This window comes from Streptomyces sp. NBC_00386, assembly GCF_036063235.1.
Taxonomy (GTDB): Bacteria; Actinomycetota; Actinomycetes; order Streptomycetales; family Streptomycetaceae; genus Streptomyces.
Genome location: NZ_CP107950.1, coordinates 3681210 through 3738463, shown reverse-complemented (window position 1 = coordinate 3738463; position 57254 = coordinate 3681210). Strand labels below are relative to the sequence as shown.

Sequence of the window (57254 nt, the reverse complement as noted above, 5' to 3'; positions counted from 1 at the left end):
GGCGCTGACCGAGGCGGACGTGCTCGCCCTGCGCCGGCTCGCCGGTCTCGTCGAGGCGGGCCTGCTGAGCGAGGCCATGGCCGTCCAGGTCGCCCGGTCCACCGGGCAGACCACCGCCCGTCTGGCCGAATGGCAGATCGATTCCTTTCTGGAGGGCCTGACCGAGCCCCCGGAACCGGGAATGACGCGCACCGAGGTGACGTACCCCCTGATCGAACTGCTCCTGCCCGAACTGGAGGAGTTCCTCGTCTACGTCTGGCGCCGCCAGCTCGCCGCGGCCACCGGCCGGGTCGTGCAGGCGGCGGACGACGAGGAGATGGTCGACCGCCGTCTCGCCGTCGGCTTCGCCGACCTGGTCGGTTTCACACGGCTGACGCGCCGCATGGAGGAGGAGGAACTCGGCGAACTCGTCGAGGCCTTCGAGACCACCGCGGCGGACCTGGTGGCGGCCCACGGGGGCCGGCTCATCAAGACCCTCGGCGACGAGGTGCTCTACTCCGCGGACGACGCCGGTGTCGCCGCCGAGATCGCGCTGCGGCTCATCGAGACGATGGCCAACGACGAGACGATGCCGGAGCTGCGTGTCGGCATCGCCTTCGGCACGGTGACCACCCGGATGGGCGACGTGTTCGGTACGACCGTGAACCTGGCGAGCCGCCTCACGTCGATAGCGCCGCGCGACGCCGTCCTCGTCGACGGCGCCTTCGCCGAGGAGCTGACCCGCACCGGTGACGCGCCCGCCTCCGAAGCGGCTGCCGCGGAGGCAGCGGCCGCGGCGGAGAAGGAGGGCGAGGAACCCCCCTCGTACCGCTTCGCGCTCCAGCCGATGTGGCAGCGGCCTGTCCGAGGTCTCGGCGTCATCGAGCCGTGGCTGCTGGCCCGGCGGTCCGACGAGGCGTAGCAGGTCCCGGTCACCGGCCGTCCTGGCCGGGTGACAGCAGCTCGTTCACGCAGATCCCCACGATCGGCACGCACACGTCCGGCCGCTGGTGGGACGGCGCCTGGGCGGTCGGAGTCGGGGACGGGGTGTGCCGCGGTACCTCTGCGGGCGCCGTGGCCGTCGGTGTCGATCGCGCGGGCGGCGCTGTCGTCACGGGAGCCGTGGGGATGCCGGTGCTGCCCGGCGTCGTGGCGACGGGGGCCGCGCCGCGGGCCGCCGGGACCGTGGCGGCCGACGTCCGGACCGACGCCGGGATCCGGCTCGCGTCCGAGGTGGGTGCCGGACTCGTCCCGCCCATCGCGGGGCTCGCCGGTGCGGCCCCGGCTCGCGTGGGCGAGGGCATGGCCGCGACGGTGGGGACGGCGTCGCCCGCGACGTCGTTGTCGGTGGCGGTCGCGACCGGTTCGGCCTCCGGGGCCCCCGCGTCCACGTGCCCGGTCACCGAGTCCGGTGTCATCCGGGCGAGGCTCAGCACTCCCGCGGCGAGCGCGAGCCCGCCCGCGGCGAAGAGCACCCGGCGTCGGCGGGGCTTGCGGTGACGGCCCCGGACGGTACGGAGCCGGACGGGAGCGGGCTCGTCGTCGCGGGGGGTGTACACGCGCTCCTCGCCGGGGGTGTACGCGCTCTCGCGCACCCCGGCCGAACGCGGCGCCGGAACGATCCGTCGCCCCCGGCCGGCACCATCAGCCCCACCCGGCACCTCCCGGGCCCCGGCCCCGGCTTCCCGCGCCTCCGCTCCGGCTTCCGGTGCCTTCGCCTTGGCTCGCGTCCCCTCGGCGTCCGGCGTGACGGCGGCCTTGTGCGGCTCCTCCGCGGCCTCCTGTGCCGTCGCTCCGGCTTCCCGTGCCCCGGCCTTGGTGCCCCTTGCCTGCGTGACGGCTTCCCGCGTCTCCGCCCCGGCCTCCGCCCGCTGGGCGCCTGTCACGACGGGGGCCTTGCGTGTCTCAGCCGAGGCTTCCTCTCTCTCGGCGCCCGCCGTGGCTGCGGCCCCGCGTGCCGTCGTGGCCGCGGAGGTACCGGCTCCTCGTGCTCGCGCGCCCGCTCCGGCTCCGGCGGTCGGCCTCCCCGGTGCGGGGGCCCAGGCCTTCGCGGCCCTGTCCGGCGTCGTCCCGGCCTTCCCCGCGGCGGTCGCTCCGCTCCGTGGGCCCGGGGCGCGCCTCTCGGTGGTCCCGGCGCCGGCTTCCCCCGTGGCGGCCGCCGGGGCGGGGGCGGACATCGCCCGGTTGAGCGGCGTGACGCGGATCCACCCGGTGTCCGCCGGCGCGGTCCCGGCCGCCGTGGAGTCGGAGCGCCGGTCGGGCGAGGTACCGGGACCGGTGGCCCCGGACGACGCCCGCTGGGCCGGCGGGCGTGTGAGTGCGGGTCGCGGGCCCGGCCGGGTGCTGGTGGCCTGCGGTGTCTCGCGGTTCGTCATGGTCGTCCCTCCCCGGTGATCCGGTGTCCCTGATGCGTTGCGGCGGTGCGCAGGTTATGCGCGGTCTGAGGGCGGAGAAACGAAGTCCGGCGACATGTCACTCGAACGAGGAGCTACGGCCCGAGGGGGCGGGTTTCGCCGGACGGCCGCTGCTGCGATGATCGGAGCATCGATTGTTAACCCGCGTTAACCGGGAGGGTGTCATGGCGCAGCACGAGGCGGACCAGGTGGCGGAGCCGGCCGAGCGGAGGTTCGGGGAGTTCGTGGCCGTACGGCGGCACGGGTACGTCGCCGAGCTCGTCCTCGACCGACCCAAGGCCATGAACGCCGTGTCCACGGACATGGCGCGGTCGATCGCCGGTGCCTGCGACGCCCTCGCCGCCGACCGGGACGTACGCGTGGTCGTGCTGACCTCCACGCACGAGCGCGCCTTCTGTGTCGGCGCCGATCTGAAGGAGCGCAACTCCTTCACGGACGCCGAGTTGGTACGGCAGCGGCCGGTCGCGCGAGCCGCGTACACCGGTGTCCTGGAACTGCCGATGCCGACCGTCGCCGCCGTTCACGGCTTCGCGCTGGGCGGCGGGTTCGAACTGGCGCTGTCCTGCGACCTGATCGTCGCCGACCGTACGGCGGTCGTCGGACTGCCCGAGGTGTCCGTCGGCGTGATTCCCGGAGGCGGCGGTACGCAGTTGCTGCCGCGCCGGGTCGGTGCCGCGCGCGCCGCCGAGCTCATCTTCTCGGCGCGGCGTCTGGAGGCCGCCGAGGCGCGGGAGTTGGGTCTGGTGGACGAGCTGGTGGAGGCGGGACAGGACAGGGCGGAAGCGCTCGCTCTGGCCGGCCGGATCGCCGCCAACTCGCCGGTCGGCCTGCGTGCCGCCAAGCGTGCCCTGCGCCTCGGTCACGGACTCGACCTGCGTGCCGGCCTGGAGGTCGAGGACGCGGCCTGGCGCTCCGTCGCCTTCTCCGGGGACCGGGCCGAAGGGGTCGCCGCGTTCAACGAGAAGCGCAAGCCGGAGTGGCCGGGAGAGTAGCCCCGGGATCCGGTTCGTGCGACCCGTACCCCTGTTCGCTCCGCCGATATCCCAAATGTGCGCAAATATACCTAGCCTGGGGTGATGGGTGAGGACAATCGGCTGAGGGCCGTGGTGACGCTGGCGCAGGGGATGGCGGCGGCGCACACCCCGCGGGAGTCGTGGCGGGCGGCGGCGCTCGGCGCGTGTCACGCGCTGGCCGGGAGCTTCGCCGCGCTCTCCGTGTGGGAGCGCGAACTCGGCCGGCTGCGGGTGCTGGCCAACGTGGGCGAGCGTGCCCCGGACGAGGACGAGTTCCCCGACGGGGAGGCCTACCCGGTGCACCAGTTCCCGGAGATCACCGAGTTCCTGCACGAGCGCTGGGCGGGCGGCGGCGAGCCCAACGCCTGGGTCGAGACCTCCGACGGCCCCGTGGCCGGCGCCTTCGGGTACTGCCACCAGCGCGTGGCGGCTCTGCGCAGGCGCGGCCGCGGCTGCTGTGTCGTCGCGCCGATCGTGATGCACGGGCGGGCATGGGGAGAGCTCTACGTGGCCCGTCCGGCCGGAGCCCCCGTCTACGGCCCGCAGGACGCCGACTTCGCGACCGTCCTCGCCTCCGTCGTCGCCGCCGGGATCGCGCAGACCGAACGCCTGGAGGAGGCCCGGCGCCTGGCCTACACCGACTCCCTGACCGGACTCGCCAACCGCCGCGCCGTGGACGTACGGCTCGAGGAGGCGGTGGAGCGGCACAAGGAGGACGGCGCCGTGGTCAGCCTCGTCGTGTGCGACCTCAACGGACTCAAGCGCGTCAACGACACCCGGGGGCACGCCGTCGGCGACCGGCTCCTCGAACGGTTCGGGTCGGTGCTCTCGCTGTGCGGGGCCATGCTCCCGGGCACCCTCGCGGCACGGCTGGGCGGCGACGAGTTCTGTCTGCTGGCGGTGGGCCCGCAGGCCGACGACGTGGTCCGTGTCGCCGGCGAACTCTGCTGCCGCGCGGCCGAGTTGGAGTTTGGGGAGGGCGTGGCGTGCGGGGTCGCCTCGACCGGGGACGCGATCGGCCCCGTACGGTCGGCGCGTCGGCTGTTCCGGCTGGCGGACGCGGCGCAGTACCGTGCGAAGGCCGTCCGGGCCGCGAAGCCCGTGGTCGCCGGGCGCGAGGGTCCCGACGATCCCGTGGTGCGCCTCGCGGACGCGCCCCCGCCCGCGGCGGGCGAGCGCCGCAGGTTCCGCGGACGGCACGACAGACCCCGGACGTGACGACGGCACGGCCGCCGCGGGCGGGGCCGGGCCGCGGCGCGGTCGGCGCGTCCGTGACACGCCCCCGGGCGGCGGACGTGGCGGACGGAGCGGCCGTTGTGACGTACGCCGGAGTAAGGGGTCAACCCGCCACCCGCTAGTGACATCATCGAATTCACTGCGTACGCTCCTGAATATGGATATGCACACTGTGGTGGTGGGGACGTCCGGAGTGACCGCGTCCGACGTTCTCGCCGTGGCGCGCGAAGGCGCCCGGATCGAGCTCTCCGGCGAGGCCGTGGAGGCCCTCGCCGCGGCCCGCGAGATCGTGGAGGCGCTGGCCGCGAAGCCGGAGCCCGTCTACGGCGTCTCCACCGGGTTCGGCGCCCTGGCGAGCCGGCACATCAGCCCGGAACTGCGCGCCCAGCTGCAGCGCAACATCGTCCGCTCGCACGCCGCCGGCATGGGCCCGCGCGTCGAGCGCGAGGTCGTCCGCGCGCTGATGTTCCTGCGGCTCAAGACCGTCTGCTCCGGCCACACCGGTGTGCGGCCCGAGGTCGCGCAGACCATGGCGGACATCCTGAACGCGGGCATCACCCCGGTCGTCCACGAGTACGGCTCGCTCGGCTGCTCCGGCGACCTGGCGCCCCTGTCCCACTGCGCCCTGACCCTGATGGGCGAGGGCGACGCCGAAGGCCCCGACGGAGTCGTGCGGCCCGCGGGCGAGCTGCTCGCCGAGGCCGGGATCGCCCCCGTCGAGCTGCGCGAGAAGGAGGGCCTCGCCCTCCTCAACGGCACCGACGGCATGCTCGGCATGCTGGTCATGGCCCTCGCCGACCTGGAGATGCTGTACAAGTCGGCCGACGTCAGCGCCGCGCTCTCCCTCGAGGCGCTGCTCGGCACGGACAAGGTCCTCGCCCCCGAGCTGCACGCCATCCGCCCGCACCCCGGCCAGAGCGCCAGCGCCGCCAACATGCTGGCCGTGCTGAAGGGTTCGGAGCTCACCGGCCACCACCAGGACGGCGCCCCGCGTGTCCAGGACGCCTACTCCGTGCGCTGCGCCCCGCAGGTCGCCGGCGCAGGCCGGGACACCCTCGCGCACGCCCGCACGGTCGCCGAGCGCGAGCTGGCCTCCGCCGTCGACAACCCGGTCGTGCTGCCCGACGGCCGCGTCGAGTCGAACGGCAACTTCCACGGCGCCCCCGTCGCCTACGTCCTCGACTTCCTCGCCATCGCCGCCGCCGACCTCGGCTCGATCGCCGAGCGCCGCACCGACCGGCTGCTCGACAAGAACCGCTCGCACGGCCTGCCGCCGTTCCTCGCGGACGACGCCGGCGTCGACTCGGGCCTGATGATCGCCCAGTACACGCAGGCCGCGCTGGTCAGCGAGATGAAGCGGCTCGCCGTACCGGCGTCCGCGGACTCCATCCCCTCCTCCGCCATGCAGGAGGACCACGTCTCCATGGGCTGGTCGGCGGCGCGCAAGCTGCGCACCTCCGTGGACAACCTGACCCGGATCGTGGCGATCGAGCTGTACGCCGCCACCCGCGCGATCGAACTCCGCGAGGGTCTGACGCCCGCCCCGGCGTCGCGGGCGGTCATCGACGCGGTCCGCGCGGCCGGCGTCCAGGGCCCCGGCCCGGACCGCTTCCTCGCCCCCGACCTGGCGGCGGCGGACGCGTTCGTGCGCGCCGGCGGTGTGGTGGCCGCGGTGGAGCCGGTGACCGGCCCGCTCGCTTAGCGGAGTGCGTCGCATGTGGGCCGGGTGTGTCCCGGCCCACATGCGACGCCTCGCCCCCTGGTATCAGGGTGTGCTACTGTCTCATTGATACGTTTTTGGTACCCATTTACTTTGTGCGCCTGATCGGAATCCTCCGCAGGCGCGTTTTGTTTTACCGGCATCTCCGGCATTACCCGGTGCATCTCCGGATGGGGGCCCAACTACCTGTTCAGGAGAACAACATGGCTACTGGCACCGTGAAGTGGTTCAACTCGGAAAAGGGCTTCGGCTTCATCGAGCAGGACGGCGGCGGCCCCGACGTCTTCGCCCACTACTCGAACATCGCCAGCTCCGGCTTCCGTGAGCTCGTCGAGGGCCAGAAGGTCTCCTTCGAGGTCACGCAGGGCCAGAAGGGCCTGCAGGCGGAGAACATCGTTCCCGCCTAATTCGAGCGCGCTTTTCCAGAGCCGGGTCCCGCGCCTTCGGGTGCGGGTCCCGGCTCAGCGCTGTGACAGCTCATGCAGTCGGTGAGCGCTGTGTGTGCAGTCCGTGGGCCCAGGAAGGAAATCCAGATCCAGCATGACTCGATCCGAACGTCCCGTCCGTAAGCGGCCGGCAAACGCGCGCGCCGCACAGACCGGCGGTTCCGCGAGGAGCGCGAGCCGGGGTGCCGGGCGCACCGGCGCCCGCAAGGTCGCGCCGCCGCAGGAGTTCTCCCTGCCCGAGACCATCACCCCGGCGCTGCCCGCGGTCGACTCCTTCGACGCGCTGGACATGCCGGCCGCCCTGACGAAGACCCTCGCGGCCCAGGGTGTCACCGATCCCTTCCCGATCCAGGGCGCCACGCTGCCCAACTCCCTCGCCGGGCGAGATGTGCTCGGCCGCGGACGCACCGGTTCCGGCAAGACGCTCGCCTTCGGGCTCGCGCTCCTCGCCCGCACCGCCGGCCGCCGGGCCGAGCCGCGCAGCCCGCTCGCGCTCATCCTCGTCCCCACGCGCGAACTCGCCCAGCAGGTCGACGACGCGATCACGCCGTACGCCACCGCCGTCAACCTGCGCGTGACCACGGCCGTCGGCGGGATGTCGATCGGGCGGCAGGCCGGCACGCTGCGCCGCGGTGTCGAGGTGCTCGTGGCCACCCCCGGGCGGCTCAAGGACCTCATCGAGCGCGGCGACTGCGCCCTCGGACAGGTCGCGATCACCGTGCTGGACGAGGCCGACCAGATGGCCGACATGGGCTTCATGCCCCAGGTCACCGCGCTGCTCAAGCAGGTCGAGCCGGGTGGCCAGCGGCTGCTCTTCTCGGCCACGCTCGACAAGAACATCGACCGGCTCGTCAAGATGTTCCTCACCGACCCGGTGGTGCACTCCGTCGACCCGTCCGCGGGCGCGGTGGTGACCATGGAGCACCACGTGCTGCACGTCGCCGACGAGACCGACAAGAAGGCGGTCGCGCTGCGGATCGCCGCCCGCGACGGCCGGGTGATCCTCTTCGTCGACACCAAGCGCGGCGCCGACCGCTTCACCAAGCGGCTGCTCGCCAGCGGTGTCCGGGCCTCCGCCCTGCACGGCGGGCGCAGCCAGCCGCAGCGCAACCGCACGCTGGACCAGTTCAAGACGGGTCAGGTCACCGCGCTCGTCGCCACGAACGTGGCGGCCCGCGGCATCCACATCGACGACCTCGACCTCGTGGTCAACGTCGACCCGCCGACCGACCACAAGGACTACCTCCACCGCGGCGGCCGCACCGCCCGCGCCGGAGAGTCCGGCAGCGTCGTCACCCTGGTGCTCCCCGAGCAGAAGCGTGAGATGACCCGGCTCATGGCGGATGCGGGCATCACGCCGCGCACCGCCCGCGTCAAGTCCAGCGACGAGGAACTCGCCCGCCTCACCGGCGCCCGTGAGCCTTCCGGCGTGCCGGTCGTCATCGAGGTCCCGCAGCAGGCCGAACAGCCGAAGCAGCGGCCCAAGGCGCGGCGTGCCACCGGGGGCGGGGCCAGGCGCCCGGCGGTCGCCGGAGACACGGCCGGACGCACGGGCACCGGCTCCGACGGCCAGGCCCGCCGGCAGCGCGGCGGACGTCCGGGCACGGACGCCGCGACGGGCGGCACGGCCGCCGGACGCCGCGCGAGCACCGGGGGAGCGGCCGCTGGTCGTCGTACCGAGGCCGGTGGTGGCGCTGGTCGTCGTACCGAGGCCGGTGGCGGCGCGGGTGCCGGTCGCTCCGGTGGCCGCGGGCGTGCTCCGCAGCGCGGTGGTCAGAACGGCGGCCAGGGCGGTGGCGGCCGCAGGGCCGCCTGACCGGACCGGATCGTTCGGCTTCGCCGCGGCCCCGCACCCCCTGGCATCATGCCCGTGGGGTGCGGGGCCGCCGCGTGAACGGACCACGCCCCGCGGCCGGGGAGACCGCCTCTCGCGGTTCCCGGAGCTGAACCGGGCCGCGTGGTGCGGGGTTCAGACGTCGCCGAGGAAACCCGGGTCGACCCCGTCCAGCTTCAGGGCGAAGTCCCGGTGCAGGCTGAGCAGTTCCGCCAGCGGCACCGCGCGGCGGCTGGTCGACATCAGATCGCGCCGCGCCTCCGCCGACCACAGGAACGGCATCACGGACAGCCCCTGCGTGCCCGTGAGGGCGCCGGACTCGGCCCGCCAGCCGGGCCAGCGCAGCGTGTCGTAGAACTTGTCCGTGCCCTCGCCCAGAAGCCACTGGAGCCATGCCCCGTGGCCCACTTCGAGCGCCTCCCACTTCAGTGAGTCCGGCGCGAAGTACACGACCTCGCCGGGATGGCCGGGACGCCCCACCGACTCCGGGTCGGCGCCGTTGAGGAGGAACACCCCGCCCAGTACGTCGTGCCCGACGACGAGCCCGCCGTCCCGCGGGCGCCAGCCGGGATCGAAGTACTCGGGGAATCCGTTGACTTCGGCCAGCGAGGGCAGGTCCGTCGAGCCGCCCGGCAGCCCCGTCGGCTCGTCCTCGGCCGGACTGCCGTAGATCCGCAGCCATCCGCTGTCCAGCACCACACCGCCGCAGTTGAGCACCATCCCGCCCAGCCAGGACCGTGCGGTGACCTGGAGCTGGAGCAGGCTCGCGCGGCCCAGATCGGGGTCCACCGGGGGCACTTCCATGGACACCCCGCTCGCGGCGATCGCCTCGGACAGCAGCGGCCAGGCCGGTTCCTCGACGTCGGTCAGCTCGCTCAGCTCTCGCATGGGCTTCCCCGTGGGTTGTCCGGACGCGGTCGACGCGCTCAGTAGCCCATCATGCGCTCTCGGCGCACGGAATACGCCACGAATCCGGCGCCCAGACCGAGGAAGAGCGTGCCGCCGACGAGATACGGAGTGGTGTCCACGGCGCCTGTGTCCGCGAGCCGGGTCCCGTTGTCACCGGAGAGCGTGTGCGGCCCGTCGTCGCCGGAGAGCGTGCGGGTCCCGTTGCCGTCCGCCTCCGCGGACGTCCCTGTCGACGCGGTGACGGTCGGTGCCGCGGACGTCGACGCCGTCGAGCCCGGTGTGGGTACGTCCTGGGTCGCGTTGGCGGACGGGACGAACCACAGGGCACCCAGGAGGGTCCCCGCTGCGGTGGCGGTCAGCAACGATCGACGTGCGGCGGACACGAAATATCGATCCCCTTGTCGCGCTAGCGAATTGGCCGTGGGGGCCGATGCTAGTGAAAGGCGCGGGTCGTGGGAAAGTCGCGCATGCCGGGAGCCGTACGCTCCCTCCCATGAGCACCCCAGAGACTTCACAGTTTGTACGGCTTCGTGTCGAACTCGTGTTGGAGATCGACGATGCCGACGCCGTCACCCGGGCCGCGCTGGGCCGGATCGGCGACGACACGGACATGCCGGCCGACGAAAGAGCGCATGCCGAGGGCGCAGTGACGGAAGACACGGCGGAGGCCCTGGCCTATCTCGTCGACCCGTTCGACCTGGTCAGCGCGGTGCCCGGAATCGAACTCGCGCAGGCCTCGTGGAGCAGCGAGCCCATTGACTATGATCCCGATTCGCCGGATTGGGACATCGACGAGGATGATGCTGACGAGGACGACGAGGAAGACGTGCGCGGCTGAAGCGGTCCGGGAACCCTGATCCCGGTCGGCGACCGCCGTCCGGGATTCTTTGTCCCCGGCGAAGCGTGAGCCGCCTCCGCACCACCCCTGCGCACCACCCTTCCGTACCGCTTCGGTCCGTGTGTCCGGACGCGGCGGACGTGGCGGACGTGTCGTGGGCCACACTTCCGTGTGAAGTGGAACGGGGTGAACCGGTTTTGGCGTTCGTACTAGTTACGGGACTCCCGTGGTCCTTTTCGGGAATCGGCAACGATGGAGAAGCGTGTGATGACGAACAGTAAGCGGCGCAAGCGTCTCATGACCGCGTCCGCACTGCTCGGCGGGGTGTTGGTGCTCTCTGCGTGCAGCGGGGGCGGAGGCAAGGCCAGCGCCTCGGGCGATGGCGACTCCACGTCGCAGGCCAAGGTCGACGAGGCGGCGGCCAAGAAGACGTCCGAGGCCCAGATCACGATCACGCCCAAGGACGGCTCCGACAACGCCTCGATCAACAACGGCACCGCCGTCACGGTCGGCAAGGGCTCGCTCACGTCCGTCACGATGAAGACCGCGTCCGGCACCGCCGTCGCCGGTCAGATATCGGCGGACAAGAAGAGCTGGAAGCCGCTGAACCGGCTGGAGCGCGCCACCACGTACAAGATCGCCGCCGAGGCCGCCGACTCCGAGGGCCGCACCGCCCACGAGAACGCGTCGTTCACCACGGTCTCCCCGGCCAACAGCTTCATCGGCAACTTCACGCCCGAGGACGGTTCCACCGTCGGTGTCGGCATGCCGGTCTCGATCAACTTCGACAAGGCGATCACCGACAAGGCCGCGGTGCAGAAGGGGATCACCGTCTCCTCCAGCAGCGGCCAGGAGGTCGTCGGGCACTGGTTCAGCGCCAACCGCCTGGACTTCCGCCCCGAGAGCTACTGGACCGGCGGCTCCACCGTCACCCTCAAGCTGAACCTCGACGGGGTCCAGGGCGCGAGCGGTGTCTACGGTGTGCAGCAGAAGACGGTCACCTTCAAGATCGGCCGCAACCAGGTCTCCATCGTCGACGCCAAGACCAAGACGATGCAGGTCACCCAGGACGGCAAGGTCGTCAAGACCATCCCGATCTCCGCGGGCGCTCCGGAGAACACCACGTACCAGGGCCAGATGGTGATCTCCGAGAAGTTCAAGGAGACCCGGATGGACGGCTCGACGGTCGGCTTCAAGGACGAGAAGGGCAAGGGCGAGTACGACATCAAGGACGTGCCGCACGCCATGCGTCTGTCGAACTCCGGCACCTTCATCCACGGCAACTACTGGGGCCCGAAGTCCATCTTCGGCTCCGTCAACACCAGCCACGGCTGTGTGGGTCTGTCGGACACCAAGGGCGCCAACGACGCCAACACGCCCGCCTCGTGGTTCTTCAACCACTCGCTGATCGGTGACGTCGTGGTCGTCAAGAACACCGGCGACAAGACCATCGCCCCGGACAACGGCCTCAACGGCTGGAACCTGAACTGGGCGGCCTGGAAGGCCGGTTCGGCCGCCTGAGTCGAAGCGCGAGCTCGACGGTCCGCGGAGGCCGAGGCGGGACCTGACGGTCCGCCGAGGCCGGGACGCGAACGAACACCGATGCGGCGGTGGCCCTCACGGGCCGCCGCCGCATCGGTGTTTCCCAAAGATTTCTGGGCCCGGCCACAGCCTTCTCATGGTTCTCTTATTTCGGCCTTATTCCTTCATCACACGCCGTAACTAGCTTGCGGCCATGTTCTTCACCTACCTGAGGCGCGAACTGCGCCGCCGCAGAAAGGCGGCCCTCGTCGTCGCCTCCGGGCTCGCCCTGGGCATAGCCCTGGTCATCGTGGTCAGCTCCGTGTCCTCGGGCATGGAGAAGGCGCAGGGCAAGGTCCTCCAGTCGCTGTACGGGCTGGGGACCGACATGACGGTCACGAAGGCCGCCGCGCCGGCCAACAGCACCAGCGACCGCCCGCGCTTCAACTTCGACGCGAAGGACAGCGATTCCGACAAGGAACAGAGCAGTGACCGCGTCATGGTCCAGGGCTTCCAGACCCTGGCCTCCTCGACCGTCTCCAAGGTCGACGCGCAGAAGGGCGTCGCGGACTCCGTCGGGGGCCTGAGCCTCCAGGTCATCCGCATCAACGGCCAGTTCACCCGGGGCCAGTTCAAGCAGGACCCGAACAGCGGTGGCAGCCGGCAGGGCGGCCCCGGCGGCGGCCAGCAGTCCCCGCAGGGCCGCGTCGAGGGCGGCGGCGCCAACTTCGACGTCAACAACTACACGGTCTACGGCACCGACGTCACCAAGCCGGCCCTGGGCCCGCTGACCTCGTCGAAGATCACCAGCGGTCGTACGTTCAAGACCTCCGAGACGAACGCCAAGGTCGTCGTCGCGGACAAGTCGTACGCCAAGGAGAAGAAGCTCAAGCTCGGTGGCACCGTCACCATCAAGAGCGTCAAGTACAAGATCATCGGCATCGCGACCCCGGACAGCGGTGACGCGGCGGCCAACCTCTACATCCCGCTCCAGCAGGCGCAGACGCTCAGCGACTCCAAGAACAAGGTCACGACGATCTACGTCAAGGCGTCGGACTCGCAGCAGATCGCCGGCGTCAAGAGCACCATCCAGAAGAACATCTCGGGTACGACGGTCACCACCTCCGCCGACCTCGCGGACACGGTCTCCGGCTCCCTGTCCACCGCCTCCGACCTCGCCTCGAGCGTGGGCAAGTGGCTGTCGATCGCGGTGCTCGTGGCCGCGTTCCTGGTCGCCGGTCTGCTCACCTCCTCCGCCGTGTCCCGCCGGGTGCGCGAGTTCGGCACCCTCAAGGCGCTCGGCTGGAAGTCGAGCCGGGTGACCCGCCAGGTGGTCGGCGAGGCCATCGTCAACGGTCTGGTCGGCGGTGCCCTCGGCATCGCCCTCGGCCTCGCGGGCGCCTACGTCGTCACCGAGATCAGCCCCAACCTCCAGGCACAGCTGGGGAACACGGGCGGCGGCGGCCAGGGCGGCGGTCCCGGCGGCGGCTTCGGCGGCCCGGCGCGGCAGACCGCCTCCAAGGCCCTCGACGTCGCGCTCACCGCGCCCGTCAGCGTCGACACCATCGTCATCGCGGTCGCCCTGGCCGTGGCCGGCGGCCTGATCGCCGGAGCCTTCGGCGGCTGGCGCGCCTCCAGGCTGCGTCCTGCCGACGCCCTGCGCCGCGTCGAATAAGCCCCGCCCCTCACGTACTTACGTATCCCAGGAGTAAGACCATGTACGAACTCAGAGGCGTCACCAAGCGCTATGCGCGGGGCAAGGAAACGATCGACGCGCTCGCGGGGATCGACCTGACGATCGGCGACGGCGACCGGCTCGTCATCCAGGGGCCCACCGGCGGAGGCAAGTCCACCCTGCTCCAGATGCTCGGCGGGCTCGACCGCCCCACCGCGGGCAGCGTCGAACTCGACGGCGTCGACATGGCCAAGCTGTCCGAGGCGAAGCTCACCAAGGTGCGCAGCGAGAACATCGGCTTCGTCTTCCAGAGCTTCAACCTGATCCCCACGCTCACCGCCCAGGAGAACGTCGAGACCGCGCTCGTACCGCTGCGCGTGAAGGCGAAGGAACGGCGTGAGAGGGCCGCGGCGGCCCTGGAGTCCGTGGGGCTCGCCGAGCGGCTCGGGCACCTGCCCGCCGAGTTGTCGGGCGGTCAGCAGCAGCGCGTGGCGATCGCCCGCGCCCTGGTCAAGCAGCCCAAGGTGCTGCTCGCCGACGAGCCCACCGGCAACCTCGACGAGGGTATGCGCGACGAGATCATGGACGTGCTCGAAGCCATGTGGAAGGAGCACGGGCTGACCTTCATCATGGTCACCCACGACTCCGCGATCGCGAAGAAGGCCCCGCGCGTCGCCACGATCCGCAAGGGGAAGATCAGCGTCAAGGAGAACGCGGGAGCGTAGCGGCGGCGGGCACGGGACCGGGGGCGGAGCGTGCGTGCTCCGGCCGGCGGCCTCGGCCCGTTTCCCACGGCGCGGAAGTGAGCCCGCAGCGAAAGGGCCACCGGAAAGAGAGCTTCCGGTGGCCCTTCCGTGTTTGTGTGGGGGCATGACCGTCTCGACAGTCGAATACGTCCGCTACCGGATTCCCGAGGAGCAGTCGGCCGAGTTCCTGGCCGCCTACACCCGCGCCGCCGTCCAGCTCGCCGCGGCCCCGCAGTGCGTCGACTACGAACTCGCACGCTGTGAGGACGACTTCGAGCACTTCATCCTGAGGATCACCTGGACCTCGACCGAGGACCACATCGAGGGCTTCCGCACCTCCGAGCTCTTCCCCGACTTCCTCGCCGAGATCCGCCCGTACATCGGCAGCATCGAGGAGATGCGCCACTACAAGCCGACCTCGGTACGGGGCCAGGGCGCCTCCGTGCCCACGCTCTACGCCTGGGCGGGCGGTGCCGAGGCCTTCGCCCGTCTCACCGAGGCCTTCTACGACAAGGTCCTCAAGGACGACCTCCTCGCGCCGCTGTTCGCCGGCCTCGCGCCCGAACACGCCGCCCATGTCGCCCTCTGGCTCGGCGAGGTCTTCGGCGGACCGCCCGCCTACTCCGAGACCCAGGGCGGCCACGGCCACATGGTCGCCAAGCACCTGGGCAAGGGCATCACGGAGGTCCAGCGCCGCCGCTGGGTGAACCTGCTCCAGGACGCCGCCGACGACGCGGGACTCCCCACCGACGCCGAGTTCCGCTCCGCCTTCCTCGCCTACGCCGAGTGGGGCACGAGGCTGGCCGTGTACTTCTCCGGCCCGGACGCGAAGCCGCCGGCGGAGCAGCCCGTACCGAGGTGGACGTGGGGCGCGGCGCCGCCGTACATGCCGTGAGCCCGGATCCGTCAGCGGGGTGAGGACGCGCCCGCCCGGGTCGCGTCCGTCCCCCACGACGCCAGCAGCCGCAACGCCTCGGCGGAGCCGGACCCCGGCTCCGCGTGATACGTGACCAGCGCCAGCTCGCTGTCGCCGATCAGCCGGAACGACTCGAACTGCAGCGCGAGGTCGCCCACCAGCGGATGCCGCAGCAGCTTCACCCCGTGGCTCTTCTCCTTCACGTCGTGCGTCGCCCACAGCCGCCGGAAGTCCTCGCTCTTCACGGACAGCTCCCCGACCAGCGCGGCCAGCCGCGGATCGTCCGGATGGCAGCCCGCGTCCATGCGCAGCAGACAGACGATGTCGATCGCCTTCTGCTCCCACTCCACGAACAGTTCCCGGTACTCGGGCCGCAGAAAGACCATCCGCGCCCAGTTCCGCTCCTGCGGCGGCAGCTCCGACCAGTCCCCGAACACGGCCGCGGCCATCCGGTTCCACACGAGTACGTCCGAGCGCCGGCCGGTGATGTACGCCGGGACGCCGTCGATCGTGTCCAGCAGCTGGCGCAGGGAGCCGCGCACCTGCTGCGGCCTGGCCGCCTGCCTCTTCTTGTGCTGCTTGGGCTTCGCGAGGTGCGTGAGGTGGTTGTGCTCGGCATCCGTCAGACGCAGCGCCCGCGCGATGGAGTCCAGGACCTCGGCCGACACATTGCGGCCGTTGCCCTGCTCTAGGCGTGTGTAGTAGGCGACGGACACCCCGGCCAGCTGGGCCAGCTCCTCACGGCGCAGCCCGGGCACCCGGCGGTGCCGCCCGAAGTCGGGCATCCCGACGTCCTCCGGCTTCAGCCGGGCGCGGCGGCTGCGCAGGAACTCGCTCAGCTCGGCGCGCCGGTCGAGAGCGTGGGCCGCCTCCCCGGCGGGCACTTCGGAGGGCTGTTCATCCATACGTCCAGTATCGACGGTCGTACGCCCCTGAGCCTGACCCCGCCAGTGGTAGGACCAGCGAACGTACGCAGAACCGTGGCCTGGGTGAACCCCGGGGGATCGGGCAGGCTGGACGCCGTGCCCGGCGTGAGACAGCCGGGCACGGACCACCCCCCTCCCGAGGAGAACCCCGGCATGACCACTGTCGTTGCGTACGCCGCGCCCGCCGCCAAGGCTCCGCTGGAGCGCACCACCATCGAACGCCGTGAGGTCAGGGAGCACGACGTCCTGATCGACATCAAGTTCGCCGGCATCTGCCACTCCGACATCCACCAGGCCCGCGAGGGCTGGGGGAAGGCCACCTTCCCGATGGTGCCCGGCCACGAGATCGCCGGCATCGTCGCCGAGGTCGGCTCCGGTGTCACCAAGTTCAAGGTCGGCGACCGCGTGGGCGTCGGCTGCCTGGTCGACTCCTGCCGTGAGTGCGACAACTGCGCCGCCGGTCTGGAGCAGTACTGCACCGGCGGCGGCGTCGGCACGTACAACGCCGTCGGCAAGGACGGAGAGCCCACCTACGGCGGCTACTCCCAGAAGATCGTCGTCGACGAGAACTACACCCTGCGCATCCCCGACGGCATCTCCCTCGACGTGGCCGCGCCGCTGCTCTGCGCCGGCATCACCACGTACTCCCCGCTCAAGCACTGGAACGCCGGCCCCGGCAAGAAGGTCGCCGTCCTCGGCATGGGCGGTCTCGGCCACATGGGCGTCAAGATCGCGCACGCGCTCGGCGCCGAGGTCACGGTCCTCTCCCAGTCGCTGCGCAAGAAGGACGACGGCCTGAAGCTCGGCGCCGACCACTACCACGCCACCAGCGACCCGGAGACCTTCAAGGCGCTGCGCGGCACGTTCGACCTGATCCTGTCCACCGTCTCCGCCCCGCTGGACCTGGACGCCTACCTCGCCCTGCTGCGCACGGACGGCGCCTTCGTGAACGTGGGCGCCCCCGAGGAGCCGGTCCGCCTCAACCTCTTCTCGGTGATCGGCGGCCGCAAGACCCTCGCGGGCTCCGGCATCGGCGGCATCCGGGAGACCCAGGAGATGCTGGACTTCTGCGCCGAGCACGGCTTCGGCGCCGAGATCGAACTGATCGACGCGTCCGAGATCAACGAGGCGTACGAGCGGGTCCTGGCGAGCGACGTGCGCTACCGCTTCGTGATCGACGCGGCCACGATCAGCTAGTCCCGGCTAACCGGCCACGATCAGCCAGTCACTGTGGCTCGGGCGACCAGGCCACGATCCGCTGGTTCCGGCGGCCCGGGCGATCCGCCGGTTCCGGCCGGCCGGGACCGTCCGGCCGTCTCGCGAAGCAGGCCCCCTGGGCGCCGTTCCGGTCGTACGACCGGAACGGCGCCTTCGTGCTTCTCACCGGAGGTGACCTGCCAGAATGCCCGGTTCCGGCGGCCGTCGCCCAACGGATGTGCGGGACGGCGATTACTGGATAGAGTCACCCTTTTACCCATGGTTGTGGGGACAACCAACGGCGGCCTTCGCGGCTGCCGGCATCGGGGGAGGGCCTGCACCACATGAGTCGTCGCTCTACGGGTTTCGTCGGCGTCTGGGCCGAGGTTCAGCGGCAGCAGCAGCGCCAGCAGGAGCTCGACGCGCGACGGCGCCGGCAGGAGGAGCAGCAGGCGCGGGCCCAGCAGCGGCGCGCCGCCACGGAGTACCGCGAGTACCGGCAGGCCGAGGCGCGACGCCGTACAGAAGAACTGGACGCGCAGGTCGCCTCGTTGCAGGGCCTGCTCGCGGCGGGCTGCCGGGCGCCCGCCTTCCGGGCCGCCGCGCTCCTGCGCCCCGAGGACATCCAGCCCTTCGCCCCGGGACCGCTGGCCCAGCCGGTGGTCATGCCGGACATCGGCCGGTACCAGGCACAGAGCGGCTGGACCGCGAACCGCCGGGCGCAGGCGCAGGCCGAGGCCCAGGCGCGCTTCGAGCGGGACTGGCACGCGGCCCAGGCCGCCGAGGCGCACCGGCAGCGGCAACTGGCGTCGTACCAGCGGGAGTACCAGCAGTGGGCCGACGGCCGGCTGGCGGAGGTGCGGCGGCACAACGCGGGTGTCGCCGAGGTGGCCGAAGGGGTCCGCCACAGGGATCCCGACTCCGTGATCGAGTACTTCTCCGCCGCTCTCTACTCGTCCTCGGCGTGGCCGGAGGGCTTTCCGCGCCGGATCGCCGCCGCCTACGACGCGGCGGCCGGGCAGCTCGTCCTCGACTGGGAGCTGCCCGCGTACGACGTCGTCCCCGAGGTGAAGTCCGTCCGGTACCTGTCCGGGGCCGATCAGGACAAGGAGACCGCCCGTCCCGTGACCCAGCGGCGGAGCCTGTACCGCGAGGTCCTCGCGCAGTGCGCGCTGCTCGTGCTGCACGAGCTCTTCGGAGCCGACGAGCAGGGGGCACTCGAATCGGTCGTCCTGAACGGCTTCGTGGACGGACACGACCCCGCCACGGGCCGGCCGGACCACATCGTTCTCGTCACGGTCATGGCGGCCCGCTCCTCGTTCCTCGGACTGCACCTGGCGCAGGTGGACGCGGGCAGCTGTCTGGCCGACGGACTGCGCGGGCAGCTCTCGGCCCGTCCGGACCAGCTCACGCCCGTACGGCCGGGCCGGCGGCCGCAGGACGTCGGGAACCGTGTCGTCGCCCACGGCAGCGACGAGGAACCCGACCTGTACGCCATGGACCCGATCGCGTTCGAGGAGCTCGTGGCCGATCTCTTCCGGGCCATGGGGATGCAGGCGGTGACGACCCAGCGCTCGAACGACGGCGGCGTGGACGTCGACGCGCTGGACCCGGCGCCGATCCGGGGCGGCAAGATCGTCGTCCAGGTGAAGCGGTACCGGAACACCGTGCCGCCCACCGCCGTACGCGATCTGTACGGGACGGTGCAGGACGCGGGCGCCAACAAGGGGGTGCTCGTGACGACGTCGGGGTTCGGCCCCGGCTCGCACACCTTCGCCGACGGCAAGCCGCTGGAGCTGATCGCGGGCCCCGAACTCGTGGACCTGCTGCATCGCCATGGGCTGCGGGGGAGGCTGGGCGACGCGGGCCGCTCGCGGGCGGAACCGTCCTCCCGGCCGTCACCGCGACCGTCCCGGTCCTCAGGGAGGCCGTCGCAGCCGTCGCCGAGGCCGTCACGGCCGGATCAGGGGCCCGGGCAGCCGGATCCGGGGCCCCGGCTGCCCGGCGACCACAACATCCTGGGCATGGGATGGACCGGAAGCGTCGCCCTGGACGTCTGCGCGCTCGTCTGCCGGGGCGGCCGTGTCCTCGACGACGATCACTTCGTCTTCTACAACAACCCGCGGACACCGGATGGTTCGGTGTCCGCGCTGCCCGCGTCGCCGCCCGACAAGGCCGCGATCGGCGTCTCCTTCGACGCGCTGCCCGCGGAGGCCGACCGGGTCGTCCTCGTGGCCGCCGTCGACCCCGAGGCCGCCCCGGACGCCGACCTCTCGGGTTTCACGGACGCCTGCATCCGGCTGCTCGGCCAGGACCTCGTCGAACTGGACCGGCTCGACGTCTCCGACGGCCGGCCGGGCGAGACCGCCCTGGTGCTCGGCTCCTTCCGCCGCCGGAACGACGGGAACTGGAAGTTCGTCCTCGGAGGCAAGGGCTACCCGGGCGGTCTCGAGGAACTCGTACGGGACTTCGGCATCGCGGTGGAGTAGGACCGTCCGCCGACGGTCGCGGGCGCGAGCCTCAGGGATTGACGACCGCGCCGGCGTAGACGTTGTCCGGGGTGACGATCTCCGTGACGGCCCTGGCGACCAGGGTGGACGGCTCCTGGCCCTGGTAGGTGATGTCCGTGTTGATCATGACGACGAGGGTGGCCTTCTTCGCGGGCAGGTAGACGGTCACGGTCTCGTATCCCGGCAGGGAGCCGTTGTGCCCGATCCATCCGCTCGCGTCGAAGATGCCGAGGCCGTACGACGTTCCCGGGAATCCGGTCGGCAGTGTCCTGAGGCGCTGTGCCTGGGTCGCGGGGCTGAGCAGCGTGCCGGTGGCGACGACCTTGGCCCAGTGGCGCAGGTCCTGGAGGTTCGAGATCATCGCCCCGGCCGCCCAGGCCCAACTCGGGTTCCAGTTCGTGGAGTTCGCGACCTCGCCGCTCAGGGTCTGGTCGGTGTAGCCCTGCGGGTGCGGCTTGGGGAACTCGTTCCCCTTCGGGAACAGGGTGTGCCGCAGATGGGCCGGGCGCAGGACCCGCCGCTCGATGACGTCGCGCAGCTTGTGACCGGTGACCTTCTCGACGACCAGGCCCAGCAGGATGAGGTTGGTGTTGGAGTACTCGAACTGCGCGCCCGGGGCGAAGGTGTTCGGATGCTTGAAGCCGTACGCGAGCAGCTCCCGCGGGATGAAGGCGCGCTGCGGGTCGCTCAGCAGGTCGTGCTCGAAGTCCGCGTCGGAGGTGTACGGGAACAGTCCGCTGCGCATCTCGGCGAGCTGACGCAGCGTGATCCGGCGGCCGTTCGGCACGCCGGGGATGTACCGGGAGATCGGGTCGTCCAGCCGGACCCGGTGCCGGTCGACGAGTTCGAGCAGCGCGGTGACGGTGAAGGTCTTGGTCTCGCTGCCGATCCGGACGTAGGAGTCGGCGGACATCGGCTCGCGGGTGGCCTTGTCCGCGACACCGGTCGCGCGGACGTAGTTCCCCTTGCCTGGCATCCACAGCCCGACGACCACGCCGGGAATACCGGCCTGCCGGCGGACGTCCGCGATGGCCTTGTCCAGCCGGGCGCTCAGCGCGGGGCCGAGACTGTCGCGTGCGCCGTCGTCCTTGCCGTACCCGTCCGTGTCCGTCGCGCGGACGCCTGCCGGGCGGACATCCGCCGCGTGGACGGCCGCGGCCGACGTCGCTGTCATCGGGGCCAGCACGGACGCCGCGAGCAGCGCCGCGACGAACGGACGGCGGTAGGGGGTACGTCGCATGGGGGGAGCCTCTTCCGGATCAGATCCAGCTCACGGGAACAGACGGCAACACCACCATCCGCACCCCCGGCAGGAGCCCCGGTCCGATGAGCGTTCCGGCAAGTCCACTCGTTCGGCGCTACCGAGGCTCGGGGTGTGGTGCCTGGGCACGGAGGCTCGGTGCCTGGGGCACGGAGGCAAGCGATACGGTCCGCAACCCTTCGGCTCACCCGTGTGTCTGGCTGTACGGCGTGGACGACCAGGACAGGTGTGGCCGGGGCCGGGGCCGGGGCAGGGGGAGCGGTGAGCAGGGGATGGAACGGGGGGACGGGATGAGGGGACGGACGAACCGTCGGGACCGGCTCCGGGAGGGGGCGTCGGCACGGCGTCCGCTGCTCGTGATCGCCGGTCTGTTCGCCGTGGGCACGCTCGTGACCTGGCTCGCGGTGACGCATCTCGCGTACGCCACGGGTGTGGCGGGCACGTCCGGTCACCTCGGCGTCCAGGCCTGCTCGTGGAGCCGTACCGGAGGCCACCGGTATCCGCACTGCCACGGCATCTTCCGCTCCGACGACGGGACCGTGGTGGATCCCGACGCCACGATCGACAGCGACCTGCCTGTCGGCAGCACGGTCGCGTTGCGGCGGACGGCCCACGACAGCTATGAACAGATCGGCGTGGACGCCACGTTCGGTTGGCTGGCGCTCTCCCTGTTCGGCCTGGTGGTGCTGGTTCTGGGGGCCATGGCCGTACGCTCCCGGGCGGGTGCGCAGGGCAGCTCCCGGGCGCTGTCGGTACTGCTCGGCGTGCTGGTCGCCGCGATGCTGACCAGCGCGTTCATCGGCGGGGTGGCGGGGATCGCCGAGTCGTTCTGAGTCCGGCCCCCGGAGCGCGCTCGCAGGCGTGATCCACCGCACCGCGAACGTCGTGGGAGGGGCGTCGCCTGCTCGTGCTCGACGAACCGACATACCAGCGTAGTCGGAACGCCGACCGTTCTTTCCTCATCTCCCGGGCACGGCCGAACCGACCCGCGTCCTGACCGCGGACGAGACGCGGACCTGGTTCGCGCGCACGTCGCCCGGCAACGGGATCCGTCGGCCTTCCTGAGAGGGTGGACCAGGCCGTCACCGCTCCGGGCGCTGACGGGTGAAGCGTCGGGCGGTGAGACGACCGGGAGCCTTTGAAGGCTCCGTCACGCGTCTTGGCGTTCTCATGGAAGGAGACCGACCGCATGGAGTTCGTATTCTCCGGCCGAGTGATCGAATGGCGCGGACCGTCGCCGTACTACTTCGTGCGTGTACCGGACGAGGAGTCCGCCGACATCCGCGAGGTTGCCGCAATGGCCACCTACGGCTGGGGCGTGATCCCGGTCGAGGCTCGGATGGGAGAGGTCGCCTTCGAGACGTCGCTCTTTCCCAAGGACGGCGGCTACTTGCTGCCGCTCAAGGTGGCCGTGCGCAAGCCGAGCGGCCTCTCGGCAGGGGACGACGTGACGGTGAGGATGGCGGTCCGCCTCCAGGAACCCCGGCCCCGCTAGGTTCGCGGTCACGGCACCGCTTGTTCCGCAAGGAAGGCGAGCCTGTGCGCGGGGACTTGGTGATGTCGGTCCAAGCCCGACGAGGCACGGTGCCGGGGCAAACGGGTGTTCGGCCACTCAGTACCAGCGGACTTGGCCGGCTGCCCCCTGCCCCGTACGGGCGGCGTGGCGGAGAACACGCAGCGGGCCGTCGAGCAGATCCTCTGCGTCGTGGGCAGGATCGTCACCCAGGCCGGACGTCCACGCGTGGATCCGCTCGATCGCGTCACGACGTGGGGTCCCGGTCAGGGCAAGGGTCTCCTCGGTCGCGGGCAACTGAGCGCCGACTTGCCCGGCATCGAGCAGGAACTCCCCGAACCAGCCCGGAAGCCGCAGCGTCGCGTCGGGACCCAGCGCGTAGGCCAAGGCGGAGAACGGGCTTGCCCTGCGCACCACGGCCACGAACAAATCCTCCCCGACATCAGGTGGAAAGTGGTCCATGACGGCGTCGCGCAGCGCCTCCGCGTGGTCGGAGCCGTCGTAGCGGGCATCGAGGAATGTGCTCGACCGGAGGGCGTCCTCGTCAGCGTTCCAGCTGCCCGGAGAGCTCGTCGACGTGCTGAACAAGGACACCCGCGCCGGCGTCGGCGACGAGTCCTGAACCGAGGTGCCCAGCAGTTCTCGTACCTTCTGGTCGGGCACCGCGCCGACGATCCACACACCTGTGACGCTCAACTCCGCCTCCCGCCATCCACAACACCCCGACGTCCATTACGCCGGCATCGCGGAACCAGTACCCGGACCGCCGGGCCGCAGGGGAAGTCCACTGGCACCGAGGAGGCCTGCGGGTCAGGGCTTCAGGCCCGGGTTGTGGCCCGCGAGTGCCCGTGAGCGTCGGTGAGCGCCCGGCGGGCAAGCGACTTCCCGGGGCACGCTCACCCCCGCGGCGCTGTCAGTGCGACAGCGTCGCCGGGCTGCCGCCGTTCGCCTCGTAGCCCGCCACCGCCAGCGCGCGGTATATCGCGTAGTCCGAGGCCGGGTCGGGGCTCAGGGTCCAGGGCAGGGCGCCGACGTGGCCGTCCACGCGCACCAGCTGGTCCATCGCCTCGGACCAGCGCTCGCCGCGGACCAGGAAGCAGACCAGCAGATGGCGGACGTGGGCGAGCATCGGGTCGTCGGGGCGGGCCGCGTGGACCGCGTACAGCGCGCCGTGGACGGCCTTGGTCACGACCTCGCTCTGATAGAAGCTGCGGACCAGGTTCACCTCGGGAAGGTGCTCGAAGACCGCGAAGAGCGGCATCGCCGCGAGGAGGGAGCCCTGCGGCGCGCGTGCCGCCGCGGCCTCCGCGAACGCGTACGCCGTCTCCCGCGAGCCGTGCCACTTCTCGCACCAGTAGTGCAGGGCCGCCAGATGCGCGCCCATGTGGGAGGGCGAGCGGTCCAGGATCTTCAGCCAGAGCTTCTCGAACTCCGGCTGGGAGTATCCGAGTCCACGGGCCACCGACAGCTCGATGATGTACGGGATCGGGTCACCGGGGGACAGCAGCGCCGCGTCGCCGCACGCGGACCGAGCCTCCTCCATGATGATCCGGAAGTCGTCGGACCCCGGCGTCGACGTCCGCCAGGCCTGCTGCACCAGGAACTCGGCATGCACCGCAGCGCCGCCCGCGTCCTTGGGGGCCTCGGCACGCCACACGCGCAGCCACTGGCCGCCCGGTGTCTCGCTGACCCCGCCGGGGCGCTGCTGGAGCTCCAGGGCGGCGGCGCCCGCGAAGGCCTGCACCCGCTGCCAGCGGGTCTCGCCCTCGGTCTCCGTGCCGGCCAGGAGCTGCGAGGCCGCGCGATAGTCCTGGGTCCGCTGCACCACGTCCAGGACGTTCAGCAGATCCGCGTCCGGGCCGGGCATGCGGATGTCCAGCTCCTCCTGGCGCAGGAAGCCGTAGTTCGCCGGGTCCGCGGCGTCCGGGTCACCGGGCGTGACCAGTTGTATACCGGAGCGCCTGCGCCGGAACACCGGCAGCAGGACCATGCTGAACATGGCCAGCGCCATCAGGACCCAGAGAATCTGCATGCCTCCAGCGAACCAGACGGGTCCGACAATTGGCCAACCCGGTCCGTCACGCTGTGCGCGAAGGCCCTCCGCGCCGCCGGGCGTACGCGCGAAGACCCTCCGCGCCGCCGGGCGTACGCCGTCATGAACTCCTGGAGAGCACTAGGCTCGGGACTCATGAGCGACAGGCACATCAGTCAGCATTTCGAGACGCTCGCGATCCACGCGGGCAACACCGCCGATCCCCTCACCGGAGCGGTCGTCCCGCCGATCTACCAGGTCTCGACCTACAAGCAGGACGGCGTCGGCGGCCTGCGCGGCGGTTACGAGTACAGCCGCAGCGCCAACCCCACCAGGACCGCACTGGAGGAGAACCTCGCAGCCCTGGAGGGCGGCCGCCGCGGCCTCGCGTTCGCGTCGGGACTGGCGGCCGAGGACTGCCTGCTGCGTACGCTGCTCAGCCCCGGTGACCACGTGGTGATCCCCAACGACGCGTACGGCGGCACCTTCCGGCTCTTCGCCAAGGTCGTCTCCCGGTGGGGCGTGGAGTGGTCGGTGGCCGACACCAGCGACCTCGAGTCCGTGCGGGCCGCCCTCACCCCGAAGACCAAGGTGATCTGGGTCGAGACCCCCTCCAACCCGCTCCTCGGCATCACGGACATCGCCGCGGTCGCGCAGATCGCGCGCGAGGCGGGTGCCCGGCTCGTCGTCGACAACACCTTCGCGACCCCCTACCTCCAGCAGCCGCTCGCGCTCGGCGCGGACGTCGTCGTGCACTCCCTGACCAAGTACATGGGCGGCCACTCGGACGTCGTGGGCGGTGCCCTGATCACCGGCGACCAGGAACTCGGCGAGGAGCTGGCGTACCACCAGAACGCGATGGGCGCGGTCGCCGGGCCCTTCGACTCCTGGCTGGTGCTGCGCGGCACCAAGACGCTCTCCGTGCGCATGGACCGGCACAGCGAGAACGCGGGCCGCGTCGCCGAGATGCTCACGCGTCACGCGCGCGTGACGCGCGTTCTGTACCCGGGCCTCCCGGAGCACCCCGGTCACGAGATCGCCGCCAAGCAGATGCGGGCCTTCGGCGGCATGGTCTCCTTCCAGGTCGCGGGCGGCGAGGAGGCGGCCGTCGAGGTCTGCAACCGCGCCAAGGTGTTCACGCTCGGTGAGTCGCTGGGCGGGGTGGAGTCCCTGATCGAGCACCCGGGACGCATGACGCACGCCTCGGTCGCCGGCTCCGCGCTGGAGGTCCCCGCCGACCTCGTCCGTGTCTCCGTGGGCATCGAGAACATCGACGACCTGCTTCAGGACCTCCAGCAGGCCCTGGGCTGAGCCGGACACCCCGGGCCGCCACCAGCCGGTCAGCGGTGGTGGCCTGCGGTCACCAACCCGTCAGCGGTGGAGTCGTCTCCGAAGGCGGCTCCACCCACGGACGGGCCGTCACCGCCCAGACGGCGAAGACGACGGCAGCGCCGAACAGGGCCAGCCACAGCAGCCGCCGCACCGCCTTCCCGCGGCGCTGCATGCTCCTTCCGCGGCGTACCGTCTCGCCGTACAGGTCGGGCGGTACCACGGGCGCGGGCGCCTGCTCCAGCAGCCGTCGTACGGCCGCCTCGCGTTCCGGCAGATTCATGACGGCACCACCTCCACCCGGGTCGGCGCCGGGTCGCGGGGCGGGTGCAGCAGGGTCGCCATGGCGCGGGCGCAGATCGCCCGTACCCGTTCCGCGGGGAGTCCGAGCAGCGCCGCCGCCTGCTCCTCGGCGACCCCCTCGTACAGCCTGACGATGAGGATCAGCCGTTCCTGGGGCGTGAGCCCGGCCAGGACGTGGTCCGGGGAGGTGCGCCGGTGCCCGAAGCTCCCGTACTGGTGCCAGGCGGTGCGCTGGAAGCGCGCGATCAGTTGCCGGCGGGCGCTGTCGTAGGGATCCTCGCCGTGCAGCCGGTCCCAGGAGGCGTACGTATGGGCGAGGGCCAGTGTCAGCAGCCGCCGCGCGCGCGGGTTGGCGTCCACGGGCTCCGCGGTGAGCAGCGTGGCGGTGTGCAGCAGCCGTCCTGCGGCGCCCGCCACGAACGTCTCGAACTCCCGGGTGCGGCGGATGCCCTGGGAGGCACGCCTTTCTCGCACCACGCCTCCCGCCTGAGGACGACCCCGTGAGGGCGACCTCTGAGAAAGGGCCCGCGACCGCGTGCGACCCGACGCACCCCGTACGACGAGGACCCGGTCTCATATGAGGCCAGGTGGCGCCTTCCGGTCAAGAGTTCGGCGCACACGCACGTGCGCGTGCGGGGCGACGGAGGCCCGGAGGCCCCGGGTACGGACCGCGGCCCGCCCCCGGGACGCGGTTCAGGAGGCCTGTTCGGACTCCGGCGCAGACATGCCCTGGGTGGCCTGGCGGGCGGAGAGCGCGCCGTTGAAGCGGGTGAGGAGCGCGCAGAACACCTCACGCTCCTCCGGGGCCCATTCGTGTGTCAGCTCGGCCATCAACTGACGCCGGGACGCGCGTACTTCGTCGAGCCGGGACTGGCCGCGCGGGGAGAGCTGGAGCACCACGGCGCGTCCGTCCTCGGGGTGCGAGGTGCGCTTGACGAGCCCGGTGTCGACCAGCGGGGCGACCTGCCGGGTGACCGTCGAGGAGTCGATCCCCATGCTCGCCGCGAGCGCCTTGACGCCCATCGGGCCTTCCTTGTCGAGGCGGTTGAGCAGCAGGTAGGCGGCCCGGTCCATGGAGTTGCGCACCTGCCCCACCCCGCCTAGCCGGGTCTGTTCCGCACGGCGCGCGAAGACCGCGACCTCGTGCTGAAGGGCTTCGAGAAGACCGGTGTCACCGACGGTCGTCATGTCCATCGACATCTCTGGTGTAGTGGGCATGGCCGGGGGCTCAATTCATGCGTGGGGAGCTGGGTTGGGGGACAGGTTACGCGGCCGGGGCGCGGGCCGTACCGGCGCTGCGCAAACCGAGTCTCGGAGCGTGGTCACCATGGGAGTGCGCCCGCGTGAGCTGCGAGACTGGTGGTCATGAGCTACAGCACGGCTGACTCCTTTCCCAGTGTGACTCTCGACGACGTGCGCGGCGCGCAGAAGATGCTCACGGGTGTGGCGCGGGTGACCGCGATGGAGGGCAGCAGGTATCTGACCCAGCTGGTGGGCGCACCGGTGCAGTTCAAGTGCGAGAACCTCCAGCGGACGGGCTCGTTCAAACTGCGCGGCGCGTACGTGCGGATCGCGGGCCTGCTTCCGGAGGAGCGCGCCGCGGGCGTCGTCGCGGCGAGCGCGGGCAACCACGCGCAGGGTGTCGCGCTCGCCTCCTCGCTGCTCGGCGTGCGGTCCACCGTGTTCATGCCGAACGGCGCCCCGCTGCCCAAGGTCGCGGCCACCCGCGACTACGGCGCCGAGGTGAGGCTGCACGGGCAGGTGGTCGACGAGACCCTGGCCGCCGCGCAGGAGTACGCGCAGCGGACGGGCGCGGTGTTCATCCACCCCTTCGACCACCCCGACATCATCGCGGGGCAGGGCACGGTCGGCCTGGAGATCCTGGAGCAGTGTCCGGAGGTGCGCACGATCGTCCTCGGGATCGGCGGCGGCGGGCTCGCGGCGGGCGTGGCCGTCGCGGTGAAGTCGCTGCGCCCGGACGTACGGATCATCGGGGTACAGGCGGAGGGTGCGGCGGCGTACCCGCCCTCGCTCGCGGCAGGGCGGCCGCTGTCGGTCGAGAACCCGGCGACGATGGCCGACGGGATCAAGGTCGGCCGCCCCGGCGACGTACCGTTCCGCCTCGTCGAGGAGCTGGTCGACGAGGTCCGTACGGTCTCCGAGAACGACCTGTCCAGCGCGTTGCTGCTGTGCCTGGAGCGCGCCAAGCTGGTCGTCGAACCGGCCGGCGCGAGCTCCGTCGCGGCGCTGCTGAGCGATCCCGGCGCCTTCGAGGGCCCGGTCGTGGCGCTGCTGTCGGGCGGGAACGTTGATCCCCTGCTGATGCAGCGCATCCTGCGGCACGGCATGGCGGCGGGCGGCCGCTACCTGGCGGTCACACTGCGGCTCACCGACCGGCCCGGTGCCCTGGCCACGCTTCTCGGGGTGTTGTCAGTGGCGGACGCCAACGTCCTCGACGTGAGCCATGTACGGACCGATCCACGGCTCGGGCTCACGGAGGTGGAGGTCGAGCTGCACCTGGAGACGAAGGGGCACGATCACTGCGCCGAGGTGAACACGGCGCTGCGCGAGGCGGGGTACACGGTCATCGACTGAGGGCGCAGCCGCCCGTGGGGCCCGGTCGTCCCACTCGGGGAAAATCCATTGAGTGACGCGATACATCGCGTTACGGTGGGTCTGTGGATCGGCGCCGACAGGCCGGGCCGATGACTTTGTCGTCCCGCGCAAGTCCCCAGTACGCGCACATCCGAAAGTACGCGCACATCCGAAAATCCCCAACGACGTGGAGACCACTCATGCCAGGCGCCATATACGCCGAAGGCCTGGTGAAGACCTTCGGTGACGTAAGGGCTCTGGACGGCGTCGACCTCGATGTCCCGGAAGGCACCGTGCTCGGCCTGCTCGGGCCGAACGGCGCGGGCAAGACGACCGCGGTCCGCTGTCTGACGACCCTCCTGCGCCCCGACAGCGGCAAGGCCGTCGTCGCGGGCGTCGACGTGCTCAAGGACCCCGACGCGGTACGGCGCAGGGTCGGCCTCTCCGGGCAGTTCGCGGCGGTCGACGAATACCTGACCGGCCGCGAGAACCTCCAGATGGTCGGCCGGCTCTACCAGATGCGGGCGAAGGCCGCGAAGGTCCGCGCGGACGAGCTCCTGGAGCAGTTCAACCTCGCCGACGCCGCCGACCGCACCGCCAAGACGTACTCGGGCGGCATGCGGCGCCGTCTCGACCTGGCGGCGGCCCTGGTCGTGTCGCCCCCGGTGATGTTCATGGACGAGCCCACGACCGGCCTCGACCCGCGCAACCGCCAGCAGCTCTGGGACGTCATCAAGCAGCTCGTCTCCGGCGGTACGACGCTGCTGCTGACCACCCAGTACCTCGAAGAGGCCGACCACCTCGCACACGACATCTGCGTCGTCGACCACGGCCGCGTCATCGCCCGCGGCACGGCCGACGAGCTCAAGGCGCAGACCGGCGGCGAGCGCGTCGAGGTCGTCGTGCACGAGCGCGAGCACATCGCCACCGCCTCCGAGGTGCTGCGCGGCTTCGGCAAGGGCGAGACGACGGTCGAGGAGCACACCCGCAAGCTCACCGTGCCCGTCACCGGCGGCGCGAAGCTCCTCGCGGAGGTGATCCGCGAGCTGGACACCCGCGGCATCGAGATCGACGACATCGGCCTGCGCCGCCCCACCCTGGACGACGTCTTCCTCTCGCTCACCGGCCATGTCGCCGAGGGGAAGGCCGAGGAGAACGGCGGTTCCGGGGACGGCCGGGACGGCAAGGGCAAGGACGCCCGGAGCGACAAGAGCAGGAAAGAGGCCGCGAAGTGAGCGCCGTCAGCGACGCCGTGCGGGTCACGGCACCCTCGAACCCGGTCTACCAGTCCGTCCGGGACTCCCTGGTCATCGCCAAGCGGAACCTGATCAGAATGTCCAGGATCCCCGAGATGGTCATCTTCGGACTGATCCAGCCGATCATGTTCGTGGTGCTGTTCACCTATGTCTTCGGCGGGTCCATGAAGATCGGCGGCAGCACCAGCGCCACCGACTACACCAACTTCCTGATGGCCGGCATCTTCGCCCAGACCGTCACCTTCGCGACCGCGGGCGCCGGAGCGGGCATCGCCGACGACATGCACAAGGGCCTCATCGACCGCTTCCGGTCGCTGCCCATGGCGCGGGGCGCGGTGCTCACCGGCCGCACCCTGGCCGACCTCGTGCAGACCGCGCTGACCCTGCTGGTCCTCGCGGTGGTCGCGGTGATGGTCGGCTGGCGGGTCGGCTCGAACGGCAGCACCGACGCGTTCCGCGTCCTCGGGGCCTTCGGGCTGCTGCTCCTGCTCGGGTACGCGTTCACCTGGATCGGCGCGCTCATCGGCCTGTCCGTGCGGACGCCCGAGGCGGCCACCTCCGGCGGGCTGATCTGGCTCTTCCCGGTCACGTTCATCTCGAACGCGTTCGTGGACACCAGCAACATGACCCCCTGGCTGCGGCATGTCGCGGACTGGAACCCGTTCAGCGCCACCGTGCAGGCCTGCCGGGTGCTGTTCGCCAACCCGGGCGTGTCGACGTCCGACGCCTGGCCCATGCGGCACTCCCTGTGGGCCTCGGTGATCTACTCGGTCCTGATCGTGGTGATCTTCCGGACGCTCGCCGTCCGCAAGTACCGCTCGGCGACGGCGTGAGGTGTCGCTCGGCGTGACGGCGTGAGCTGCCGTTCGGCGTGACGGCGTGAGCTGCCGTTCGGCGCCGGCGTCACGCCGGCGCCACCCTCGACGCGGATATGACAGTGCCCCCGGCGTGCTGCCGGGGGCATCGTCGTCGCCGGTCTCGGGCTCAGCCCCGGTGCGGTTCGGCCTTGAGGATCTTCACCGAGGCGAGCTTGCCGTTCGGCAGCTCGTACTGGGCGTCCTCGCCGACCTTCTTGCCGTTCACTCCGGCGCCCAGCGGCGACTGCGGAGAGTACGTCTCCATGTCGGAGCTCGCGTACTCGCGGGAACCGAGCAGGAAGTCCAGGGTGTCGTCCTCGTCGCCGTCGAAGGCGATGGTCACGATCATGCCGGGCGCGACCACGCCGTCCGCCGCGGGAGCCTCGCCGACCTTGGCGTTCTCCAGGAGCTGGGTCAGCTGGCGCACACGGAGCTCCTGCTTGCCCTGCTCTTCCTTGGCCGCGTGGTACCCGCCGTTCTCGCGCAGGTCGCCCTCCTCGCGCGCGGCCGCGATCTTGGCGGCGATCTCCGTGCGCGCAGGACCAGACAGGTACTCCAGCTCGGCCCTGAGCTGGTTGTACGCCTCCTGGGTCAGCCAGGTGACGTTCTCGCTGGTCTGGGTCACAGGTGCTCCTCGTAGGTACTGGGAATACAAAGCATCGCCCTACCCAGAAGGATGTTCTCTCACGGGTGGGCGAAACCACGAGCCTAACAATTCAGCGGCTCCGAGGGGAGGACATAAGACATCAGAATTGCATCAACGCAGGTCAGCCGCAGCCTGGCCGTAGGGTCAGGCGCTGGTTGCCCAGAGTGACGCCGCCTGGGCCGATGCCGTCGGACCCCGGTCGGCGGTGCCGCTCAGCCCGAGTGGCAGCCGAGGAGTTCCGCCGTGGTGCCCCGCGCCGTCGTACGCAGGGTGACCACCTTGTCGAGGCGGGAGGAGTCCTGGTCGAAGCGGAAATCGGCGCGGCCCACCTCGAGGCCGTCGGCGGCCTGCGAACGCAACGTGCAGTAGCCCTTCGTACCGGCGTCCTTGTGCACCTCCAGGTGCACCTCGACCGCGCTGTCCGAGACCGCCTTGAAGGTGATCACCTGCGCGCTGATCTCGGACCCGGCGATGTAGTCGTAGCCGAACCAGCCGACCACACCGATCAGGGCGACTCCCAGGACACCGCCGATGACCCTGAGCTTCCGGTCGGCCCGCTCGTCCGCGGAGCGGCCGTACCGGCCCTCGGGCAACGTGCTCGCCGTACTCATGATCGTCCTCTCGGCCGGGTTCCAGAGCCGGACCCCGGAATTAATCGCCCCCCGATTCCGTCACTATAGAAGCCGCCCGCAGCGCGGAATCACGCCGGGCGCCGACAGCCGACCGACTCAGGCGACAGCCGACCGACCGAGGATTGAGTCTTGACTGACCAGCTGCGACTGATGGCCGTGCACGCCCACCCCGACGACGAGTCGAGCAAGGGTGCGGCCACCATGGCGAAGTACGTGTCCGAGGGGGTGGACGTGCTGGTCGTGACCTGCACGGGCGGGGAGCGCGGCTCCATCCTCAATCCCAAGCTCCAGGGCGACAAGTACATCGAGGAGAACATCCACGAGGTACGCAAGAAGGAGATGGACGAGGCCCGCGAGATCCTCGGCGTCAAGCAGGAGTGGCTCGGCTTCGTCGACTCCGGTCTGCCCGAGGGCGACCCGCTGCCGCCGCTGCCCGAGGGCTGCTTCGCCCTGGAGGACGTCGACAAGGCGGCCGGCGAGCTGGTCAAGCAGATCCGCTCGTTCCGCCCGCAGGTGATCACCACGTACGACGAGAACGGCGGCTACCCGCACCCCGACCACATCATGACCCACAAGATCTCGATGGTGGCCTTCGAGGGCGCGACGGACACCGAGAAGTACCCGGAGTCCGAGTTCGGGCCGGCGTTCCAGCCGCGGAAGCTGTACTACAACCAGGGCTTCAACCGGCCGCGCACCGAGGCGCTGCACCACGCGCTCCTGGACCGCGGCATGGAGTCGCCGTACGGGGACTGGCTGAAGCGCTGGAGCGAGTTCGAGCGCGCCGAGCGCACGCTGACCACGCACGTTCCGTGCGCGGACTTCTTCGAGATCCGTGACAAGGCGCTGATCGCGCACGCCACGCAGATCGACCCCGACGGCGGCTGGTTCAAGGTCCCCATGGACATCCAGCGGGAGGTCTGGCCGACCGAGGAGTACGAGCTCGCGAAGTCCCTCGTGGACACATCCCTCCCCGAGGCCGACCTCTTTGCGGGCATCCGCGACAATGCCTGACATGAGCGCAAGCCTGGCACTGACGCACCTCGTCCCCCTCGCCAAGGAGGTCGACGAGAACAAGGTCACCCCCGGCGTCCTCGGCTTCATCGTCTTCGCGGTGATGGCCCTGGCCGTCTGGGGCCTGATGAAGTCCATGAGCCGTCACATGGGCAAGGTCTCCTTCGAGCAGGACCCCGAGAACGAGGCGGCGCCCGCCGACGGCTCCGGCCCCGGCGGGAAGACCGCTCCCGCGAAGGGCTGAGCCGGCACCGCGAGGGGCCGAGCCCGAGCCCGAGCCCGAGCGCGCGCCGCCCGTGTGCGTCCGGCCCCCGTGGACCCGTGACCAGTGGACCCGTGGAACTCCGGTCCCCGTGGACCCTCGGGAGCTCGCGGACCCGCGGGAACCGTGAGCGATGACCGGCACCCCGGTGTGAGGCCTTCCGGTCACACGCCGGGCTCCGGCGCGCGCCCGGAAGCCCGGCCGGAACCCCGGCCGACCGCTCCGGCGTGCGTCCGAGGGGCCGGCCGCCTCACGTCGCGGTCACGTCACGTCGTCACGGTCACGCCCATCACATCGCGGGCGTGTCGTCCCGGCACCATCCCCAGGCGCCAGGCCTGCCAGCCGGCGTCCAGGTCCACTCCCCGCTCCAGCAGCAGCCGGTACGCCTCGATGAAGTCGTCCAGCCTGCCGTCGCGGGTGGAGTGGCCGGCCCGCGAGAGCTGCGACAGCTCCTCCAGGGCCACGGCGGCGCCCACCTCGTGCCCGCCCGGCGCCGCGTAGGGGAGCAGCGTGCAGCGCAGGAAACGGGCCCAGTCCTCCCCGCGGCGGTCGCCGTACGAGGCGAACAGGCCGGCGGCCTCGTCGCACAGCGACAGCGCCTGCCGGGTGCGGGCGTTGCCCGCGTCGACGACGGCGAGTTCCAGGCACGTCCACGCCTCGCCGTGAGCCACCCCGATGCGCTGGAAGTCCGCGCGGGCGTCGACGAGGAGCTGGCGGGCGAAGCCCGAGTTCCGCAGGGAGCCCGTCTGCGCGGCGCGCTGGTCGCGGGTCACGCGGGCGGAGTGGTGACGGGCGCAGGCCAGCCCGTAGACGTCCCGCATGCGCGAGAACATCGTCCTCGACCGCTCCAGCTCCCGCACCGCCCGGTCCAGGTCGCCGGTCTCCTCCAGGGACTGGCCCAGGTAGTACACCGTCCAGGCCTCGCCGCGCGCGTCCTCGTTCTCGCGGTGCCGGGAGGCCGCCTGGCGCAGCCCGTCGACCGCGGCCGACGGGTCGCCCTCGACGAGTCTCGCGCGGGCGAGCTGGGTGAGCGCCCAGGCCTCCCCACGGGCGTCGCGCGTACGGCCGTACAGATCGAGCGCCTCGCGCAGTTCACGTTCGGCGCGCGGTACGTCGCCCATGCGCAGCCCGAGCTGGCCGAGCTGGAAGTGGGCCCAGGCCTCGCCGTGCACCGAGCCGCTCTCGCGGTGCAGGACCAGGGCCTCGGTGAGGAGGCCCAGCGCCTGGCCGAGCCGGGACCGGTCGCGCTCCACCGCCGCGAGCGCGTGCATCGTCCAGGCGCGGTCGGCCGCCAGCTCGGGTGAGGCCTGAAGGTCCATGGCCTCCTGGAGCTTGGCCGCCGCCTCGACGAGGGTGCCCTGGTGGTGCAGCGTGATGCCGAGGGAGCACAGCGCCCTGGCGGCCCCCGCGTCGTGATGGGCCTCGAAATAGAGATCCACCACCGCGGCCAGGGTCGTCCGCGCCTTGTCCAGCTCGCCGAGCTGGCGGGCCGCGATACCGGTGCGCCACTGCACCGAGCGGACCAGGAGCCCCTGGTCGACGGCCTGGGTCAGCTCGCTGATCTCGCCCAGCCGGTACAGATCGCCGCGCAGCAGGCAGTAGTCGCACAGAGCGCCCAGCAGATGGAGCACCGCCGCCTGGTCCACCCCCTCCGCGTGCCGCAGGGCCGCCGTGATGAAGCTCGACTCGTCGTCCAGCCAGCGCAGCGCGGCGTCCAGGGAGGTGAAGCCCTGCGGCCCGAACTGGTCGGCGCGCGTCGACGTCCTGCCGTCCACCAGGCGGATCACCGAATCGGCGAGTTCCGCGTAGTTCACGATCAGCCGCTCCTGCGCCGCCGCGCGCTCCGAGGCCTCCTCCTCGTCGAGGAGGCGGGCCGCCGCGAAGGTCCGCACGAGATCGTGCAGGCGGTAGCGGCTGCCGCGCACGTGGTCGATCAGACCCGCCCGGGACAGCGCGGTCAGATGACGGACGGCCTCGGGTTCGTCCGTCGCGAGCAGGGACGCCGCGGCTGCCGCACCCAGCGAGGCCCGGCCGGCCAGGGCCAGCCGGCGCAGCAGCCGGCGCGCCGTGTCCGACTGGTCCGTGTAGCGCAGCCACAGCACCCGTTCGACGGGCTCCACCGGGCCGTAGGCCGCGAGGTCGCCGGCGAGAGCGCGCGGGGTGCGGGGGCCGAGCGAGGAGCCCGCGACCCGCAGCGCCAGCGGCAGACCGCCGCACAACTCCCGTATCCGGTCGGAGGATTCGGCGTCGTACGGACCGGAGGCGTCCTGCGCCGCCGCGGTCAGCAGCTCCTCGGAGCCCGCCGCGTCCAGTGCCTCCACGGGGAGCTGGTGCACCCAGGCGGAAAGACCGGCGGGCAGGTCGAGGGGTTTGCGCGCGGTCACCAGGACCAGGCTCTCGGAGCGCTCGGGGACCAGGGTGCGTACCTGCTCGGCGTCGCTCGCGTCGTCCAGCACGATCGTCACGGGCAGGCCGGTCAGATGCTGGTGGTACAGCTCGCTCAGTCGTTTGACCTGCTGGTCCTGCGAGGAGCGTTCGCGGAAGAGGAGCTGTTCGCGCGGGGCGCCCAGCCGGTTCAGCAGGTGGAGGAGCGCGTCGCGGGTGGTGAGCGGCGGATCGTCCGGGCTGTCGCTCCGCAGGTCGACCACGCACGCGCCGCGGAACTGGTCCTTGAGGGCGTGCGCCGCCCGGACCGCGAGGGTGCTGCGGCCGGAGCCGGGGGCGCCGTGCAGCACGACGACCGTCGGTCTCGTCTCCGTGCTCGCGCGGGCCGCGTGAACCCACTGCGCGATCCGCGACAGTTCGGTGCGGCGCCCGGTGAACGGGCCCTCCTGTTCCGGGAGCTGGCCGAAGGAATGCTCCAGCACGCTGCGCCGGCGGGCGGCCGCGCTCTTGTCGGTGCGCCGCAGCTGGGGAGCGCCCTTCTTGGCGCCGGTGGTGGCGCTGAGCACCCGCTGCTGGTCGAGGAACGGCCGGATGCCCCGTACCTCCAGGGCCGTCAGCCACTGGAGGCGCAGCTGCTCGGGGCCGCCGGGCTGCCCCAGGGCTCCGGCGCGGCGGCTCGCGGCGGGTACGTGCGAGGCCGTCACCTTGAGGACGGTGGCCGTCGCGCCCGCCACGGCCACCGTCGCTCCGGTGCCGACGGCCGTGCCGGCGCCGGTGCCGAGGGCCAGGTCGCAGGCGACGGCGGCGAGCGCGCCGACCGCGGCCACCAGCAGGGGAGTTCCGGATCCCTCGCGGGCGAACCGCTGCCCGAAGGTCAGCCGTCCGGCCTCGGACTCGTCCAGCGCCCGTGTGTACGCCGTGTACTCCTCGGCGGCCGTCTCCGCCATCGCGTCGAGCGAGGCCCGCGCCCGGGACAGTAACGCGGTCCCGTCCGCACGCCCCCCTGAGCGGCGCACCTCCTCCTCGACGGCCCGGACCAACAGCCGCTCGGCCTCCGCCCGATGGCCGTCCCGCATGTCACGTCCCCCCTCCGGCAGCAACTCCCTGGCCTACGAGTGTCCTTCGGCCGGGACGCGAACGCGAGGGGGCGTCGATCATTCGCCGCGATCGAAGGCGCCGGACTCCGGAGCCCGCCCCCTCGGACGCACGAGCTCCGGCTGTTCATCGCGTGGGGCGCGGCTTTTGGAGAGAGCGAGGAACACGCAGGCGCAGGCGAGCCCCGCCTCCGCCACCGCGCAGGCCAGGGCCTGGACCAGCGGGGCGCCCGGCTGCGCGGTGGTTATGTCGAACCAGGCGTCGAGCACCGCGACGGCTGCCGTCGCCGAGGCGGTCAGCCGGGCGCGCGGATCGCGGCGCAGCCCCAGCACGGCGGTCGCCGCGCAGCCCGTGGCCATCAGCACGTCGAGTCCCGCCCAGGCCACCTGCCAGTTCCGCACCTCGGTGCTCGCCGGGAGCGTCCGCACGAGGAGCACCATCCACGGCACGAGCGCCACGGCGATGACACCGAGCAGCACCAGAGCCCAGTCGCTTCGCATCACGGCGCGATTCGTCTTCATGCCTCCACGATAGGACCACAGAGGAATTTCTGCAAAGAAAATTCTGCAGAACTAGTTCTGTGGAAGGGATGGGTCGGGGATACCGTGTCCGTATGCCCGACCCCGAGCTGACCGGTCTCGAACGCACCGCCCTGTACAAGTCCCTCGGCAACCCGCTGCGCCGCCGCATCCTCGACTACCTCGGCCGGCACGGCGAGGCGAACTCGACCGTGCTCGCCAGGGAACTCGGCGAGAGCTCCGGCACGACCAGCTACCACCTGCGCAAGCTGGCCGACCAGCACCTGATCGAGGAGATCGCGGAGAAGTCGGGCGGCCGTGAACGCTGGTGGCGGGCCCTGCCGTTCAGTCACACCACACCCGATCCGGCCACGATGGCCCCCGAGGAGCTCGCGGCCGCCGAGGGCGTGGCGCGCCTGAGGATCGAGATGGACACCGGGCTGTACCTCCGGGCGCACAAGGAGTACGCGGGGCCCGAGGGGTGGGCCCAGGTCCAGCGCTCCGGCAACTGGATGACCAGGGAAGAACTCCTGGACTTCGTACGCGAGTACCGGGCGCTCCTGGACCGGTACGGCCACGCTCGTGAAGACGCCCCCGACGGGGCGCGCCCGGTGCATCTGCGCTTCTACGCCGTCCCGGACGCCGTGGGAGAGTGGCAGGGTGAACCGACTGGCCCATGAGACGTCCCCGTATCTGCTCCAGCACGCCGACAACCCCGTCGACTGGTGGCCGTGGTCGGCCGAGGCCTTCGACGAGGCCCGCAGAAGCAACCGGCCCGTTCTGCTGAGCGTCGGGTACAGCAGCTGCCACTGGTGTCATGTCATGGCCCACGAGTCCTTCGAGGACGGGGCGACCGCCGCCTATCTGAACGAGCACTTCGTCAGCGTCAAGGTCGACCGCGAGGAACGGCCGGACGTCGACGCCGTCTACATGGAGGCGGTGCAGGCGGCGACCGGGCAGGGCGGCTGGCCGATGACCGTGTTCCTCACCCCGGACGCCGAGCCCTTCTACTTCGGCACCTACTTCCCGCCCGAGCCGCGCCACGGCATGGCCTCCTTCCGGCAGGTGCTGGAGGGTGTGTCGACCGCCTGGAACGACCGGCGGGACGAGGTCGCCGAGGTCGCCGGGAAGATCACGCGGGATCTCGCCGAGCGGGAGATGTCCTTCGGGGACAGCCGGGTGCCGGGCGAGGAGGAGCTGGCCGGCGCGCTGCTCGGGCTCACCCGGGACTACGACGCGGCGCGCGGCGGATTCGGCGGTGCACCCAAGTTCCCGCCGTCCATGGTGATCGAGTTCCTGCTGCGCCACCACGCGCGGACCGGTTCCGAAGGCGCGCTTCAGATGGCCGTGGACACCTGTGAGCGGATGGCGCGCGGCGGTCTCTACGACCAGCTCGGCGGCGGCTTCGCCCGCTATTCCGTCGACCGGGACTGGGTGATCCCCCACTTCGAAAAAATGCTCTATGACAACGCCCTCCTCTGCCGGGTCTACGCCCATCTCTGGCGTTCCACCGGGTCCGAGCTCGCGCGGCGGGTCGCGCTGGAGACGGCGGACTTCCTGGTGCGCGAACTGCGCACCGACGAGGGCGGGTTCGCCTCGGCGCTCGACGCCGACAGTGACGACGGCACCGGCAGGCACGTCGAGGGCGCGTACTACGTGTGGACGCCGGCGCAGTTGCGTGAGGTGCTCGGGGACGCGGACGCCGAGTTCGCGGCGCGGTACTTCGGGGTCACCGAGGAGGGCACCTTCGAGGAAGGGGCCTCTGTGCTCCAACTGCCGCAGCAGGAAGGGGTCTTCGACGCCGAGAGGCTCGCCTCGGTACGGGAGCGGCTGCTCGCGGCGCGGGCCGGGCGGCCCGCCCCGGGGCGCGACGACAAGGTGGTCGCCGCCTGGAACGGGCTCGCGGTGGCCGCCCTGGCGGAGACCGGCGCCTACTTCGGCCGCCCCGACCTGGTGGAGGCCGCGATCGGCGCCGCCGACCTCCTCGTACGGCTGCACATGGACGACCGGGCGCGCCTCGCCCGTACCAGCAAGGACGGCCGGGCCGGCGCCCACGCGGGGGTGCTGGAGGACTACGCGGACGTCGCCGAGGGCTTCCTCGCGCTGACGTCCGTGACCGGGGAAGGGGTCTGGCTGGAGTTCGCCGGGTTCCTGCTCGACCATGTCCTCGCGCAGTTCACGGACGCCGAGTCGGGTGCGCTGTACGACACGGCGGCCGACGCCGAGCGGCTGATCCGCCGCCCGCAGGATCCCACCGACAACGCGACGCCCTCGGGGTGGAGTGCGGCGGCCGGGGCGCTGCTGTCGTACAGCGCGCAGACCGGCGCGGAACCCCATCGCACCGCCGCCGAGCGGGCGCTCGGCGTGGTGAAGGCGCTGGGGCCCCGGGCGCCCCGTTTCATCGGGTGGGGGCTCGCGGTGGCCGAGGCGCTGCTCGACGGTCCCCGGGAGGTCGCGGTGGTGGGCGAGGAGAGCGATCCGGCCACAACGGCCCTGCGGCGTTCGGCACTTCTGGGCACCGCGCCGGGAGCCGTCGTGGCGGTGGGGGTGCCGGAGAGTGAGGAGCTGCCACTGCTCGCCGGCCGCCCGCTGGTGGACGGGAAGCCGGCAGCGTACGTCTGCCGTAACTTCGTCTGCGACATCCCGACGACCGATCCCGACCGGCTTCGCGAGGTCCTGAACGGCCGAAACACGTAACCCCCAACCGGTCCAAACGCCCCCAGAGAACGATTTGTTCGGCAATTTGACCGAGCGTGATGAAACACGCTCTTCATCGGGGCAACCCGTGTCCTTCACAGATCGCCCATAGCTTCTGCGTGGGGTCGTGACAGCCATGACGTGCTGTCACGACGGGGGTTTGGGGATCTGGGGGGATCTGTTGCTGACGTCTGTCTTCATCACTGCCGTCTCACTGGCACTCTTCTGCATGGCTGCCTTCACCCTGTGGTGGCAGATGCACGCGTGGCGTACGCCCGAAGTGCTGGCTTCCACCCGGTTCAGCAGTCCGGACGGGGGTGAGAGCCTGTCCTTCTCGCTGCTGCTGCCCGCGCGGCACGAGCAGGCGGTGCTCGACCACACCATCCAGCGACTGCTGGAATCCGGCCACACCGACTTCGAGATCGTCGTGATCGTGGGTCACGACGATCCGGAGACCGCGGAGGTGGCCCGGAGCGCGGAGGCACGCGACCCGCGGGTGCGGGTCGTCGTCGACCACCACGAGACGAAGAACAAGCCGAAGGCCATGAACACCGCACTGCCGCACTGCCGCGGCGATGTGGTCGGGGTCTTCGACGCCGAGGACCAGGTGCATCCGGAGCTGCTGGCCCACGTCGACCACGCGTTCCGCACGACGGGCGCGGACGTCGTCCAGGGCGGGGTGCAGCTCATCAACTTCCACTCCAGCTGGTACAGCCTGCGCAACTGCCTGGAGTACTTCTTCTGGTTCCGCTCGCGCCTTCATCTGCACGCGCAGAAGGGGTTCATACCGCTCGGCGGCAACACCGTCTTCGTGCGGACGGAGGTCCTGCGGGAGGCGGGCGGATGGGACCCCGACTGCCTGGCGGAGGACTGCGACCTGGGCGTACGGCTGTCCAGCGTCGGCAAGAAGGTCGTCGTCGCGTACGACTCCGACATGGTGACCAAGGAGGAGACTCCCGGCTCGCTCGTGTCGCTGCTCAAGCAGCGGACCCGGTGGAACCAGGGCTTCCTCCAGGTCTACCGCAAGCGCGACTGGAGACAACTGCCCACCTTCGGGCAGCGGCTGCTCGCCCGCTACACGCTGATGACGCCGTACCTCCAGGCGGTCTCCGGGGTGATCATCCCGCTCAACGTGGCGGTCGCCCTCTTCCTCGACGTGCCCGTCGGGATCGCCTTCGTCACGTTCCTGCCGGCCGTGACCGCCCTGGTCACCTTCGTCTTCGAACTCGTCGGGCTGCACGACTTCGGCAAGCAGTACGGGCTTCGCGTGCGCTTCGTGCACTACCTGAAGCTCGTCGTCGGCGGCCCCTTCTACCAGGTGCTGCTGGCGGGTGCCGCCGTGCGCGCCGTCTGGCGTGAGCAACGGGGCCGCAACGACTGGGAGCTGACCAGTCACGTCGGCGCTCATCTCACCGACGCGATCCGAGAGGACGTTCCCGCGTGACCTCCACCCTTCCCGCGGCGACCACACCCACGGTCCCCGCGCAGCGGCCTCCTGCGCCCGAAATCGTCCCGATGTCCACCGCGGCACCGCGATTTCGCGGCTCGCGCGCCGATCTGATCCTGTGCGCGGTGCTGCTCGCCGCGATCCTCCTCGTGCAGGGCTGGAACATCTCCGCCTATCCGGCCCTCAGCGACGACGAGGGCACCTACCTCGCCCAGGCCTGGGCCGTCCAGCACGGCAAGGGCCTGGCCCACTACACGTACTGGTACGACCATCCGCCGCTCGGCTGGATCCAGATAGCCCTGCTGACCTGGATCCCCGCGCACATCAGCCCGTCCCTGATGACGGTGGGCTCGATGCGCTTCGCGATGCTCGTGGTCAGCGCGGTGAGCGCGGTTCTGCTGTACGTCCTCGCGCGCCGGCTGTCGCTGCCGCGGTGGGCGGCGGGGCTCGCGATGGTCCTCTTCGGGCTCTCCCCGCTCTCGGTCGTGCTCCAGCGGGAGATCTTCCTCGACAACATCGCGGTGATGTGGACGCTGCTCGCGTTCTGCCTGGCGGCCTCGCCGAGCCGTCATCTCTGGCACCACTTCGGCGCGGGCCTCGCGGCCGCCGCCGCCGTGCTGACCAAGGAGACGATGCTCGTCATCCTGCCCGCGCTGTTCGTCACGATGTGGCGGCACAGCCACCGCGACACCCGCAAGTTCGCGCTCACCGGGGCCGTCACGGCATGCGTGCTGATCGGCGCCGCGTATCCGCTCTTCGCCCTGCTCAAAGGCGAGTTGTTCCCCGGCGGAGGACATGTCTCGCTCTGGGAGGGCATCACCTACCAGATGAGCCGCCCCGGTTCCGGATTCGTCCTGGAACGCGGCACCGGCTCGTACGGGGTCCTCCATTCCTGGCTGTACTACGACCGGATCCTGCCGCTCGGCGGACTCGCGGGCGCGCTGCTGCTCCTGGTCACGTTCCGCTGGTCGGTGACGGCCCGCGCCCTGGCCGGACCCGCGCTCACCGTGGCGGTCCTCGCCGTGGTGGCGCTGCGCCCGAGCGGATACCTGCCCGCGATGTACGTGATCCAGGCGCTCCCCTTCCTCGCCCTCGTCCTCGCCGGAGGCACCGCGAGCGTGGCCCACGCCGTGCTGCGCAGATGGCGGACCGAGCAGGAGCGGACATATGTGACCTGGGGGCGGCGCGGGCTGGCCGCGGTGCTGGTGGTGGCCGCGGGCGCCTATGTCGTGCCCCGCTGGTACGACGGTGACCGCACCGCCATGACGGCCGACGCCAACGCCCCCTACCGGGCGGCCTCCTCATGGCTGAGGACCGAGGTGAAGGACCCCGGGGACACCCGGGTCCTGGTCGACGACGCGCTCTGGCTCGACCTCGTGCACGACGGCTACCGGCCGGGCCTCGGCGTCATCTGGTTCTACAAGGCCGACCTCGACCCCGCGGTCACCAAGACGATGCCGCGGGGCTGGAAGGACCTCGACTACGTGGTCGCCTCCCCGACGGTACGGCGTGACGCGCCCGACCTGCCGAACGTGAAGGCCGCGATGGAGCACTCCAGGCCTGTCGCCACGTTCGGCACGGGCCAGGACCGCGTCGAGATCCGGCGGATCGACGACAACGACACCACCACCACCGTCCGTTCTTCCGGAGGCGATCGATGAGCAGCTTCGAGAGCACCGCACCGCAGGAACTGGCCGATCCGGCCGTACGCGCCGCCGAGGTCCCGGAGCCGGGCGCCGTCACCGTCGTCGTACCGACCTTCAACGAGTCGGCGAACATACGGCAGTTGCTGCGGCAGATCACCGAGTCGGTGCCGGCCCGGCTGCCCTGCGAGGTCGTCTTCGTGGACGACTCCACCGACGACACCCCCGAGGTGATCACCGAGGCCGCGCGGGACTGTCCGTTCCCGGTGACCGTGCTGCACCGCGAGACGCCCGAGGGCGGGCTCGGCGGCGCGGTCGTGGAGGGGCTGAAGGCGGCGACCTCCCAGTGGATCGTCGTCATGGACGGGGACTGCCAGCACCCGCCTTCCCTGATACCGGAGTTGATCGCCTCGGGGGAGCGTGCGAACGCGGGCCTCGTGGTCGCGAGCCGGTACATCAAGGGCGGCAGCCGGGAAGGGCTCGCGGGCGGCTACCGGATCGCGGTGTCGCGCGGCGCGACGTGGCTGACCAAGTCGCTCTTCCCGCGCAGGCTGCGGGGCATCAGCGATCCGATGAGCGGGTTCTTCGCGATCCGGCGCAGCGCGGTGACCGCCGAGGTCCTGCGGCCGCTCGGCTACAAGATCCTGCTCGAACTCGCCGTACGCAGTCGTCCCCGCCAGGTCACCGAGGTGCCGTTCGTCTTCCAGGACCGCTTCGCGGGAGAGTCCAAGTCGAGCGCACGGGAGGGCTTCCGGTTCCTGCGCCATCTCGTCGGGCTGCGCACCGCCTCGCCGGTGGCCCGCATGGTGGTCTTCGGGCTGATCGGCGCCACCGGTTTCGTGCCGAACCTGCTCGGGCTGTACGCCCTCACGGCCGCCGGACTGCACTACGTACCGGCGGAGATCCTCGCCAACCAGCTCGGCGTGGCCTGGAACTTCCTGCTGATCGAGCATCTGCTGTTCCGGGAGCGACGCAAGCACCGCAACCGCTGGGACCGCATGGGCCGGTTCGCGCTGCTCGCCAACGCCGACCTGCTGCTGCGCATCCCGCTGATCACGCTCTTCGTCGACCGCTTCGCCATGGGCGCCCTGTCCGCCACGGCACTGGCCCTGGTGACGACGTTCGTTCTGCGCTTCGCCGGCACCGAAGCGCTGGTCTACCTGCCGCGCCGCAGCCGCGAGAGCGGGCGCGGAGGCCGTACCGCGAGGAGGACCGTGTGAGATTCCGGGTGAGACCGCGACGCAGGACGTCACTCCTGGCCGTGACAGGTCTGGCCGCCGGACTGCTGCTCGTGTCACCGCAGCCCGCGTCCGCCGCCAACCTCGTCACGAACCCGGGCTTCGAGACCGACGGCACGGACGGCATGCCGTCCTGCTGGGAGAAGTCCGGCTGGGGCGACAACGACTTCACCTTCGCGACCGTGACCGACGCCCATTCCGGTTCCAAGGCCATGAAGGTGACGCTGACCCGCCGGGTCGACGGCGACCGCAAGGCGCTGATCACCGAGTCCGCCGCGTGCGCGCCGGTGGTCACCGTGGGCAAGCAGTACGACCTCGGGCTCTACTACAGGACGACGACCCCCGACGCGGCGATCACGCTCTTCCGGCACGACACCACGGCGGGCTGGCAGTACTGGACCGACCTCAAGACCCTGGACATGGCGGGGGCCTGGACGCGGGCGACGGTGCGCACCCCGGCCGTCCCGGCGGGCACCGACCGCGTCACCTGGGGTGTCTCCGTGTACGGCACGGGCTCCGCGACCACCGACGACTACACGATGGAACAGGTCTCCGACCCCGTTCCGCCGGCCACCTGCACGGGCACGGCCGAGGAGTGCGCGAACGGGAAGTGGACGGTCCTGCCGACCCAGAACCCGGTCCGCTCCATGCACTCCGTCGTCCTCAACAACGGCAAGGTGCTGCTGATCGCGGGCTCCGGGAACAGCGAGGAGAACTTCGCCGCGGGCACCTTCACATCGGCGGTCTACAACCCGGCGACCGGCTCGTACAAGGTGATCCCCACCCCCAAGGACATGTTCTGCGCCGGGCACGTCCAGCTCGCCGACGGGCGGGTGCTGGTGATGAGCGGCAACAAGGCCTTCCCGGTCGTGGGCGGGCACGGGTACGAGGGGTACAAGGACTCGTACGTCTTCGACCCGGTCACCGAGACGTACAGCAAGACGAACGATCTCAACGACGGTCACTGGTATCCGTCGGCGACCGAGCTGGGCAACGGCGACATCATCTCGTTCGGCGGTCTGCGCGAGGACTCGTCGGGTTCGGTGACGGCCGAGCGCTGGTCGAACGCCCAGCAGCAGTGGCTGCCGCTGTGGCAGGTCAACCAGACGTGGTCGTTCTGGGGCCTGTACCCGTCGATGATCCTGATGCAGGACGGCCGGCTCTTCTACTCGGGCAGCCATGTCTTCGGCAACGGCACCCCGGGCACCGGCTCGGCGATCTACGACTACGACGCCAACACCCAGACCGCGGTCCCCGGCCTGCAGAACAAGGACGAGCGCGACCAGTCCGCGAGCGTGCTGCTGCCTCCCGCGCAGGACCAGAAGGTCCTCACCCTCGGCGGCGGCAACATCGACTCGAACCCGGCCGCGAACCGGCTCACCGACATCATCGACCTCAAGGCCGCCGACCCGGCGTACACGATGGGCCCGCCGATCCCGCAGGGCACGGTGGACCTCGGCAACGGCAAGGTCGCCCAGACCGGCAGCCAGGGCAAGATGTACGTCTCGGCGGTACTGCTGCCCGACGGGAAGGTCCTGGAGACGGGCGGCGGACTGCACAACCGCGCCGACCCGGTCTTCGAGGCGTCGCTCTTCGACCCGGCGACCTCGTCCTTCGACCCGGTGGCCGCCGACCCGGAGGCGCGCGGCTACCACTCCTCCGCGTTCCTGCTGCCCGACGGCCGCGTGATGGCCACCGGTGACAACCCGGGCAACGGCACCTGGAACCACGACGTGTCCATCTACACCCCGCCGTACCTCCTCAAGGGCACCCGCCCGACGATCACCTCGGTGATCGACAACGAGTGGGTGTACGGGGACACGCAGCGCATCACGGTCGACCGGCCCGTCGTGAAGGCGGAGTTGATCCGGCCGGCCGCCGTGACCCACTCCTCCGACCCCAACCAGCGGTTCGTGGACCTGCCGCTGAGCGTGGACGGCAACAACGTCGACCTCAACGTGACGAGCAACCCCAACCTGGCGCCGCCCGGCTGGTACATGCTCTTCGCGGTCGACGCCAACGGCGTTCCGTCGGTGGCCAGGTGGGTGCATCTGCAGGGCCCGTCGGCGCTCGCCGCGGACACCGTCTCGGCGCACGTCCACGCCTTCGCCGACTCCCCCGAGGGCACGGTCACCGAGCCGGGCAGGAAGCGGACCTCGCAGAAGGTGTCCACGACCATCTCGGGCTGCGACCGCCACTACGGCACGATCAACGTCTGTGTGCCGACCGTCTTCCCGGAGGGGGTGAGGAAGACGACGGCCTCCCGCTGCGCCTGGCTGAAGAAGAACGACTACGGGCGGCTGAGGATCAACGGCAAGGACGATCCGCTCGGACTCGACCCCAGCGGGGACGGGTTGGCCTGCGGGGCAAAGGATCTGATCAGGCGTTAGGTGTCATCCGCGGGCTCCGGGGCCTGTCCTTCAGGCCCCGAACTCCGCGAGGGCGCGCTCCACGACGGTCTCCAGCCGGTCGTGGTGCGCGCCCTTCCAGTAGGCGCGTCCGCACTCGCCGCACTGCGCGAAGACGTCGTACGACCGCTCGGTGCCGCTCTCCAGCTGGTCCGCGACCTGTTCCTTGGTGGCCTCCGCGAGCAGGCCGTTGCACGCCGTGCAGCGCGACCAGGGTTTCAGCTCGGGCGCGAACCGGCCCAGGACGTCACGGAGTTGGTCGTCGGGCTGGGTGCTGTAGACGAAGCCGCCGGCCCACAGTTCGCGGCGGTGCAGCAGCCCGCGGTCGCGGCTGAGCAGGACGCGCCGCTCGGCCGCCGAACGGGCGGCGAGCGCCGGGTCGCCGATGTCGGTGGACTCGTACGCCGTGTCGACGCCGAGCAGCCGCATCCGGCGGGCCAGGGTGCCGAGATGGACGTCCAGGAGGAAGCGCAGCGGCGCGCCGGGGACCCGCTGCGGGCGTTCGACGGCGCGGACCCGCACGGACTCGCCGGCCGCCGGGATGTGCGAGAAGGGCACCTCGCGCCCGTCCACGACCAGGGCGCCGACCTCGGTGAGCGGGACGCCCAGCGACTCGACGACATGGCCGAGGGTGGAGGAGCCGTCGGTGCCGGCGGGGGTGACCCCGCGGCGGCGGGCGTGCGGGACGAACAGCCCCAGTTCGGGGGCGAATTCGATGTGGATCTCCGGTCCGTTCACGCGGTCAGGATGTCATGCGGGGTGCGCCCCGGTCCCCCGGGTTTCGCGGCGGCAGACCGTGCTCCATGACGTTCACGGTCCGCTCGACGAGATCGGCGAGGTCGTCCCCCTGCCCGGTCTCGGCCCAGTACATGGAGGTCTCCATCAGCCCGCCGATGAGCGACATCGCGAAGACCCGGACCTCCAGGCTGTCCGGGTCCCGGCCGGAGCGCTCCCCGATGACCCGGCTCAGCAGCCGCCCGGTGACGGACATGCTCTCCATCATCCGGGAACGCACCGCGGGGACCTCGACCATCAGCCGCGTCCGGAGCCGGCTGATCTCGGGGTCCTCGGAGCTGCCGGCGCCGATGGCCTTCCTGATCACATGGCGCAAGGAATCGAACCACGGCTCGTCCGCGGGGCGTTCCCGCAGTTCCTGTTCGAGGAGCGGGTCGTACTCGTCCGTGAGGACGATGTCCTCCTTGGTCGGGAAGTAGCGGAACACCGTGGACGGGGAGACCTCGGCCGCCTCCGCGATCTGCTCGACCGTCGTCGCGTCGTACCCCTGCTCCTCGATCAGCCGGTACGTCGCCTCGCGGATCGCGATGCGGGTCTTGATCTTCTTCCGCTCGCGGAGCCCCGGCTGGGGCTCCGCGGCGGGAGCGGAACTCTGAGTGGTGGCGGCCATGGTTTCTATTGTCCGGCATCCGCCGGGGCCGGGGCCATGGCGGTGTCCTCCTCGGGCACCGGGTCGGCCTGCCGGGGGCTCGGCAGCAGCGCCGCCGCCAGCAGCGCGGTGACCAGCGCCGCGATCCCGCTGACCAGCAGGACCAGATCCATGCCGTGGAGGTACGCGGCGTTCGCGGAGGCGGCGAGGGCCGGGTCGCCGAGCCGGTCCGCGACCACATGGGCGCCGACCACCGAGCCGTCGGCGGCGTCCGCGGCGGCACGCGGCAGCGCGGACGTGTCGAGACGGTCGGCGTACGTGCTCGCCAGCAGGGAGCCGAGCAGGGCGATACCGATCGCGCTGCCCACCTGGCGCACCGTCATCAGCAGCCCGGAGCCGCTGCCGGCCCGGTCGCGGGGCAGTTCGCCGAGGGCGGCGGACATGGCGGGCACCACGGCGAAACCGAAGCCGAGCCCGGCGACGGACAGCCACAGTGCCGTGGCGCCGTACCCGTCGTCGACGGTCGTACGGCTGCCGAGGAACGCGGCGAAGGCGAGGACGACGAGACCCGCGCTGATCACCGAGCGCGCCCCGAAGCGGGCGACCAGCGGCTGCGCGCCCCGGGAGGCGACCAGCAGTCCGCCCATCATCGGCAGCATCCGGACCCCGGTCGCCAGCGCGTCGTGTCCGAGCACCGCCTGGAGGTACTGCGGCAGTACGAACATCAGGCCGGACAGGACGAACATGACGAGTGTCGCGGCGAGGGCGTTGAGCAGGAAGCCGCGCTGGGCGAGCAGGGAGAGATCGAGCATCGGCCGGGGGCTGCGGCGTTCGCGGACGACGAGCAGGGCGATCAGGACGGCGGCCGCGGCGAAGCAGCCGAGGACGAGCGGGTCGCCCCAGCCGCGGGTCGGGGCCTCGATGATGGCGTAGATCAGGACGCTGAGGCCGACCGCGGTGAGCGCGGTGGAGAGCGCGTCGACCTTGGGCGATGCCGGGTCCCTGGTCTCGGGGAGCAGGAAGGCGCAGGCGGTGATCCCGATGGCCGCCATCGGCACGTTGACCAGGAAGACCGAGCCCCACCAGAAGTGGTTCAGCAGCCAGCCGCCGATGATCGGGCCGAGCGGCAGACCGAGCGCCGAGGCGGCGGAGACGGCCCCGACCGCCTTCGTGCGCTCGTCGGGTCCGAACAGCGAGGGCAGGACGGCGAGCGCGAGCGGCATCACCAGCGCGCCGCCGACACCCATCAGGGCGCGGGCGACGATCACCCAGGTGACGTCGTCGACGAGGGAGCCGGCCAGCGAGCCGGCGAGGAAGACGGCGAGGCCGGTGATGAGCATCCGGCGCCGCCCGAAGCGGTCGCCGAGCAGGCCCGCCGGGAGCATCAGCGAGGCGAAGACGACGACGTACGCGTCCGCCATCCACTGCTGCTCCCCGGTGGACGCGCCGAGGTCCCGGGCCATCGTCGGCAGTGCCACGTTGAGGATCGTCATGTCGAAGCCGAGCACGAGCATGCTCGCGACCAGGGCCCCGAGGGCCCACCAGCGGCGGGGGTCGCGCCGAACGGCGCTGTCTTGCGTGAGAGTCGCCATGAAATGAGAGTAACTCTCAAAAGATGGTTGATGTCAATCCAGTGCGACTTTCAGTTGGTGGTGGGTGTCGTCATGGGCGGAGGTGCCCGGTGGCCGGAAAACGCGCAGTGGCCGCGGCTGGGGAGCCGCGGCCACTGAAGAGAAGGGGGAGTCGGGGGATCAGCCGTGCTGGTAGGCCACCAGGGAGATGCCGACGTAGTGCACGATGAACGCCGCGAGGGTCAGGGAGTGGAAGACCTCGTGGAATCCGAACCAGCGCGGTGACGGGTTGGGCTTCTTGATGCCGTAGATCACTCCGCCGGCGCTGTAGAGCAGCCCGCCGACGATCACCAGGACGAGGACGGCGATGCCGCCCGTGCGCATGAAGTCGGGCAGGAAGAACACGGCCGCCCAGCCCATCGCGATGTAGCAGGGCGTGTAGAGCCAGCGCGGGGCGCCGACCCAGAACACCCGGAAGACGATGCCCGCCGCCGCGGCGGCCCAGATGCTCCACAGGAGCCACTGACCCTTGGCCTCCGGCAGCAGCAGCATGGTCAGCGGTGTGTAGGTGCCCGCGATGATCAGGAAGATGTTCGCGTGGTCGAGTCTGCGCAGGACGCCGTCCATGCGCGGACTCCAGTCGCCGCGGTGGTAGAGGGCGCTCACGCCGAACAGCAGGCAGGCGGTCAGGGCGAAGATCCCGCAGGCGATGCGTCCACGGGGGGAGTCCGCCAGGGCGGTGAGGACCAGTCCGGAGACGAGGGCGGCCGGAAACATGCCGAGGTGCAGCCAGCCGCGGAGCTTGGGCTTGATCTCTTCCGACAGGGAGTGCGCGACAGACGTCTGGCCGGCGGCCGGCGAGTCCGTGGGCGCGTCGGGGACGGACGCAGTCATGCGCCGAATCGTACCTACGGAACCGTAAGTTACGCGTCAGTCCCACGTAAGCGAGTCGCAATAGTGGCCATGATCTCACGGCGTCGACGGGATTCGCGGGGTACTCGCGGTGAACCCCGAGTGAGCGGGCGGAAACCCCCCTGGAAGTGGCGATGCTCACGCCGCTCAGGTGTGAGGCCCTCTGGACATATGCGCGGCCCGGTCGGATCATCAAATGAGTGCGGTCGGCACCGGATGAGCGCCAGGGGTTCCATCACCGTGAAGCATCCGGGTCGCAGCCCCCACGGGGCACCAAAACAAAACCCTTCATTTAGGAGCAATCGTGGCGCGCGACATCGCGGCTCCCGTCCCGACCAACCACAAGGAACTGATCTCGTGGGTCAACGAGATCGCCGAACTGACCGAGCCGGACAGTGTGGTCTGGTGTGACGGATCCGAGGCCGAGTACGAGCGACTGAGCGAGGAGCTCGTCCGCAAGGGCACCTTCAAGAAGCTCGACCCGATCAAGCGCCCCAACTCGTACTACGCCGCTTCCGACCCGACCGATGTCGCGCGGGTCGAGGACCGGACGTTCATCTGCTCCGAGAAGGAAGAGGACGCGGGCCCGACCAACCACTGGAAGGCCCCCGCCGAGATGCGGGAGATCTTCCAGGGCGAGGGCGGCCAGGGCGGCGTCTTCCGCGGCTCGATGCGCGGCCGCACGATGTACGTGGTCCCGTTCTGCATGGGCCCGCTCGGCTCGGACCTCTCCGCGATCGGCGTCGAGATCACCGACTCCGCCTACGTCGCCGTGTCCATGCGCACCATGACCCGTATGGGACAGCCCGTCCTGGACGAACTCGGTACCGACGGGTTCTTCGTGCGTGCCGTGCACACGCTCGGAGCGCCGCTGGCCGAGGGCGAGGCGGACGTGCCGTGGCCCTGCAACTCCACGAAGTACATCTCGCACTTCCCCGAGACCCGCGAGATCTGGTCGTACGGCTCCGGCTACGGCGGCAACGCGCTCCTCGGCAAGAAGTGCTACGCCCTGCGCATAGCGTCCGTGATGGCGCGCGACGAGGGCTGGCTCGCCGAGCACATGCTGATCCTCAAGCTGACGCCGCCGCAGGGCGAGTCGAAGTACGTCGCCGCCGCGTTCCCGAGCGCCTGCGGCAAGACCAACCTCGCCATGCTGGAGCCCACGATCTCCGGCTGGACGGTCGAGACCATCGGTGACGACATCGCCTGGATGCGGTTCGGCGAGGACGGCCGCCTCTACGCGATCAACCCCGAGGCCGGCTTCTTCGGTGTCGCGCCCGGCACCGGTGAGCACACCAACGCCAACGCGATGAAGACGCTGTGGGGCAACTCCGTCTTCACCAACGTCGCGCTCACCGACGACAACGACATCTGGTGGGAGGGCATGACGGAGGAGACTCCGGCACACCTGACCGACTGGAAGGGCAACGACTGGACCCCGGAGTCCGGCACGCCCGCCGCGCACCCCAACGCCCGCTTCACCACGCCCGCCTCGCAGTGCCCGATCATCGCGCCCGAGTGGGAGGACCCCAAGGGCGTGCCGATCTCGGCGATCCTCTTCGGTGGCCGCCGCGCCACGGCCGTCCCGCTGGTGACGGAGTCCTTCGACTGGAACCACGGTGTCTTCCTCGGCGCGAACGTCGCCTCCGAGAAGACCGCCGCGGCCGAGGGCAAGGTCGGCGAGCTGCGCCGCGACCCCTTCGCCATGCTGCCGTTCTGCGGCTACAACATGGGCGACTACATGGGTCACTGGGTCGACGTCGCCAAGGACAAGGACCAGGCGAAGCTCCCGAAGATCTACTACGTGAACTGGTTCCGCAAGAACGACGCGGGCAAGTTCGTGTGGCCCGGCTTCGGCGAGAACAGCCGTGTCCTGAAGTGGATCGTCGAGCGCCTCGACGGCAAGGCCGAGGGCGTCGAGACCCCGATCGGCGTCCTGCCGACCCGCCAGGCCCTCGACACCGACGGTCTGGAACTGGCCGAGTCCGACCTCGACTTCCTGCTCACGGTCGACAAGGAGGTCTGGCGCGAGGAGGCCGCCCTGGTCCCCGAGCACCTCAACACCTTCGGCGAGCACACGCCGACGGAGCTGTGGGACGAGTACCGCGCCCTGGTGCAGCGCCTGGGCTGACGCCCCCCGTGACTCCGCGGCCGACCCGAGTTGCCCTGACCTGCGACCGTTGCGGCGGTCGGCCGCGGTGACCGCACCAGCCGGGGTTCCGCGCACATTCGCGCGGGACCCCGGCTTTTTCGTCCCCCGTGTCCCGCCCGTGCCGGAACGGCTGAAAAAGCGCGGATTTCGAGGGACACTCCTGACATCCTGCACTGGACCCCGAAATGAGGTGGGCGGGGTGCGTACGCCTGTCAGCGACCCCATGAAGATCGGTCCGTACCGCATCGTGGGCCGGCTCGGCTCCGGTGGCATGGGATGGGTGTATCTCGGCCGTTCGCCCGCCGGGCGCGAGGTCGCGGTCAAGGTGGTGCGGCCCGAACTGGCCGCGGAGCGCGAGTTCCGGGAGCGCTTCGCGCGCGAGGTCGCCGCGGCACGCGTGGTCAGCGGCGCCTACACCGCGGCCGTGGTCGACGCCGACACCGAGGCCGAACTGCCCTGGCTGGCCACGCTGTACGTGCCCGGTCCCTCGCTCGCCGAGGCGGTCCGGACCGACGGCCCCCTGCCCGAGCCGCAGGCACGACGGCTCGGCGCGGGCCTGGTCGAGGCCCTCCAGGCCATCCACGCCGCGCGCGTGGTGCACCGGGACCTCAAACCGGCCAACGTGCTCCTCGCCTCGGACGGACCTCGCGTCATCGACTTCGGGATCTCCCGTGTGGACGGCGCCCCCGGCCTCACCCAGGTCGGCGTCGTCGTCGGCACCCCGCCCTTCATGTCGCCCGAGCAGATCAAGGGCGCCCCGGTGGGCCCGCGGAGCGATGTCTTCTCCCTCGGCGGGGTCCTGGTGTACGCGCTCACCGGGCGGCCGCCGCACGGCAGCGGAGAGGCCGTGCGCCGCCGCGTCGTCCTCGCCGAACCCGAACTCGACGGCATCGTGGGGCCGCTGCGGGATCTGGTCGCACGCTGTCTGGCCAAGAATCCCGAGGACCGGCCCCGACTGGACCTGCTCCTGGCCGGGTTGCTGGAGCAGGAGCCCCGGCAGGCGGAGTGGCCACCGCCCACGGTCGCCCTCAGCATCAAGGTGCGCACCCAGGACCTGATCAAGCGCCGCAAGGAGAGCACCAGCGTGTCCGTACCCTCCTGTCTGCTGTCGCACGCCCAGGCGCTGCTCGACGCCGGGCTGACCGACGCGATGGTCGCCGAGGCGGTGGTCCGTGGCGACGCCTGACTCCTTTCCCGGCCGCGGCCGGGAGATCCTGGAAATCGGAACGCACTGGCGGCAGTTGGTGCAGACCTGGGTGGCCAGGCGGAATTTCCACACGGTGACCGACACCGTTTCCGTCTCCATGCGATTCGACCTGGAGGAAACGGGCCGGACGGTCACCGTCCGATTCATGACGACCAAGCGGCTGCTGGTCGCTTTCGCGACCGACGGTCATTTCCTGCGCAAGGACCAACTGGCCCTCGCCGCCGCCGCGTCGAACGCGTGGAACACCGAACAGCTCCACCCCATGCTGTCCGTATGGGACGTACGGGGACCGCGCCCCTGTCTCGCGGGAGTGTGCGATCTTCCCCTGACCTGTCGAATGACGCAAACAGATTTCGATGCTTTGGCCAGTGATTGGGTGGAGCGGGCGAGACAAATGTTCACCCGATGCCATCAGGTGTTCGAGTTGTAGAAGTGATGTCCGCCGCGTTTCTCAAACCCTTCCGGACACCCTCCGGTTTCCGCCACTATGGGCAAGTGCCTTTCAGGGCCACGGGGGTGTTTTCTTAGGGCCATGGGGGGTCTTTTCATGCGGCGTCGGATTTCCCTCGTCATGATGTCCGGACTCCTGGCCGCGTTCGTTCCGGCGGTGCCCGCCGCGGCCGGCGAGCCGTGCGGCGGCACCTTCGACCGGCACCTCGGCTGCTGGGCCGACTGGATCGACGAGGGAACGGTTCGCGTCACCCTCGACCGGACCCTGCCGTTCGACGGCGGCGCCGACCGCCGTGGGCCCTTCGAGCAGACCCTGTCGGCCCACAGCGCGAGGCTCCTGGTCGAGGTGCCCTCGCGCGTCCACACCGGGCAGGGCGGAACGGCACTTCTCGTGCTGGCGGACCGCAAGGGCAGGCTCGTCGCGGACGACGCCGTCATCGACCCGCTGAAGCCCGAGACCGTGGCCGAGCTGGCCGCACACGGAGCCTGCCACCCCAAGGAGACGGGGGACCTGTGCGCCCGGCTCGGCAAGGGCGACTCGCTGACCGGGGCCGACCTGGTCCGCCTGGGCCTGGCCGCCGACCTCTCCCGCACGGACACCGTCAGCGGCTCCGGGGCCGGTTCGTCCGCGACCTCCACGGGTGAGACCGCCGCCGGCAAACAGGAGCAGGGGCAGGGGCAGAACCAGGAGCAGGCGACCGGGAACGGCGGCAACACCGGCCCGGACCCCGGCACCGCCCCCGACCCGGGCGACGACGCCGGCTGGGACACCGCCACCGCGGTGCTCACCGTCCTGTGCGCCGTCCTCGTCCTCCTGCTCGGTGCACTGCTCTTCCTGATCCGCCGCTCCGCCCGGTCCGTCGCCGTCGGCACCCTGTCCAGGCGCTCGCTCGCCGCACAGGGCGTCGGCGCCGTACCGGCCGCCGCGACGCCCCGTCCCCGTACCCGCCCCCGCGCCCAGATGCCCGACGAGGCCACCACCCGGACCCGTACGCAGATGCCCGACGAGGCCACCACCCGCATCCGGGCCATGCCCGCGCCCCGCAGCCACGGACGGCGCGTCGGCAACGTACCGGGCCCCGCCCGGCCCGCCGTCGTACGCACCGAACTGCACCCGCAGGGATATGTCGAAGTGGAGCACGTGCTGTACCGGGCGGTGTGGGCCGAACCCGGCCGGCCGCCGCCCGCGCCCGGCGGACTCGTCGATGTCACCGAGGCGGGGGAGCGGGACTCCGACGTCCTCTACGCGTTCCCGCCCACAGCCGGACGGCACGCCAAAGCCACCAGGCCCTGAGACCAGGAGAGATCCCCATGCACAGCGACTACCCGCCCACGCTGCCGGCGGAGTACGCCGACATCGAGTTCGAGAACAACGCGCAGCGGCTGCCGCTCGTCCTGTGCCTCGACATCTCCAGCTCCATGGCGGGTCAGCCCATCCAGACGCTCAACAACGCGCTCGCCGAGTGGACCCGGGAACTGCACGACGACGTCAGCCTCAGCTACAGCGTCGAGGTCGCCGTGGTCACCTTCGGCGGTCCCGGCGTCACCGCCTGGCGCGGACCGCAGCTCCTGCCCCCGCACGCGCCGGTGAGCCCCTTCGTGCCGGCGCACATGTTCCACCCGCCGCAGCTCGCCGCCGCCGGGGTCACCCTGATGACCGAGGCCCTCGAACTGTCGATGAACATCATCGCCGCCCGCAAGGCCGAGCTGCGCGCCTCCGGACTCCAGTACTACCGGCCGCAGATCTGTCTCGTCACCGACGGACTGCCCACCGACGCCACGGGGCATCTCACCGATTCCTGGCACCGGTTGATCCCGGTCCTCGCCGACGAGCAGCAGGCCCGCCGCTTCCGGCTGTACGCCATCGGCGTCGGCGGCATCACGGACCGGGGCGAGCAGGTGCTCCGGTCCTTCGCGCCGAAGTTCAACGCCCGGCTCCAGGGATTCCCGTTCCGCGAGCTGCTCCAGATGATGTCCGCGAGCGCCAACGCCGAGCAGAAGGGCGCGGGTGACGAGGTCTTCGAGAAGATCTTCAGCCAGTTCAAGACGCAGCGCCCGGCCTGGGAATCGTGACCGATGACCCGATGGGAATCCTGACTGATGACCGCAGCCGACGAGAGGGACACTCCGTGGCGGATCCACGGAATGAGCGTCGAGGGATACCGGCACCGCCGTCAGGGGCAGCCCTGCCAGGACGCCTGCGCGCACACGGTGAAGGCGTCCGTGGCGGTCCTCGCCGTCGCCGACGGCGCGGGCAGCCGGCCGCGTTCGGAGGAGGGCGCCCGGCTCGCGGTCGACCTGGCCACCGAGCACTTCGCGCGCCGGGCCGCCAGTGCGGCGGACCGGCGTCCCGGCAAGGCGGTGCGCGAGCTTCTGCGGGACGCCTTCCACGACGTCTCCAAGGTGTTCCTGGACCGCACGGGCGCCGACGCGGCGGACTTCGCGACCACGCTCACCGTGGTCGTGCTCGCGCCCGGCTGGCTCGGTCATCTGTCCGTGGGGGACGGCTTCGTCGTCCTGCGGGCCGGTACGGAGGACGGTGAGCGGCAGTTCCACCTGCTGCCGCAGCC

Annotated in this window: 52 protein-coding genes (2 of these 52 cut by a window edge); 34 read left to right on the top strand and 18 right to left on the bottom strand. The window is 71.1% G+C overall.

Going from position 1 to position 57254, the window contains the following annotated elements; genetic code table 11:
- Positions 1 to 901 carry the 3' portion of an adenylate/guanylate cyclase domain-containing protein gene (locus OG780_RS16265; RefSeq protein ID WP_328448870.1) on the top strand. Its footprint begins 497 nt before the window's first position, so only the last 901 of its 1398 coding nucleotides appear in the window; its start codon lies off the left edge, out of view; it ends in the stop codon at positions 899 to 901.
- Positions 902 to 911: 10 nt separating this feature from the next.
- Here the strand turns inward: OG780_RS16265 and OG780_RS16260 are convergent, their stop codons facing one another.
- Complete coding sequence (locus OG780_RS16260; RefSeq protein WP_328448868.1) at positions 912 to 1865, bottom strand: hypothetical protein; 954 nt, start codon at positions 1863 to 1865, stop codon at positions 912 to 914.
- A gap of 52 nt (positions 1866 to 1917) precedes the next feature.
- On the opposite strand from OG780_RS16260, the gene OG780_RS16255 reads away from it, so the two are divergent.
- The 6 genes from OG780_RS16255 (at position 1918) to OG780_RS16230 (ending at position 8624) form a co-directional block, all read left to right on the top strand.
- Complete coding sequence (locus tag OG780_RS16255; protein WP_328448866.1) at positions 1918 to 2373, top strand: hypothetical protein; 456 nt, start codon at positions 1918 to 1920, stop codon at positions 2371 to 2373.
- A 184-nt stretch (positions 2374 to 2557) separates the two neighbouring features.
- Positions 2558 to 3385, top strand: coding sequence for an enoyl-CoA hydratase/isomerase family protein (locus OG780_RS16250; protein ID WP_443062165.1), 828 nt, complete (start codon positions 2558 to 2560; stop codon positions 3383 to 3385).
- A gap of 84 nt (positions 3386 to 3469) precedes the next feature.
- Positions 3470 to 4624 carry a GGDEF domain-containing protein gene (locus tag OG780_RS16245; RefSeq protein ID WP_328448864.1) on the top strand — a complete coding sequence of 385 codons (1155 nt, stop codon included), beginning with the start codon at positions 3470 to 3472 and terminating at the stop codon, positions 4622 to 4624.
- A 181-nt stretch (positions 4625 to 4805) separates the two neighbouring features.
- Entirely contained in the window at positions 4806 to 6344 is a 1539-nt protein-coding gene (gene hutH, locus OG780_RS16240; RefSeq protein WP_328458164.1) for a histidine ammonia-lyase, read from the top strand.
- Positions 6345 to 6565: 221 nt separating this feature from the next.
- The gene (locus OG780_RS16235; RefSeq protein ID WP_055556530.1) at positions 6566 to 6769 is read left to right on the top strand and encodes a cold-shock protein; all 204 of its coding nucleotides are present in this window, start codon (positions 6566 to 6568) and stop codon (positions 6767 to 6769) included.
- Between the two features lie 133 nt (positions 6770 to 6902).
- The gene (locus OG780_RS16230) at positions 6903 to 8624 is read left to right on the top strand and encodes a DEAD/DEAH box helicase (protein ID WP_328448859.1); all 1722 of its coding nucleotides are present in this window, start codon (positions 6903 to 6905) and stop codon (positions 8622 to 8624) included.
- A gap of 153 nt (positions 8625 to 8777) precedes the next feature.
- Here OG780_RS16230 and OG780_RS16225 read toward each other — a convergent pair whose 3' ends face one another.
- A complete protein-coding gene (locus tag OG780_RS16225; RefSeq protein WP_328448857.1) occupies positions 8778 to 9530 on the bottom strand; it encodes a DUF2625 family protein in 753 nt (250 codons plus the stop codon).
- A gap of 38 nt (positions 9531 to 9568) precedes the next feature.
- Complete coding sequence (locus tag OG780_RS16220) at positions 9569 to 9934, bottom strand: hypothetical protein (protein ID WP_328448855.1); 366 nt, start codon at positions 9932 to 9934, stop codon at positions 9569 to 9571.
- A gap of 110 nt (positions 9935 to 10044) precedes the next feature.
- On the opposite strand from OG780_RS16220, the gene OG780_RS16215 reads away from it, so the two are divergent.
- From OG780_RS16215 to OG780_RS16195, 5 genes are all read left to right on the top strand, one after another.
- A complete protein-coding gene (locus OG780_RS16215) occupies positions 10045 to 10389 on the top strand; it encodes a hypothetical protein (protein WP_328448852.1) in 345 nt (114 codons plus the stop codon).
- Positions 10390 to 10641: 252 nt separating this feature from the next.
- Positions 10642 to 11910 carry a L,D-transpeptidase gene (locus OG780_RS16210; protein ID WP_328448850.1) on the top strand — a complete coding sequence of 423 codons (1269 nt, stop codon included), beginning with the start codon at positions 10642 to 10644 and terminating at the stop codon, positions 11908 to 11910.
- Between the two features lie 214 nt (positions 11911 to 12124).
- Positions 12125 to 13585, top strand: coding sequence for an ABC transporter permease (locus tag OG780_RS16205; protein ID WP_328448848.1), 1461 nt, complete (start codon positions 12125 to 12127; stop codon positions 13583 to 13585).
- 41 nt (positions 13586 to 13626) lie between these two features.
- The gene (locus OG780_RS16200; protein ID WP_328448846.1) at positions 13627 to 14310 is read left to right on the top strand and encodes an ABC transporter ATP-binding protein; all 684 of its coding nucleotides are present in this window, start codon (positions 13627 to 13629) and stop codon (positions 14308 to 14310) included.
- A 145-nt stretch (positions 14311 to 14455) separates the two neighbouring features.
- Positions 14456 to 15226: a group II truncated hemoglobin gene (locus tag OG780_RS16195; protein WP_328448844.1), complete on the top strand. Its 771-nt coding sequence runs from the start codon at positions 14456 to 14458 to the stop codon at positions 15224 to 15226.
- A gap of 11 nt (positions 15227 to 15237) precedes the next feature.
- Here the strand turns inward: OG780_RS16195 and OG780_RS16190 are convergent, their stop codons facing one another.
- The gene (locus OG780_RS16190) at positions 15238 to 16152 is read right to left on the bottom strand and encodes a helix-turn-helix domain-containing protein (RefSeq protein ID WP_328448842.1); all 915 of its coding nucleotides are present in this window, start codon (positions 16150 to 16152) and stop codon (positions 15238 to 15240) included.
- Between the two features lie 174 nt (positions 16153 to 16326).
- On the opposite strand from OG780_RS16190, the gene OG780_RS16185 reads away from it, so the two are divergent.
- The gene (locus OG780_RS16185) at positions 16327 to 17370 is read left to right on the top strand and encodes an NAD(P)-dependent alcohol dehydrogenase (protein WP_328448840.1); all 1044 of its coding nucleotides are present in this window, start codon (positions 16327 to 16329) and stop codon (positions 17368 to 17370) included.
- A gap of 344 nt (positions 17371 to 17714) precedes the next feature.
- Positions 17715 to 19859 carry a restriction endonuclease gene (locus tag OG780_RS16180; RefSeq protein ID WP_328448838.1) on the top strand — a complete coding sequence of 715 codons (2145 nt, stop codon included), beginning with the start codon at positions 17715 to 17717 and terminating at the stop codon, positions 19857 to 19859.
- A 31-nt stretch (positions 19860 to 19890) separates the two neighbouring features.
- On the opposite strand, the gene OG780_RS16175 is transcribed toward OG780_RS16180, so the two are convergent.
- Positions 19891 to 21120, bottom strand: a complete 1230-nt coding sequence (locus OG780_RS16175; RefSeq protein WP_328448835.1) for a serine hydrolase domain-containing protein — start codon at positions 21118 to 21120, stop codon at positions 19891 to 19893.
- A gap of 311 nt (positions 21121 to 21431) precedes the next feature.
- On the opposite strand from OG780_RS16175, the gene OG780_RS16170 reads away from it, so the two are divergent.
- Together OG780_RS16170 and OG780_RS16165 are read left to right on the top strand one after the other, a co-directional pair.
- Positions 21432 to 21974 carry a hypothetical protein gene (locus tag OG780_RS16170; RefSeq protein ID WP_328448833.1) on the top strand — a complete coding sequence of 181 codons (543 nt, stop codon included), beginning with the start codon at positions 21432 to 21434 and terminating at the stop codon, positions 21972 to 21974.
- Positions 21975 to 22330: 356 nt separating this feature from the next.
- The gene (locus tag OG780_RS16165; protein WP_328448831.1) at positions 22331 to 22636 is read left to right on the top strand and encodes a DUF1905 domain-containing protein; all 306 of its coding nucleotides are present in this window, start codon (positions 22331 to 22333) and stop codon (positions 22634 to 22636) included.
- A gap of 117 nt (positions 22637 to 22753) precedes the next feature.
- Here the strand turns inward: OG780_RS16165 and OG780_RS16160 are convergent, their stop codons facing one another.
- Together OG780_RS16160 and OG780_RS16155 are read right to left on the bottom strand one after the other, a co-directional pair.
- A complete protein-coding gene (locus OG780_RS16160) occupies positions 22754 to 23317 on the bottom strand; it encodes a hypothetical protein (protein WP_328448829.1) in 564 nt (187 codons plus the stop codon).
- 250 nt (positions 23318 to 23567) lie between these two features.
- Positions 23568 to 24686 carry a hypothetical protein gene (locus OG780_RS16155; RefSeq protein ID WP_328448827.1) on the bottom strand — a complete coding sequence of 373 codons (1119 nt, stop codon included), beginning with the start codon at positions 24684 to 24686 and terminating at the stop codon, positions 23568 to 23570.
- Between the two features lie 156 nt (positions 24687 to 24842).
- On the opposite strand from OG780_RS16155, the gene OG780_RS16150 reads away from it, so the two are divergent.
- Positions 24843 to 25997, top strand: a complete 1155-nt coding sequence (locus OG780_RS16150) for a cystathionine gamma-synthase (protein ID WP_328448825.1) — start codon at positions 24843 to 24845, stop codon at positions 25995 to 25997.
- Between the two features lie 49 nt (positions 25998 to 26046).
- On the opposite strand, the gene OG780_RS16145 is transcribed toward OG780_RS16150, so the two are convergent.
- From OG780_RS16145 to OG780_RS16135, 3 genes are all read right to left on the bottom strand, one after another.
- Positions 26047 to 26298 (bottom strand): hypothetical protein, encoded by a 252-nt coding sequence (locus tag OG780_RS16145; RefSeq protein WP_328448823.1) that lies wholly within the window; start codon positions 26296 to 26298, stop codon positions 26047 to 26049.
- Positions 26295 to 26792 (bottom strand): sigma factor-like helix-turn-helix DNA-binding protein, encoded by a 498-nt coding sequence (locus OG780_RS16140; RefSeq protein ID WP_328448821.1) that lies wholly within the window; start codon positions 26790 to 26792, stop codon positions 26295 to 26297. Before OG780_RS16140 ends, OG780_RS16145 begins: the two co-directional genes overlap by 4 nt.
- 219 nt (positions 26793 to 27011) lie before the next feature.
- Positions 27012 to 27518 carry a MarR family winged helix-turn-helix transcriptional regulator gene (locus OG780_RS16135; RefSeq protein ID WP_328458162.1) on the bottom strand — a complete coding sequence of 169 codons (507 nt, stop codon included), beginning with the start codon at positions 27516 to 27518 and terminating at the stop codon, positions 27012 to 27014.
- A gap of 165 nt (positions 27519 to 27683) precedes the next feature.
- On the opposite strand from OG780_RS16135, the gene ilvA reads away from it, so the two are divergent.
- The 3 genes from ilvA to OG780_RS16120 all read left to right on the top strand — a co-directional run bounded on the left by ilvA (position 27684) and on the right by OG780_RS16120 (position 31002).
- Positions 27684 to 28913, top strand: coding sequence for a threonine ammonia-lyase (ilvA, locus tag OG780_RS16130; protein ID WP_328448819.1), 1230 nt, complete (start codon positions 27684 to 27686; stop codon positions 28911 to 28913).
- Positions 28914 to 29113: 200 nt separating this feature from the next.
- Positions 29114 to 30148, top strand: coding sequence for an ATP-binding cassette domain-containing protein (locus OG780_RS16125; RefSeq protein ID WP_328448817.1), 1035 nt, complete (start codon positions 29114 to 29116; stop codon positions 30146 to 30148).
- Positions 30145 to 31002 (top strand): ABC transporter permease, encoded by an 858-nt coding sequence (locus OG780_RS16120; RefSeq protein WP_326785820.1) that lies wholly within the window; start codon positions 30145 to 30147, stop codon positions 31000 to 31002. Before OG780_RS16125 ends, OG780_RS16120 begins: the two co-directional genes overlap by 4 nt.
- A 151-nt stretch (positions 31003 to 31153) precedes the next feature.
- On the opposite strand, the gene greA is transcribed toward OG780_RS16120, so the two are convergent.
- The gene (greA, locus tag OG780_RS16115; protein WP_326785819.1) at positions 31154 to 31651 is read right to left on the bottom strand and encodes a transcription elongation factor GreA; all 498 of its coding nucleotides are present in this window, start codon (positions 31649 to 31651) and stop codon (positions 31154 to 31156) included.
- Between the two features lie 233 nt (positions 31652 to 31884).
- Positions 31885 to 32283 carry a DUF4307 domain-containing protein gene (locus OG780_RS16110; protein WP_328448814.1) on the bottom strand — a complete coding sequence of 133 codons (399 nt, stop codon included), beginning with the start codon at positions 32281 to 32283 and terminating at the stop codon, positions 31885 to 31887.
- 150 nt (positions 32284 to 32433) lie between these two features.
- Here OG780_RS16110 and mca point away from each other — a divergent pair, with 150 nt between their 5' ends.
- Both mca and OG780_RS16100 read left to right on the top strand, forming a co-directional pair.
- On the top strand, positions 32434 to 33315 hold the full coding sequence (gene mca / locus OG780_RS16105) for a mycothiol conjugate amidase Mca (protein WP_328448812.1): 882 nt from the start codon (positions 32434 to 32436) through the stop codon (positions 33313 to 33315).
- The gene (locus tag OG780_RS16100) at positions 33308 to 33559 is read left to right on the top strand and encodes a hypothetical protein (protein WP_328448810.1); all 252 of its coding nucleotides are present in this window, start codon (positions 33308 to 33310) and stop codon (positions 33557 to 33559) included. Before mca ends, OG780_RS16100 begins: the two co-directional genes overlap by 8 nt.
- A gap of 284 nt (positions 33560 to 33843) precedes the next feature.
- Here OG780_RS16100 and OG780_RS16095 read toward each other — a convergent pair whose 3' ends face one another.
- Entirely contained in the window at positions 33844 to 37038 is a 3195-nt protein-coding gene (locus OG780_RS16095; RefSeq protein ID WP_328448808.1) for a tetratricopeptide repeat protein, read from the bottom strand.
- A gap of 78 nt (positions 37039 to 37116) precedes the next feature.
- Positions 37117 to 37578, bottom strand: coding sequence for a hypothetical protein (locus tag OG780_RS16090; RefSeq protein ID WP_328448806.1), 462 nt, complete (start codon positions 37576 to 37578; stop codon positions 37117 to 37119).
- A 92-nt stretch (positions 37579 to 37670) separates the two neighbouring features.
- On the opposite strand from OG780_RS16090, the gene OG780_RS16085 reads away from it, so the two are divergent.
- From OG780_RS16085 to OG780_RS16060, 6 genes are all read left to right on the top strand, one after another.
- A complete protein-coding gene (locus OG780_RS16085) occupies positions 37671 to 38255 on the top strand; it encodes an ArsR/SmtB family transcription factor (RefSeq protein WP_328448804.1) in 585 nt (194 codons plus the stop codon).
- The gene (locus OG780_RS16080) at positions 38236 to 40272 is read left to right on the top strand and encodes a thioredoxin domain-containing protein (RefSeq protein WP_328448802.1); all 2037 of its coding nucleotides are present in this window, start codon (positions 38236 to 38238) and stop codon (positions 40270 to 40272) included. Before OG780_RS16085 ends, OG780_RS16080 begins: the two co-directional genes overlap by 20 nt.
- Positions 40273 to 40453: 181 nt before the next feature.
- Positions 40454 to 41716 carry a glycosyltransferase gene (locus tag OG780_RS16075; RefSeq protein WP_326785811.1) on the top strand — a complete coding sequence of 421 codons (1263 nt, stop codon included), beginning with the start codon at positions 40454 to 40456 and terminating at the stop codon, positions 41714 to 41716.
- Positions 41713 to 43380, top strand: coding sequence for an ArnT family glycosyltransferase (locus OG780_RS16070; RefSeq protein WP_328448800.1), 1668 nt, complete (start codon positions 41713 to 41715; stop codon positions 43378 to 43380). The genes OG780_RS16075 and OG780_RS16070 overlap by 4 nt, the downstream gene beginning before the upstream one ends.
- Positions 43377 to 44582, top strand: coding sequence for a glycosyltransferase family 2 protein (locus tag OG780_RS16065; protein ID WP_328448798.1), 1206 nt, complete (start codon positions 43377 to 43379; stop codon positions 44580 to 44582). The genes OG780_RS16070 and OG780_RS16065 overlap by 4 nt, the downstream gene beginning before the upstream one ends.
- Before the next feature lie 143 nt (positions 44583 to 44725).
- Positions 44726 to 46990, top strand: coding sequence for a galactose oxidase early set domain-containing protein (locus tag OG780_RS16060; RefSeq protein ID WP_328458160.1), 2265 nt, complete (start codon positions 44726 to 44728; stop codon positions 46988 to 46990).
- A 30-nt stretch (positions 46991 to 47020) separates the two neighbouring features.
- Here the strand turns inward: OG780_RS16060 and OG780_RS16055 are convergent, their stop codons facing one another.
- The 4 genes from OG780_RS16055 to trhA form a co-directional block, all read right to left on the bottom strand.
- Positions 47021 to 47746, bottom strand: coding sequence for a Mut7-C RNAse domain-containing protein (locus OG780_RS16055; protein ID WP_328448796.1), 726 nt, complete (start codon positions 47744 to 47746; stop codon positions 47021 to 47023).
- A gap of 4 nt (positions 47747 to 47750) precedes the next feature.
- Positions 47751 to 48413 (bottom strand): TetR/AcrR family transcriptional regulator, encoded by a 663-nt coding sequence (locus OG780_RS16050; RefSeq protein WP_328448794.1) that lies wholly within the window; start codon positions 48411 to 48413, stop codon positions 47751 to 47753.
- Positions 48414 to 48418: 5 nt separating this feature from the next.
- The gene (locus OG780_RS16045) at positions 48419 to 49984 is read right to left on the bottom strand and encodes an MFS transporter (RefSeq protein WP_328448792.1); all 1566 of its coding nucleotides are present in this window, start codon (positions 49982 to 49984) and stop codon (positions 48419 to 48421) included.
- Between the two features lie 159 nt (positions 49985 to 50143).
- Positions 50144 to 50857: a PAQR family membrane homeostasis protein TrhA gene (gene trhA / locus OG780_RS16040; protein WP_328448790.1), complete on the bottom strand. Its 714-nt coding sequence runs from the start codon at positions 50855 to 50857 to the stop codon at positions 50144 to 50146.
- Positions 50858 to 51179: 322 nt separating this feature from the next.
- Here trhA and OG780_RS16035 point away from each other — a divergent pair, with 322 nt between their 5' ends.
- From OG780_RS16035 to OG780_RS16010, 6 genes are all read left to right on the top strand, one after another.
- Positions 51180 to 53006, top strand: a complete 1827-nt coding sequence (locus tag OG780_RS16035; protein WP_328448788.1) for a phosphoenolpyruvate carboxykinase (GTP) — start codon at positions 51180 to 51182, stop codon at positions 53004 to 53006.
- Between the two features lie 220 nt (positions 53007 to 53226).
- Entirely contained in the window at positions 53227 to 54213 is a 987-nt protein-coding gene (locus tag OG780_RS16030; protein WP_328448786.1) for a serine/threonine-protein kinase, read from the top strand.
- Entirely contained in the window at positions 54200 to 54664 is a 465-nt protein-coding gene (locus OG780_RS16025) for a hypothetical protein (RefSeq protein ID WP_328448784.1), read from the top strand. Before OG780_RS16030 ends, OG780_RS16025 begins: the two co-directional genes overlap by 14 nt.
- 117 nt (positions 54665 to 54781) lie before the next feature.
- Positions 54782 to 55978, top strand: coding sequence for a hypothetical protein (locus OG780_RS16020; protein ID WP_328448782.1), 1197 nt, complete (start codon positions 54782 to 54784; stop codon positions 55976 to 55978).
- A 17-nt stretch (positions 55979 to 55995) separates the two neighbouring features.
- Positions 55996 to 56757, top strand: coding sequence for a vWA domain-containing protein (locus OG780_RS16015; protein ID WP_328448780.1), 762 nt, complete (start codon positions 55996 to 55998; stop codon positions 56755 to 56757).
- Positions 56758 to 56784: 27 nt separating this feature from the next.
- A protein-coding gene (locus tag OG780_RS16010) for a PP2C family serine/threonine-protein phosphatase (RefSeq protein ID WP_328448778.1) crosses the window boundary here: on the top strand, positions 56785 to 57254 show its 5' portion. The gene runs 337 nt beyond the window's last position; only the first 470 of its 807 coding nucleotides appear in the window; the start codon lies at positions 56785 to 56787; its stop codon lies beyond the right edge, outside the window.

Coding starts and splice junctions, on each gene's coding strand:
- OG780_RS16250 (WP_443062165.1), top strand. CDS start 2,558: ATGGCGCAGCACGAGGCGGACCAGGTGGCGGAGCCGGCCGAGCGGAGG.
- OG780_RS16245 (WP_328448864.1), top strand. CDS start 3,470: ATGGGTGAGGACAATCGGCTGAGGGCCGTGGTGACGCTGGCGCAGGGG.
- hutH (WP_328458164.1), top strand. CDS start 4,806: ATGCACACTGTGGTGGTGGGGACGTCCGGAGTGACCGCGTCCGACGTT.
- OG780_RS16235 (WP_055556530.1), top strand. CDS start 6,566: ATGGCTACTGGCACCGTGAAGTGGTTCAACTCGGAAAAGGGCTTCGGC.
- OG780_RS16230 (WP_328448859.1), top strand. CDS start 6,903: ATGACTCGATCCGAACGTCCCGTCCGTAAGCGGCCGGCAAACGCGCGC.
- OG780_RS16225 (WP_328448857.1), bottom strand. CDS start 9,530: ATGCGAGAGCTGAGCGAGCTGACCGACGTCGAGGAACCGGCCTGGCCG.
- OG780_RS16215 (WP_328448852.1), top strand. CDS start 10,045: ATGAGCACCCCAGAGACTTCACAGTTTGTACGGCTTCGTGTCGAACTC.
- OG780_RS16210 (WP_328448850.1), top strand. CDS start 10,642: ATGGAGAAGCGTGTGATGACGAACAGTAAGCGGCGCAAGCGTCTCATG.
- OG780_RS16205 (WP_328448848.1), top strand. CDS start 12,125: ATGTTCTTCACCTACCTGAGGCGCGAACTGCGCCGCCGCAGAAAGGCG.
- OG780_RS16200 (WP_328448846.1), top strand. CDS start 13,627: ATGTACGAACTCAGAGGCGTCACCAAGCGCTATGCGCGGGGCAAGGAA.
- OG780_RS16195 (WP_328448844.1), top strand. CDS start 14,456: ATGACCGTCTCGACAGTCGAATACGTCCGCTACCGGATTCCCGAGGAG.
- OG780_RS16190 (WP_328448842.1), bottom strand. CDS start 16,152: ATGGATGAACAGCCCTCCGAAGTGCCCGCCGGGGAGGCGGCCCACGCT.
- OG780_RS16185 (WP_328448840.1), top strand. CDS start 16,327: ATGACCACTGTCGTTGCGTACGCCGCGCCCGCCGCCAAGGCTCCGCTG.
- OG780_RS16180 (WP_328448838.1), top strand. CDS start 17,715: ATGAGTCGTCGCTCTACGGGTTTCGTCGGCGTCTGGGCCGAGGTTCAG.
- OG780_RS16175 (WP_328448835.1), bottom strand. CDS start 21,120: ATGCGACGTACCCCCTACCGCCGTCCGTTCGTCGCGGCGCTGCTCGCG.
- OG780_RS16170 (WP_328448833.1), top strand. CDS start 21,432: ATGAGGGGACGGACGAACCGTCGGGACCGGCTCCGGGAGGGGGCGTCG.
- OG780_RS16165 (WP_328448831.1), top strand. CDS start 22,331: ATGGAGTTCGTATTCTCCGGCCGAGTGATCGAATGGCGCGGACCGTCG.
- OG780_RS16155 (WP_328448827.1), bottom strand. CDS start 24,686: ATGCAGATTCTCTGGGTCCTGATGGCGCTGGCCATGTTCAGCATGGTC.
- OG780_RS16150 (WP_328448825.1), top strand. CDS start 24,843: ATGAGCGACAGGCACATCAGTCAGCATTTCGAGACGCTCGCGATCCAC.
- OG780_RS16145 (WP_328448823.1), bottom strand. CDS start 26,298: ATGAATCTGCCGGAACGCGAGGCGGCCGTACGACGGCTGCTGGAGCAG.
- OG780_RS16135 (WP_328458162.1), bottom strand. CDS start 27,518: ATGTCGATGGACATGACGACCGTCGGTGACACCGGTCTTCTCGAAGCC.
- ilvA (WP_328448819.1), top strand. CDS start 27,684: ATGAGCTACAGCACGGCTGACTCCTTTCCCAGTGTGACTCTCGACGAC.
- OG780_RS16125 (WP_328448817.1), top strand. CDS start 29,114: ATGCCAGGCGCCATATACGCCGAAGGCCTGGTGAAGACCTTCGGTGAC.
- OG780_RS16110 (WP_328448814.1), bottom strand. CDS start 32,283: ATGAGTACGGCGAGCACGTTGCCCGAGGGCCGGTACGGCCGCTCCGCG.
- OG780_RS16100 (WP_328448810.1), top strand. CDS start 33,308: ATGCCTGACATGAGCGCAAGCCTGGCACTGACGCACCTCGTCCCCCTC.
- OG780_RS16095 (WP_328448808.1), bottom strand. CDS start 37,038: ATGCGGGACGGCCATCGGGCGGAGGCCGAGCGGCTGTTGGTCCGGGCC.
- OG780_RS16090 (WP_328448806.1), bottom strand. CDS start 37,578: ATGAAGACGAATCGCGCCGTGATGCGAAGCGACTGGGCTCTGGTGCTG.
- OG780_RS16085 (WP_328448804.1), top strand. CDS start 37,671: ATGCCCGACCCCGAGCTGACCGGTCTCGAACGCACCGCCCTGTACAAG.
- OG780_RS16065 (WP_328448798.1), top strand. CDS start 43,377: ATGAGCAGCTTCGAGAGCACCGCACCGCAGGAACTGGCCGATCCGGCC.
- OG780_RS16060 (WP_328458160.1), top strand. CDS start 44,726: ATGCCGTCCTGCTGGGAGAAGTCCGGCTGGGGCGACAACGACTTCACC.
- OG780_RS16050 (WP_328448794.1), bottom strand. CDS start 48,413: ATGGCCGCCACCACTCAGAGTTCCGCTCCCGCCGCGGAGCCCCAGCCG.
- OG780_RS16045 (WP_328448792.1), bottom strand. CDS start 49,984: ATGGCGACTCTCACGCAAGACAGCGCCGTTCGGCGCGACCCCCGCCGC.
- trhA (WP_328448790.1), bottom strand. CDS start 50,857: ATGACTGCGTCCGTCCCCGACGCGCCCACGGACTCGCCGGCCGCCGGC.
- OG780_RS16020 (WP_328448782.1), top strand. CDS start 54,782: ATGCGGCGTCGGATTTCCCTCGTCATGATGTCCGGACTCCTGGCCGCG.
- OG780_RS16015 (WP_328448780.1), top strand. CDS start 55,996: ATGCACAGCGACTACCCGCCCACGCTGCCGGCGGAGTACGCCGACATC.